Origin of the sequence: Pseudomonas sp. B20(2017), from assembly GCF_002113125.1 — a bacterium.
Taxonomy (GTDB): Bacteria; Pseudomonadota; Gammaproteobacteria; order Pseudomonadales; family Pseudomonadaceae; genus Aquipseudomonas.
Genome location: NZ_NEJP01000019.1, coordinates 1 through 56,734, shown reverse-complemented (window position 1 = coordinate 56,734; position 56,734 = coordinate 1). Strand labels below are relative to the sequence as shown.

Sequence of the window (56,734 nt, the reverse complement as noted above, 5' to 3'; positions counted from 1 at the left end):
TTCCATTGCCAGCAACAAGCGCAACAACGTGGATTTACCGGCACCAGAGTGGCCGGTGACAAACAGGAACTCGCCGCGACGGACTCGAAAGCTCAGCTCATGCAAGCCGACGTGACCGTTCGGGTAGCGCTTACCGACCTGTTCGAAACGAATCATGAACGCTCCCGCTCGGCAAACAGTGCCTGGACAAAGGGTTCGGCTTCAAAGGTACGCAGATCGTCGATGCCTTCACCGACGCCGATGTAGCGGATGGGCAGGCCGAACTGCTTGGCCAGGGCGAAAATAACCCCGCCCTTGGCGGTGCCGTCGAGCTTGGTCAGCGCCAGGCCGGTCAGTTCGACGGTCTGGTTGAATTGCTTGGCCTGGTTGATGGCGTTCTGGCCGGTGCCGGCGTCGAGCACCAGCAGCACTTCGTGCGGCGCATCGGCGTCGAGCTTGCCGATCACCCGACGAACCTTTTTCAGTTCTTCCATCAGATTGTCTTTAGTGTGCAGACGACCGGCGGTGTCGGCGATCAGCACATCGATGCCACGAGCCTTGGCGGCCTGCACGGCGTCGAAGATCACCGAAGCCGAGTCCGCGCCTGTGTGCTGGGCAATCACCGGAATCTTGTTGCGCTCGCCCCAGACCTGCAACTGCTCGACAGCCGCGGCACGGAAGGTGTCACCGGCGGCCAGCATGACTTTCTTGCCTTCCAGTTGCAGTTTCTTCGCCAGTTTGCCAATGGTGGTGGTCTTGCCGGCGCCGTTGACGCCGACCACCAAAATCACGAACGGCTTGTTCTGGGAAGCGATCTTCAGCGGCTGCTCGACCGGTTTGAGCATGGCGGCCAGCTCGGCCTGCAGGGATTTGTACAGGGCGTCGGAATCGGCCAGCTCTTTACGCGCGACCTTCTGGGTCAGGCGCTGGATGATCACCGAAGTCGCCTCGACGCCGACGTCGGCCGTCAGCAGGCGGGTTTCGAGATCGTCGAGCAGGTCGTCATCGATGGCTTTCTTGCCGAGGAACAGGCTGGCCATGCCCTCGCCGATGCTGGCGCTGGTCTTGGACAGGCCCTGCTTGAGACGGGCAAAGAAGCCGGCCTTGGCTTCTTCGGTGCGCGGGGCCTGGACCGGGGTTTCAACCTGAATTTCCACAGGTGCGACTGGCGCTGCGGCGACCGGTGCAGGTGCAGGTGCAGGTGCAGGTGCAGGTGCAGGTGCAGGTGCAGGTGCAGGTGCAGGTGCAGGTGCAGGCTCGGGCGCTTCGACAATCGGGGCAACCGGGGCAGCAACCACGGGTTCTGGAATAACAGGAGCGGCTTCCACCACCGGCGCAGGAATCGGCGGCGTAACGTGCGGTGCAGCCTCTTCAACCAGCGCCACCGGTTCTTCCGCCACTGGCAAGGTCAGCCACGGTTCACTGGCCGGAGTCAGCGGCAACTCAGCGGCAGCCGGCGCTTCAGGCTCGGCCTCGGCCACCGGTTGCAACACCGGTTCGGCAATCGGCAGCACAACCGGTGCCGGCGTTTCTTCTATTGCGGGAGCGGGCGCAGGGGCTGGCTCAGGAATGGCAGTCGGCTGTTCGATGACGGGTTCCTGCGGTTTCTTGCGCAGCCATCCGAACAGGCTTTTCTTCTCGCCAGCCGCAGCTGGGGTCTTCTTGTCGTCGTTGGAACCAAACATGGAGGACGGCTATCTCACGGTAGCGACGCGCCACAGGGGCGCCCCGGCAAATAAATATTCGATGCAGAACAGACTGTGTTTCACCCAGCTTGTTCACGCGCAACATTTTGTCGAGGCGCCAAAAGCACCTCAAAGGTCATTAAATACGAAGGACTGGAACGGCATCGTCGGCGAAAACGCAGAGTTTAGCTGAGAAACTCAAAGCTTCTGCCGGTAACCCGTACAACCTATAGACCGATCAGTGGCCTGATAGGCGTGGCCGCCAGTAAAACGGATCAGTATCCTAGGGCGTGTCATCGATCATTACCAGTACCGCGTGGCCGCCTGAAAACGGGCCAGACAAGGCGCAGGCCGCAGGGAATGTGCTTTCCTTCCCAAGGACTGCAACGCAGTATGGCCCGTTTTCAGGCACCACCCGGAGGGCCGGGCCTGATAGTGTGCAGGGCTGCGTTGCTCGGAGCTTATTTGGAACAACCAAACCGCACTCCTCGCGCCTTGCCCTGCACACTATCAGGCACGGCGCGGTACTGGTAATGATCGATGACACGCCCTACCTCTCGCCCGCCGACGCTAAGACCAAGCGGGCAGCCCAACAGGTTTAAAAAAGAATGAATGCTCTAGCCCGCCGCGCCGCAGGCCTGCTGCTCAGCACAGTCTGCCTGCCCCTTTCGGCCCTGGCGGCCGCCCCGCAACCGACCCACGAATTCACCCTCGACAACGGCCTGAAGGTCGTCGTGCGCGAAGACCATCGCGCGCCGGTGGTGGTGTCGCAGGTCTGGTACAAGGTCGGTTCCAGCTACGAAACCCCGGGCCAGACCGGTCTGTCCCACGCCCTCGAGCACATGATGTTCAAGGGCAGCGAGAAAGTCGGCCCCGGCGAAGCCTCGCTGATCCTGCGCGATCTCGGCGCCGAAGAGAACGCTTTCACCAGCGACGACTTCACCGCTTATTACCAGGTGCTGGCCCGCGACCGTCTGGGCGTTGCCTTCGAACTGGAAGCCGACCGCATGGCCAATCTGCGTCTGCCGGCTGACGAGTTCGCCAAGGAAATCGAAGTCATCAAGGAAGAGCGGCGCCTGCGCACCGACGACAAGCCGATGTCCAAGGCTTACGAGCGCTACAAGGCCATGGCCTACCCGGCCAGCGGTTATCACACGCCGACCATCGGCTGGATGGCCGACCTTGAGCGGATGACGGTCGAAGAGCTGCGTCACTGGTATCAGTCCTGGTACGTGCCGAACAACGCCACGCTGGTGGTAGTCGGCGACGTGACCCCGGACGAGGTGAAGACCCTCGCCCAGCGCTATTTCGGGCCAATCGCGAAACGCGAGGTGCCGCCGGCGAAGAAGCCGCTGGAACTGGCCGAACCGGGTGAACGCCAGATCACCCTGCACGTGCAGACCCAACTGCCAAGCCTGATGCTCGGTTTCAACGTCCCGAGCATCGCCACCGCCGAAGACAAACGCTCGGTCAACGCCTTGCGCCTGATTTCGGCGCTGCTGGACGGCGGCTACAGCGGTCGCATCCCGACCCAACTGGAGCGCGGCGAAGAGCTGGTGTCCGGCGGTTCGTCGAGCTACGACGCCTACACCCGTGGCGACAGTCTGTTCACCCTGTCGGCCACGCCGAACACCCAGAAGAAAAAGACCATGGCCCAGGCTGAAGCCGGCCTGTGGAAACTGCTGGAACAGCTGAAAACCACCGCACCGTCCGCTGAAGAGCTGGAGCGCGTGCGTGCGCAAGTCATCGCCGGCCTGGTTTTCGAACGCGATTCGATTACCAGCCAGGCCACCGCCATCGGGCAGCTGGAGACCGTCGGCCTGTCGTGGAAGCTGATGGACACCGAACTGGCCGATCTGGAAAGCGTCACCCCGCAAGACATCCAGAACGCTGCCAAGCTGTATTTCACCCGCGAACGTCTCAGCGTCGCCCACGTCCTGCCACTGGAGACGACTCATGAGTGAGCGCAAAACCCCACGCCTGCTGCTCGGCCTGATTGCCGTGGCCATTATCGGCTCGGCCGCGTTCTATCTGGTGCCGAGCGACAACACCAAGGCCAGCGAAGCGCTGGATAACGCCAAGTCCAGCCAGAAGCTGCAATCACTGGCCGAACTCGACGGCAAGCCCCCGGCCAGCCGCAAGCTCGACGTGCAGACCTGGAACACCGCCGAAGGCGCCAAGGTGTTGTTCGTCGAGGCTCGCGAACTGCCGATGTTCGACATGCGCCTGATCTTCTCCGCCGGCAGCAGCCAGGACGGCAACGCGCCGGGCCTGGCCCTGCTGACCAACGCCATGCTCAACGAAGGCGTGGCGGGCAAGGATGTCGGCGCCATCGCTCAAGGCTTCGAAGGCCTGGGCGCGGATTTCGGCAACGGCGCCTATAAAGACATGGCCATCGCGTCGCTGCGCAGCCTGAGCGCTGCCGACAAACGCGAGCCGGCGCTGAAGCTGTTCTCGGAAGTGGTGGGTAAACCGACCTTCCCGGCCGACTCCTTCGCGCGCATCAAGAACCAGATGCTCGCCGGTTTCGAGTACCAGAAACAGAACCCCGGCAAACTCGCCAGCCTGGAGCTGATGAAGCGTCTGTACGGCAATCACCCGTACGCCCACGCCAGCGACGGCAATGCGCAAAGCGTGCCGAAGATCACGCTGGCGCAACTGCGTGAGTTTCACGCCAAGGCCTACGCGGCCGGCAACGTGGTGATTGCGCTGGTGGGCGATCTGTCCCGCAGCGAAGCCGAGGCGATTGCCAATCAGGTGTCCGCTGCGCTGCCAAAAGGCCCAGCGCTGGCGAAAGTGAAGCAACCGACCGAACCGAAAGCAGGCATCGGCCACATCGAGTTTCCGTCGAAGCAGACCAACCTGATGATTGCGCAACTGGGCATCGACCGCGATGACCCGGACTACGCCGCGCTGTCGATGGGCAACCAGATCCTCGGCGGTGGCGGTTTCGGCACCCGGCTGATGAGCGAAGTCCGCGAGAAGCGCGGCCTGACCTACGGCGTGTATTCGGCCTTCAGCCCGATGCAGGCTCGCGGTCCGTTCATGATCAACCTGCAGACCCGCGCGGAAATGAGCGAAGGCACCCTGAAACTGGTGCAGGACGTGCTCGCCGACTACCTCAAGACCGGTCCGACCCAGAAAGAGCTCGACGACGCCAAGCGCGAACTGGCCGGCAGCTTCCCGCTGTCCACCGCGAGCAATGCCGATATCGTCGGTCAACTCGGCGCCATGGGTTTCTACAACCTGCCGCTGAGCTATCTGGACGACTTCATGCGTCAGTCTCAGAGCCTGACGGTCGAGCAGGTTCGCGACGTCCTGAACAAACACTTGAGCACGGATAAACTGGTCATCGTCAGCGCTGGCCCGACCGTGCCGCAAAAGCCGTTACCGGCCCCATCTGATAAACCTGCCGAGCAGCCGCTCGGGGTTCCGGAGCATTAATGGCCAGTCCAAAGAAACCTGTACAAAAACTGCACAACGGTGTGAACCAGTTGCGCATCATCGGCGGTGAATGGCGCAGCCGCAAACTGAGTTTTCCTGATGCGCCGGGCCTGCGTCCGACGCCGGACCGCGTGCGCGAAACCCTGTTCAACTGGCTCGCGCCCTATGTCGCCGGAGCCAAGGTGCTCGATCCGTTCGCCGGCAGCGGCGCGCTGTTTCTGGAAGCGCTGTCCCGTGGCGCGGCCATGGGCCAGGCGTTGGATGCCAGCCACGTCGCGGTCTCCAGCCTGAAAGAACACCTCGGCACGCTGCGCTGCACCAACGGTCACGTGCAGACCGCCGACGCCCTGCGCTACCTGGAAACCCAGACTGCGACCGCGTTCGACCTGGTGTTCCTCGACCCGCCGTTCAACCAGAACCTGCTGCCCGCCGTGTGCACGCTGCTGGAAGAGCGCCAATGGCTGGCCGAAGATTCGTGGATCTACACTGAAAGCGAAACCGCGCCATCGACCCTCGGCCTGCCGGGCAACTGGCGCCTGCACCGCGAGCAGAAATCCGGGCAGGTGCATTACGCGTTGTGGCAACGTATGGCAGTGAGTGCCGGTTAACCGACCGGCCTGAAAAAGCGGCGAGTCTCAGCCGAGGCTCGCTGCGCTGCATCGAGAGCAATCGTGTCCCCTTCGTCAAAACCGTTCATCCCCGCCTTCGGCCTCGGCAATCCGCACCTGCAAACCTTGTGGGGGCCGCTGTGGCGCAAAACCGTGCACCTTGATCGCCAGCGCGAACGGCTGTGGCTGGACGACGGCGACTTTCTCGACCTCGACTGGCACGGCCCGCACAGCGCTGAAGCGCCATTAGTGCTGGTACTGCACGGGCTGACCGGTTCTTCAAATTCGCCTTACGTCGCGGGAATCCAGGCAGCCCTCGCCGCGCAGGGCTGGGCCAGTGTCGCGCTGAACTGGCGCGGCTGTTCCGGCGAGCCGAATCTGTTGCCGCGCAGCTACCATTCCGGCGCCAGCGAAGACCTCGCCGAAACCATCCGCCACCTGAAAGCCAAGCGGCCACTGGCGCCGCTGTATGCGGTTGGCTATTCCCTCGGCGGCAACGTGCTGCTCAAACATTTGGGGGAAACCGGCAGCGCCAGCGGCGTGCTCGGTGCGGTGGCGGTGTCGGTGCCGTTTCGCCTCGATCAATGCGCCGACCGTATCGGCCAAGGTTTCTCGAAGGTCTATCAGGCGCACTTCATGCGCGAGATGGTGGCCTACATCAAGAACAAGCAGCGCCAGTTCCAGCACGACGGGCGAGAGGACGGCATTGCCGCGCTGGCCGCCCTCGGTTCACTGGAAAACATGCGCACCTTCTGGGATTTCGATGGCCGGGTGACTGCGCCGCTGCACGGTTTCGTCGATGCCGAGGATTACTATCGCCGCGCGTCGAGCCGTTACTTTCTCGGCGAGATCCGCACGCCGACCCTGATCATTCAGGCGGCGGACGACCCGTTCGTGTTCCCCCACAGCCTGCCACAGACCAGTGAGCTGTCGGCCACGACGCAATTCGAATTGCAGAACAAGGGCGGACATGTCGGTTTCGTCGACGGCACGCTCCGCCAGCCGGGTTATTACCTGGAACGACGGATTCCGCAGTGGCTGGCGAACGCAGGGCGCGGGTGAGGTCATGAACGATCAGGGCGAGTCGATCCGATTCTGGCAAGCCGCGCCGCTGGCCGGGGTCGAGCTGTTGACCGCGCGCTACATCGAGCATCGTTTCGCCCCGCACGTCCACGATGGTTATGTGATCGGCATGATCATGGCCGGCGCCCAGCGCTACCGTTATCGCGGCGCCGAACACCTGGCGGGCAGCGGCACGCTGGTGCTGATCAATCCGGACGAGGTGCATAACGGCCACAAGGGCACCGAGGACGGCTGGCTATACCGGGCGTTTTATCCCGACACCGGGCAGATCGTCGCGTTGTTGAATGAACTGGAACTGCCGACCGCACCGATGCCGGCTTTCGGCGCGACGCTGTATCGCGATCCGGATCTGGTCAACGGTTTCTGTCAGTTGCATCGCCTGCTGGAAAGCCCCGCCACCGCGTTGCAGCAGCAAACCGTGTGGCGCGAAATGATGATGTTGCTGTTGCAGCGTCACGCGGCGGTGCAGATCAACGGCAATCCCGGCAAAGAGCACCGCGCGGTGGCGCTGGCCAAGGAGTTGTTGCACGCGCAACTGGCGGCGCCGCCTTCACTGGAAGAACTCGCGGCGGCGGTGAATCTCTCGCCCTTCCACTTCGCCCGGGTGTTCCGCCGCGCCACCGGCATGCCGCCGCACAGCTGGCTGATGCAGCAGCGGATCGCCTGCGCGCGGAGCTTGTTGCAGAGCGGCTGCCTGCCGGTGGAAGTCGCCACGCAGCTGGGATTTGCCGACCAGAGCCATCTGAGCCGGCAGTTCAAACAGGTTTACGGCGTGGGGCCGGCGGCCTATCGCAGTGCGCGGCTGGATCGCTGAGCGTTTACTCGCCGGTGGCGATACCGCGCGACGGCTCGTTGATCCACTCGCTCCACGATCCGGCATACAGCGCACCCAACGGGTAACCCGCCAGGCACAGGGCGAACAGGTTGTGACACGCCGTCACACCGGAGCCGCAATACGCCACCAGATCGGCCGGCGAACGCTCGCCGAGTTTCGCGGCGAAACGCTGTTTGAGCTGATCAGCCGGCAGGAAACGCCCGTCGCTCCCCAGATTGTCGGTAAACGCCGCGCATTGCGCACCGGGAATGTGCCCGGCGATCGGGTCGATCGGCTCAACCTCACCCTTGAAACGCGGCAAGGCGCGGGCATCGAGCAGGGTCAAGGCCGGCTGGCCGAGGCGCTGCTGCAATTGCTCGGCGCTGAGCAGCAGGCTCATGTCCGGCTGGCCACTGAAGTTGCCCCGGGCCGCTGACGGTGGATCAAGACTCAGCGGCAGCCCCGCCGCATGCCAGGCCTTGAGCCCGCCATCGAGAATGAACACGCCGTCGCGCTTGCCCAGCCACGCCAGCAACCACCAGGCCCGCGCCGCATAGGCGCCCGGGCCGTCGTCATACAGAACCACGTCGCTGTCGTTGTTGATGCCGAAGGCTTGCAGGCGATCAATCAGCGCCGCCGGCTCCGGCAGCGGATGGCGACCGGTCACACCCTTGGTCACCGGGCCGCTGAGGTCGCGCTCAAGATCGGCGAAATGTGCCCCGGCAATGTGCCCCTCGGCGTAGCTGCGCTGGCCGTAATCCGGATCTTCGAGGGCAAAACGGCAATCGAGAATCACCAGCCCCGGTTGCGCCTTGCGGGCATCCAGTGCGGTCGGGCTGATCAGTTGCGCAATCGGCATAGCGAACGACTCCAGTGAGGAAATGGAATTACGGTCTTTCTTCGAGGGCTTGGGCCAGCGGCACGTAGAACTCTTCGAACAAGGCGTTGACCTCATCGCGGGCCTGCTCGGTGACGAACCCTGCTTCCAGCACCAACACCTGATACACGCCACGTTTGATGGCCTGCTCGCTGAGGTGATTGGAATTCTCCCGGGTCGTGCACAGGAAGCGCACCCACGAGGTAAGGATGATCCACGCGTTGAGGGTCAGGGATTCGATCTGCACCCGGTCCATCTTCAGGATCCCGGCGGCAACGAAACCTTCGTAGATCGCCGCGCCCTGAATCACGCAGCGCTGGGAAAAGCGCCGGTAACGCCCGGCCAGATCCGGATCGCTGTCGAGCAGGTGCTCGAGATCGCGGTGCAGGAAACGGTAGCGCCACATCGCCGACAGCAGTTCCTTGAGATAGAAACGCTTGTCTTCGACCGTCGCGGCACGGCCCTGGGGCGGACGCAGGAAGCTGTCCACCAGGCTTTCGTACTCACTGAACAACACGGCGATGATCGCCTGCTTGTTGGGGAAGTGGTAGTACAGATTGCCCGGAGAAATCTCCATGTGGGCGGCGATGTGATTGGTGCTGATGCTGCGCTCGCCCTGCTGATTGAACAGCTCGAGGCTGTTCTGCACGATGCGCTCGCTGGTTTTGATCCGTGGGGCCATGGCTTGAGCTTTAATTCAGAGTGCGTTGGGGGGCATCTTACGACCTAACCGGAACGGGATAAAACCAGGATGCGCAAGGAAGCCATTTGACTTTCTAGAGCATAGACTCTAAAAAGTTCCTCACAACAACACCTCCGGAGCTGACAATGACTGCCGATATTGCCTACCTGCAAACGCTGCAACAGCCGCTGGAAGAGCTCAATCGGCTGTTCGATGCGCAGCGTGCCGCTTACGCCGCCAACCCGATGCCGCCTGCGGCCCAGCGCCAGCAATGGCTCAAGGCCCTGCGCGATTTGCTGAGCAGCGAACGGCAGGCCCTGATCGACGCCATCAGCTCCGACTTCAGCCACCGCAGCGCCGATGAAACCCTGCTCGCCGAACTGATGCCGAGCCTGCACGGCATTCACTACGCCAGCCAGCACATCAGTCAATGGATGAAACCTTCACGGCGCAAAGTGGGTGTGGCTTTCCAGCCGGCCTCGGCGAAAGTCGTGTACCAGCCGCTGGGCGTGGTCGGCGTCATCGTGCCGTGGAACTACCCGCTGTTCCTCGCCATCGGCCCGTTGACCGGCGCGCTCGCGGCCGGCAACCGGGTGATGCTGAAACTTAGCGAAGCGACCCCGGCCACCGGCCTGCTGCTCAAGGAACTGCTGGCGCGGATCTTCCCCGAAGATCTGGTGTGCGTGGTGCTCGGCGAGGCCGATGTCGGCGTGGCGTTTTCGAAAATGCGCTTCGATCACCTGCTGTTTACCGGCTCCACCAGCGTCGGCAGGCACGTGATGCGCGCGGCGGCAGAAAACCTGACGCCGGTAACGCTGGAACTGGGGGGCAAGTCCCCGGCCATCGTCTCCCACGACGTGCCGCTCAAGGACGCCGCCGAACGCATCGCCTTCGGCAAGACCCTCAACGCAGGCCAGACCTGCGTGGCGCCGGACTACGTATTAGTGCCGGAAGAACGGGTCGGCGGCTTCGTCGAAGCCTATCGCCAGGCCGTGCGCGGGTTTTATCCGACACTCGCCGACAACCCGGACTACACCGCTATCATCAACGAGCGCCAACTGGCGCGACTGAACAGCTACCTCAGCGACGCCACCAGCAAGGGCGCGTTGCTGATTCCATTGTTCGACCAAGGCCAGGGCCGGCGCATGCCGCACAGCCTGCTGCTGAATGTCAGCGATGAGATGACGGTGATGCAGGACGAAATCTTCGGCCCGCTGCTGCCGATCGTGCCGTATCAGGATCTGGATCAGGCATTTGCTTACATCAATCAGCGGCCACGTCCTCTGGCTCTTTACTACTTCGGCTACGACAAACGCGAACAGAAACGCGTACTCAGCGAAACCCATTCCGGTGGCGTCTGCCTCAACGACACGCTGCTGCATGTGGCGCAGGATGACATGCCGTTCGGCGGCATCGGCCCGTCGGGCATGGGCCATTACCACGGGCACGAAGGTTTTCTGACGTTCAGCAAGGCCAAGGGCGTGCTGGTCAAACAGCGCTTCAACGCGGCGAAGCTGATCTACCCGCCCTACGGCAAATCGATTCAGAAACTGATCCAGAAACTGTTCATTCGCTAACGTCACCGCCGGGTAATAACAACAATGCACCCAAGCCTGACCGAAACACCTGCCCTGTCGCGCCGTGGCCTGCTGAAATTCAGCCTCGGCGCCACGGCTTTCCTTGCTACCGCTGGCCTTGGTGCCAGTCTCAGTGGCTGTTCGTCGAGCGTATCGGCCAACGGATTCGCCACGTTGCGCAGCGGCGATCTGCTGTTTCTGCGCGCGCTGATTCCAGTGATGCTCGATGGCGCAGTCGCAGCGGAAAAGATGCCCGCCGCTGTCGATGGAACCCTGAAGTCGCTGGATTACAGCCTCGATCACCTGTCGCCGGAAATGCTCAAGCTCACCCGGCAACTGTTCGACGTGCTGGGCATGGCGGTGACGCGCGGGCCATTGACCGGAATCTGGGGCAGTTGGGAAAACGCCAGCCCCGAGGCGATCCGTCACTTCCTCGAGCGCTGGGAAAACAGCTCGCTGAGCCTGCTGCGCATGGGCCACAGCTCATTGCTGCAAATGGTGATGATGGCCTGGTACACCCGCGCCGATTCCTGGGCCCATTGCGGTTACCCCGGCCCGCCCGCCGTTTGAGCCTGGCGACCCACACAAAACAATAATAAGAGAACCTGATCGATGCCCGTACCCGACCCGTTTCGCGAAGGCCTTGCCCGTGGCTGGAAAACCTACAACGGCGCGCAACTCACCGATGAGCTGACCCTGGAAGCCGACGTCGCCATTATCGGCAGCGGCGCCGGTGGCGGCACCACGGCGGAAATCCTCAGCGCCGCCGGCTACAAGGTGCTGCTGATCGAAGAAGGCCCGCTCAAGACCAGCAGCGATTTCAAACTGCTGGAAGATCAGGCCTACAGCAGCCTCTACCAGGAAGGCATCGGTCGCATGAGCAAGGACGGCGCGATCACCATCCTTCAGGGCCGCGCAGTCGGCGGCACCACCCTGATCAACTGGACATCGAGCTTTCGCACGCCCGAGCCGACCCTCGAACACTGGGCCAAAGAACACAACGTCAAAGGCCACAGCCCCGCCGACATGGCCCCGTGGTTCGAAAAAATGGAGCAACGCCTCGGCGTCGCCCCGTGGAGGGTGCCGCCCAACGCCAACAATGACGTGATCCGCAAAGGCTGCGAACAGCTCGGCTACAGCTGGCACGTAATCCCGCGCAACGTGCGCGGCTGCTGGAATCTCGGCTATTGCGGCATGGGCTGCCCGACCAACGCCAAGCAATCGATGATGGTCACGACCATTCCGGCGACTTTGGAAAAGGGTGGCGAACTGCTCTATCTGGCCCGGGCCGAAAAGCTTTTGATCAGCGGCGACAAGGTCACCGGCCTGCAATGCGTGGCGATGGACGAACGCTGCGTCGAGCCGACTGGACGCACGATCACCGTCAAGGCGCGGCATTACGTGCTGGCCGGCGGCGGAATCAACAGCCCGGCGCTGCTGCTACGCTCGGACGCGCCGGATCCTCACAAACGGCTGGGCAAGCGTACATTCCTGCACCCGGTGAACATGTCCGCCGGGCGCTTCGACGAGGTCATCAACCCGTTTTACGGGGCACCGCAGTCGATCTACTCGGATCATTTCCAGTGGAAGGACGGCACCACTGGCCCGATGGCCTACAAACTCGAGGTGCCGCCGCTGCATCCGGCGCTGGCCGCCACGTTGCTCGGCGGGTTCGGTCAGGAAAGCGCGCAACACATGGCGGACCTGCCGCACACCCACGCGATGCTGGCCCTGCTGCGCGACGGTTTTCACCCGGACAGCCAGGGCGGCAGCGTCGAGTTGCGCAGTGACGGCTCGCCGGTGCTCGACTATCAGGTTTCGCCTTACACCTGGGAGGGCTTGCGCCGCTCATTCCACAGCATGGCGGAAATCCAGTTCGCTGGCGGCGCCAAAGCGGTGATGCCAATGCACGCCGATGCACGCTACGTGAACAGCCTGGCAGAGGCCCGCAAATTGATCGACAGCCTGAGCCTCGAGCTGTATCGCACACGCTTGGGCAGCGCCCACGTCATGGGCGGCTGCGCGATGGGCGAGGACCCGAAAACCGCCGTCACCGACAGCCTCGGCCGCCATCATCAGCTGCGCAATCTGTCAATCCACGACGGCTCTTTGTTCCCCACCAGCATCGGCGCCAACCCGCAGTTGTCGGTGTACGGTCTGACGGCGCAACTGGCGACATCCCTCGGCGAACGGTTGAGAAACCCGTGAAAAAGACGAAAGTTCCGATCGTCTATAGTGCTTTCTTACCCAACAGGCGACTTTCCCGACCGGGACGGCTGCGATACCATCCGACTCCCCAACGGATTCCCGCCAGGACGACGCGATGAACCGAGTGTTGTACCCAGGTACCTTCGACCCTATTACCAAGGGCCATGGCGATCTGGTCGAACGCGCCTCGCGCCTGTTCGACCACGTGATCATCGCCGTCGCCGCCAGCCCCAAGAAGAATCCGCTGTTCCCGCTGGAACAACGGGTCGAGCTGGCCCGCGAGGTCACCAAACACCTGCCGAACGTGGAAGTGGTCGGCTTCTCGACGCTGCTGGCGCATTTCGCCAAAGAGCAGAACGCCAACGTGTTCCTGCGTGGTTTGCGCGCGGTGTCGGATTTCGAGTACGAATTCCAGCTGGCCAACATGAACCGCCAGTTGGCACCGGATGTAGAGAGTCTGTTTCTCACCCCGTCCGAGCGCTACTCGTTCATTTCCTCGACCCTGGTGCGGGAAATCGCGGCCCTGGGCGGCGATATCAGCAAGTTCGTCCACCCGGCGGTGGCCGAGGCCCTGACCCTGCGCTTCAAGAAGTAACGACCGTTCAAACGGCGCCCGCGTGCACTACGGGCGCCAATGCGGCACAATTGCGCGCATTGATTCATAGCGCCCGGGCTCCCCGCCCCGGCTGGAGTTAGCATGTCCCTGATCATCACCGACGATTGCATCAACTGCGACGTCTGCGAACCCGAGTGCCCGAACGCCGCCATTTCCCAGGGCGAAGAGATCTACGTGATCGACCCGAACCTGTGCACCCAGTGCGTGGGCCACTACGACGAGCCGCAGTGCCAGCAGGTCTGCCCGGTGGATTGCATTCCACTGGACGAAGCCCATCCGGAGACTGAAGAACAGTTGATGGAGAAGTACCGCAAGATCACCGGCAAGGCCTGAGTCCTTCGGCGCCCTCCTTCGCGAGCAGGCTCGCTCCCACGTTTGAAATGCACTCCTCTGTGGGAGCGACGTTGCGACGACTCGACTTGCTCGCGAAAGGGCCATCGGCAACACCGAAAAACCGGATCAGCTCACTCGCGCTGCTCGAATCCCTCTCCGGCGCAGCCCAGGCAACGCACGAACGCCGCTTTCGCCGGCGCCACCACCAGCGCCTCTCCCGCATCGCCAATCCCGCCACCCAGCGCGGTGAACGGCAACGACACAACGAACGCCCCGGCACCGATCACCGTCGCCACCACCAGCAATGGTCGGGCAATCAGCAGATCGCCGAGCATGGCGTAGGCCGGTGGATTCTGGATGGCGTAACGAGGGTCACCGCTGCCGCCTTCCGTGGCCTGAACGGTCAGGCTGAAGCACAGCAGCAAGGCGACGATGAGGGTTTGCAAGGACTTCATGGCACGATCCTTCGGGCTGAACAGTGAGACAACTCACTATAGACCGTAGGACTTTTTCGGAGGCTTTGCTCAGCTCTGGCAGCGCGGGCACCAGACGCTCGCGCGCTGGCCGAGCTTCATTTCCCGCAGGCCCGTGCCGCAGACCTTGCAGTGCTCGCCGCCACGACCGTAGACAAACAGTTCCTGCTGGAAATACCCCGGCTGCCCGTCGCCGCCGATGAAATCACGCAACGTGGTGCCGCCGCGCTCGATGGCGGCAGCGAGGATGCGTTTGATCTCGATCGCCAGCTTCAAATACCGCGTCCGGGAAATGCCCTTGGCTTCGCGGCGCGGATCGATACCGGCGGCGAACAGCGCTTCGGTCGCGTAAATATTGCCGACCCCCACCACCACCGCGTTGTCCATGATGAACGGCTTGACCGCCATCGAACGTCCGCGTGACAGCTGATACAACCGCTCGCCATCGAACAGATCGGTCAACGGCTCAGGGCCCAGACGGATCAGCAACTCGTGATTGAGCGGGTCATTGCTCCACAGCATCGCGCCGAAACGTCGCGGATCGGTGTAGCGCAAGGCCAGTCCGGAATCCAGTTCGATATCGACATGCTCATGCTTGGCCGCCGGCATCCCGACCTCAACCAGCCGCAAGTTGCCGGACATGCCCAAGTGGCTGATCAGCGTACCGGCCTCGGCGTTGATCAACAGGTACTTGGCGCGCCGCTCGACCAGCACGATGCGCTGCCCGGACAGGCGCACATCAAGGTCTTCGGGAATCGGCCAGCGCAGCCGCCGGTCACGCACGATCACCCGGCTGACGCGCTGGCCTTCCAGGTGCGGGGCGATGCCGCGGCGGGTGGTTTCGACTTCCGGCAGTTCAGGCATGAGTTCCTCGAATCATTAGCTTTTGAATCAGTGTGCGCCAAGTTCGCGGATCGTCTGCTTCAAGGTTTCGAAGTCGTAATCCGAAAGGCCGATGTATTCGAGTACCAACGGTCCGACTGCCTGCCATTCGAAGTCTTCGTTCTGATTGCCCAGCACCCGGTACGACGCGCAGATGTGCTCGGCCATTTTCAGGATCGCCAGCAGGTTTTTCATCTGACTGTTGCGCGAGGTCTCATCGCTGAAGATCGCCATCGCGTTGTGATGGTTGGCGATGGCCGCGCTGACATGCTCCGGCAGGCGCCAGGACTTGGCGGTGTAATAACCGACCACTGAGTGGTTGGTGTTGTAGACATCGTTCTCGGTGTCCACGACCCGGCGCTCGGCACTCGCGTTGGCGTAGGCCTTTTCGAGCGTCGTCATGTAATCCGGGAAACGCTGAAGCATCAGCGGCACGCCGCAGTCGTGGAACAGGCCCAAGGCGTAAGCCTCGTCGCTGGCCTCGGTGCCGACACGCTTGGCCAGAGTCAGGCAGGTCATGGCCACGTCCTGGGCGGTGTCCCAGAAACGGTTGAGGGTGACGATGGTGTCGTCATTCATCTCGCCCTTGATCGACATCGCGTTGATCAGATTGATGATCGAGCGGCTGCCCAGCAGGTTCACCGCGCGCTTGATCGAGGTGATCTTGTTGCTCAGGCCGTAATACGGCGAGTTGACGATTTTCAGCAGCGAGCCGGAAAGACCGGGATCCTGGGAGATCAGCTTGGCGATCGTCTCCAGATCCGGGTCGGGCATGTATTGCTCCATTTGCAGATCCACCATGATCTGCGGCTGCGCGGGCACGCTGATGCCTTGCAGGGACTGTTGAATCTGTTCGGTGGTCAGCTCTTGGGACATAAGTACACACTCTGGGACAGGCGGCGATTCTAACCTCTAAAAACCGACGCACGACACACCAGTGGGCAATTCGCAGGAACTTTCACTTTTCCCCGGCCTTCGGAATCTGTAGTGCCCGGAACAGTTCTCCATCTGTCCCGGGCAGTAATCCCAACAGACTCAGGAGCTTAACGATGGCAAATTCTCTCGGCAGCAAGCGCGTCGCTTTTCTGGTAACCGATGGTTTCGAGCAAGTTGAACTGACCGGTCCCAAAAATGCACTCGAGCAGGCTGGAGCGCAGGTTGACATCCTCTCTGCCGAAACCGGCAGCGTCAAAGGCTGGAACCACGATAAACCTGCGGACGATTTCAAGGTCGACCAGACTTTCCAGGGCGCAAGCATCGATCAATACGACGCCGTGGTGCTCCCGGGCGGCGTGCAGAACTCTGACACCATCCGCATCGACCAGGACGCGCAACATCTGGTCAAGACCGGTGCCTCCGCCGGCAAACCGATCGCGGTGATCTGTCACGGCAGCTGGCTGCTGATTTCGGCCGGGCTGGTCAATGGCAAGACCATGACCAGCTACAAGACCGTCAAGGACGATCTGGTCAATGCGGGGGTGAACTGGGTCGATCAGGAAGTCGTAAAAGACGGCAACCTGATCAGCAGCCGCCAACCGGACGATATTCCGGCATTCAGCAAAGCGCTGATTGACGCGCTGTCAGCATAGAGCACAGGCGGGTGGACACGGGAGTGGGCCTGCTTGTGACGAGGCCTGCCGCGTTTCATCGCACGCCAAACCCGGCATAAGGCGCAACACGGTATACTCCCGCTCTTTTTTTCGGAGCGACGTCATGTCCCTGCCTAGCTTGCGCCTCAAAGCCAACGCCGACCGTCGCCTGCGCGCCGGCCACCTGTGGGTCTACAGCAACGAAATCGACGTGGCCGCCACCCCGTTGCACGGCTTCAAGGCCGGCGACCAGGCGATCCTCGAAGCCGCCGGCGGCAAGCCGCTGGGCATCGTCGCCATGAGCCCGAACAACCTGATCTGCGCACGTCTGCTATCGCGCGACATCAAGCTGCCACTGGACAAGTCGCTGCTGGTGCATCGCCTGAACGTGGCCCTGTCGCTGCGCGAGCGCCTGTTCGACAAGCCTTTCTATCGTCTGGTCTACGGTGATTCCGACCTGCTGCCGGGTCTGGTGGTCGACCGTTTCGGCGACATCCTCGTGGTCCAGCTCGCCTCGGCGACCATGGAAGCCCATAAAGATGACGTGATCGCGGCGCTGACCCAAGTGCTCAAGCCAAGCGGCATCCTGTTCAAGAACGACTCCGCTGCCCGCGATGCCGAAGGCCTCGAGCGTTACACCGAAACCGTGTTCGGCGTGGTGCCGGAATGGGTGGCGCTGGAAGAGAACGGCGTGAAATTTGAAGCGCCGGTGGTTCAAGGTCAGAAAACCGGCTGGTTCTACGACCACCGCATGAACCGTGCGCGCCTGGCCCCTTACGCCAAAGGCAAACGCGTGCTGGACCTGTACAGCTACATCGGTGGCTGGGGCGTGCAAGCCGCCGCATTCGGCGCCAGCGAAGTGTTCTGCGTCGACGCATCGGGCTTCGCCCTCGACGGTGTGGAGCGCAATGCCGCGCTGAACGGTTTCGCCGACAAGATGACCTGCATCGAAGGCGACGTCTTCGAAGCCCTGAAGGAACTCAAGGCCAGCGAAGAGCGCTTCGACGTGATCGTTGCCGACCCGCCTGCGTTCATCAAGCGCAAGAAAGACCTGAAGAACGGTGAAGGCGCCTACCGTCGCCTGAACGAGCAAGCCATGCGCCTGCTCACCAAGGACGGCATCCTGTTCAGCGCTTCGTGCTCGATGCACCTGCCGGAAGATGACCTGCAGAACATCCTGCTGACCAGCGCCCGTCACCTGGACCGCAACATCCAGCTGCTGGAGCGCGGCGGTCAGGGTCCGGATCACCCGGTACACCCGGCCATCCCGGAAACCCGTTACATCAAGAGCATCACCTGCCGCCTGCTGCCTAACAGCTAACGGTATCGATGCGTATAAAGAAGGGGAGCCCACGGGCTCCCTTCTTTTTGCCTTTAACTTTGCTTTCCTACATTTATCGTCCTGCCGGCGTGCAGGATATTTCCGCGAATACTTTATTTACTGATATTTAACTTACACGCTGACTTCCGACCAAAGACCACTCCGACAAAATTACTGGATTATTCCTACTTAATATCCGCTTGCGATTAATCCATTACAAACTATTATTAAGCCGTCGCCACGAAGGTGACACCAACTAACCACGAAGCAACAATGAACAAGGAGTTCAATCATGAAAGCAATTACTCTGGAATCCCGCACCCTCGCAAACCTGGCTTTTCTGGTCGCACCTAAAGCCCGTTAAGTAAGGTGGGCGCTGGGTATAGCCGGCTACCCAGCGCCTCCGACAAAGCACCTATCCAGAGCAGCGTGCCCCAATATGCATATAAACCCTTATTTATTCATACTGCCGCGAACACCCGGCCAGATAGTCTGGAATTACAAAGACCATACTCAACACGAACTTGATCTTGAGTATTCCTCCCGGCTGGCGCAACTTGTCCACAATCCCGACTCATATGACAACAGCAACATAATAGACACACAGTTATTAAATGCCGGAATACTGACTTCTTCAAAAATCTCAGCACCTGTCTGGGGCTGGGATGAACTGTCCAGGATCTACCATATCGGGACTCGGGATATTCCTTGCGAACACACTCCCCGAAACATTCAGGAATGGTCCAGGCAATACCTCGAACACTGCAACACCGTGCTTGCCACTCCACCGCTGGCCGACATCCCTGCGGATAACCGTCCGAACGCACTCATCGCCCTGCCCGAACCGCTGGCACTCAATGACGACAGCCTGTCGAATTCGCTGACCCGGCGAAAGACCTGCCGATCCTTCACCGGCGCCGCCGTGTCGCTGGACGATGTAGCCACCATGCTTTACCTGTCACTCGGTTACCTGCGAGAACGCGAAGCCGATTGCGACGACAGCATCGCCGACGGACTTGGCGCGCGGCGCAGCAGCCCTTCCGGAGGCGGCCTCAATGCCTGTGCCGGGTTCGTGTTTGTACAGAACGTCGACGGACTGGCGCCCGGCGTGTACGCCTATCACCCTGCCGAACACGCCCTGAGCTTCATCAGCCCTTTGCCCGACACCGCGCTCGGCAACCTGTTGGGGGGCCAGCACTTCATCAACAACCTGCCATTGGGGCTGTTCATCACCGCCCGCTTCGACCGGCTCTGGTGGAAATACCCGCACTCACGCGCCTATCGAATGGCGTTCGTCGAAGCCGGGCACCTTTCGCAGACGTTTCAACTGGTGGCTACAGCGCTCGGCATGAACACCTGGCTCACGGGCGCGTTTTCCGACGATCAGGTCGAAACGCTGCTGAAGCTCGAGAACAGTGCGGAACAACCCTTGTTCTTCGTCGGTTGCGGGGAAAGCGACGGTCAGGCGATGTGTCAGGAAATGCGCGACCTGCTGCGTGAGGCTCAACCATGAGCACCCTCGCACCGGAACCGGTGTTTCAGTTCACCCTGAGTGACTGGAACACCCGCGCCTCGGTTCGCACCAGTCCTCACGATTACCGCTTGCCGAACAACGTGCAGGAACAACTGGAGACCCGGCACTGGTTTCCACCGGCGTTCCTGCCCTATCTGGCCCACCCGGCGATTGAAGCAGCGGGCCGTTCAATGCTGCATCGGCTTACGGCCCGGCATCTGGTGCATTTTCTCGACTACACCACACTGCTCGAACACCGGATCGTCAATCGCGCCGTCGAAATCATCGTCCACGGCGAGCTGCCGGTCGCAGTGCCATCACCGATGAAAACCACCGCACTCCAGCTCTACACCGACGAGGGCTATCACGCGCTGTTTTCCAGTCAGGTGGCAGAGCAGATTGCCAGCCTCTACGACATCACCGGGCGCCCGGTCATGCCCAGACGAATCACCCGAATGAATCGGCTGATCGCACGCACCGCACAGGAGCAACGGCCGCTGGCGTGCTTTCTTCTGGGTTTCGTTTCGGAAACCATCATTGCCCGTGAATTGCTGGATGTCTGCCGCGACAGCCTGGTATCCGGTGTCAACGACATGTTGCGCGATCACCTCACCGACGAAGCGCGCCACAGCCGCTATTTCACCGAAGTGTTCCACTACCTCTGGTTGCACCTGAACCCGCAACAGCGAACGTTCACCGCGACGACCTTGCTCGACATTCTGGAAATCTTCTTCGAAGTGGATGAGCACTGGCTGCAGGAAAGCCTCTGTGGCGCGGGCATTGCAAACACGACGGTGAGGGAGATTCTCGGCACGATGACAACGGCGCAAGCCCGTCGGCAGCGGGCACGCGCTGGCAGCCTCGCTACATTGAATGCATTGAAGAAAGCAGGATTTTTCGCCGAACCTCAAAACCAGACACTATTTGCCAGGGCAGGACTGATCGATGGATGACGGACAATCTGTGGTGACCCGACGAAAGCGGCGCGGGGCTGTCAGTCTTTTGCTGGCAATGGTGCTGCTCGGCGTCTTTCCACTGGATGTCCTGCTGCCTTCGTTCCCGGCACTGGCCGAGCACTTTCGCCGCACCCCGGCGGACATCGCCCTGTCGATCAGCCTGTTCGCGGTCGGAATTGCCTTCGCCCAGTTGCTGATCGGCCCGCTGTCGGACGTGATCGGACGCAAGGGCCTGCTGCTCGCCGGCATGAGCGTTTCAATACTCGGCGCCCTCGGGTGCGTGATGACCTCGGACTATTCGCTGTTTCTGATGTTCCGGGTGGTACAGGCGCTGGGGTGCGGTTGCTTCGTGCTATCACAGGCACTGGTGCAGGACCTGTTCGAAGGCGAGCAACGTGATCGCCTGCGGATCCTGATGGTGACCGCCGGCGGGATTTTCATCTCGGTATCGCCGCTGGCTGGCACCTTTCTTCAGGCGACACTGGGCTGGCGCGGCAGTTTCTGGGTGTTCATCGCATTATCAGCCGCAGTGCTACTCAAGGCCTGGCTGTTTCTGGAGAACACCCGACCGACCGCCAGTGGCACACGTACGAACTTCCTCACGGCCTATCGACGGGTTCTGGGGGATTTCGACTTCGTCGGCTACTGGCTGATTTCAGCATTTGCGTTCGCCTGCCATTTTTCATTCATCGTGATCTCGCCGCTGATCTTCATGGATCGGCTGCAACTGTCCGCTTACGAGTTTTCGTTGATTCTGCTGATCTATGGTGCGGCTTACGTCACCGGGGGCATCCTCGCCAGCGTGTTGAGCAGACGCATCAACAGCGGCCAGCAGATGGTCGTCGGCCTGAGCCTGATCCTGTTCGCCGGCGTGACCATGCTGTACCTGTCATCAAACTTTGCACTGGCTCCGGCGACCGTGCTGATCCCGATGCTGATCTGTACCGCGGGCACCACCATTGCCCGGCCCGCGGCCACGTCCCGGGCCATGAGTCTGTTTTCGGAAAGCGCCGGCACTTCGGCATCAGCCGGCAGCACGATCATTTTCATCTGCGGCGGCTTGATCAGTGCGTTGATCAGCCTGAGCCCGACCAATCTGCAATCCACGCTGGGTTACAGCTTCGTGATACTCAGCGCAGTGGCACTGGCGTTGAACGCCCGGATCAGCCGCCGCAACGATCTGGTGGGGCAACCGGACAGAGATTAACCCTGCCGGTCGTCATCCCGCATGCTTCGTCAGCACTGGAACAACGCTTTGCGCCATTCCCTCCTGACGCCAGCGGTGTAGAATCGCGAGATTCATCGCCATTCATCCCCGGCGGGTTTATGAGCTCAGGCTGAGACCAGCGGCGATCCCGCAACGTCATCGGCAACATCAGGACACACGGCCATTTCTGAGTGTTCCAGACGTCAATAGAAGCTCACTCCCTTTTGATACCTGATTAGCCGCCCGGAGTGCTCCATGCCAGATTACCGCTCGAAAACATCTACCCACGGCCGCAACATGGCCGGCGCCCGCGCACTGTGGCGCGCCACCGGGATGAAAGATGACGACTTCAAGAAGCCGATCATCGCCATTGCCAACTCCTTCACCCAGTTCGTACCGGGCCACGTCCACCTGAAGGACCTGGGCCAGCTGGTTGCCCGTGAGATCGAACGCGCTGGCGGCGTTGCAAAAGAATTCAACACCATCGCCGTGGACGACGGCATCGCCATGGGCCACGACGGCATGCTCTATTCGCTGCCGAGCCGCGAAATCATTGCCGACTCCGTCGAGTACATGGTCAACGCCCACTGCGCCGACGCCATCGTCTGCATCTCGAACTGCGACAAGATCACCCCGGGCATGCTGATGGCGGCCCTGCGCCTGAACATTCCGGTGATCTTCGTCTCCGGCGGCCCGATGGAAGCCGGCAAGACCAAACTGGCCAGCCACGGTCTCGACCTCGTCGACGCCATGGTCATCGCCGCCGACTCCAGCGCTTCTGACGAGAAGGTTGCCGAGTACGAGCGCAGCGCCTGCCCGACCTGCGGTTCGTGCTCCGGCATGTTCACCGCCAACTCGATGAACTGCCTGACCGAAGCCCTGGGCCTCGCGCTGCCGGGCAACGGTTCGACCCTGGCCACTCACAGCGACCGCGAACAGCTGTTCCTGCAGGCCGGCCGCACTATCGTCGAACTGTGCAAACGCTACTACGGCGAGAACGACGAGTCGGTACTGCCGCGCAACATTGCCAACTTCAAGGCGTTCGAGAACGCGATGATGCTCGACATCGCCATGGGCGGTTCGACCAACACCATCCTGCACTTGCTGGCCGCTGCCCAGGAAGCCGAGATCGACTTCGACCTGCGCGACATCGATCGTCTGTCGCGCAAGGTGCCGCAACTGTGCAAGGTTGCGCCGAACATCCAGAAGTACCACATGGAAGACGTGCACCGCGCCGGCGGCATCTTCAGCATCCTCGGCTCGCTGGCCCGTGGCGGCCTGCTGCACACCGACTTGCCGACCGTGCACAGCCGCAGCATGGAAGAGGCCATCGCCAAGTGGGACATCACCCAGACCAACGATGAAGCCGTACACCACTTCTTCAAGGCAGGCCCGGCCGGCATTCCGACGCAGACCGCGTTCAGCCAGTCGACCCGTTGGGAAACCCTGGACGACGACCGTGAAAACGGCTGTATCCGCAGCTTCGAACACGCCTATTCGAAAGAAGGCGGCCTGGCCGTGCTGTACGGCAACATCGCCCTGGACGGCTGCGTGGTGAAAACCGCCGGCGTCGACGAGTCGATCCACGTGTTCGAAGGCAACGCGAAGATCTTCGAAAGCCAGGACAGCGCCGTGCGCGGCATCCTCGCCGACGAAGTGAAGGAAGGCGACATCGTCATCATTCGCTACGAAGGCCCGAAAGGCGGCCCAGGCATGCAGGAGATGCTCTACCCGACCTCGTACCTGAAATCCAAAGGCCTGGGCAAAGCCTGCGCCCTGCTGACCGACGGCCGTTTCTCCGGCGGCACTTCCGGTCTGTCCATTGGCCACGCTTCGCCAGAGGCTGCGGCCGGCGGCGCGATCGGTCTGGTGCAGGACGGCGACAAGGTGCTGATCGACATTCCGAACCGCTCGATCAACCTGTTGATCAGCGACGAAGAGCTTGCGGCACGCCGGGTCGAGCAGGACAAGAAAGGCTGGAAACCGGTCGAGAAGCGTCCACGCAAAGTAACCACTGCCCTCAAGGCCTACGCCCTGCTGGCGACCAGCGCCGACAAAGGTGCTGTGCGTAACAAGGCGATGCTCGACGGGCTGTAAGCGTCAAATCGCAGAAACAAAAATGCCCCGCCAAGTGCGGGGCATTTTTTTGCCTTGAGGCTTCCTGGCCGATCGTTCCCACGCTCCCGCGTGGGAATGCCTCAAGGGACGCTCTGCGTCCAGTGACGCGGAGCGTCACGGGCTGCATTCCCACGCAGAGCGTGGGAACGATCACGATCACCGTAGCAATTACTGGATTTCTTCAGGTTTGACGATCACCCAGTTCTTGTCCGCCGTCACCGGCAAACCTTCTTTCGCCTGGGCGGCTGCATGCTTGGCCATCATGCCCTGGATCTGGGTCATGTACTTGTCCTTGCGGTTGACCCACAAGTGAATGCCACCCTTGGCCACGTCCACATCGTGGAACAGCATGTAGCCGTCGCTGGTCGGCGTGTCGCCACCCACCAGTACCGGTTTTTTCCATTCGTCGATGTAGGTCAGGATCGCCGCGTGCTTGCCGGCCATCCAGGTCGCCGGGGTCCACAGGTACGGGGTCAGTTCTAGGCCGAGGTTAGCCTTCTCGTCATATTTGCCGGCGGTGATCTGTTTGCGCGCGGTGGTCAGCTCGCCGGTTTCGCGGTTCTTCAGCAACGTGGTCACGCCGATCACGTTCTGCGGTTTGACGTTGTAGCCGTACTTCGGATCGGCCGCGACCATGCGCACCAGTTCCTCGGAGGCGGCAGTCATCACGTAGACCTCGATGCCGTTCTCCATCAGTTTGTTGTACAGCTCTTTCTGGCCGGTGAAGATCTTCGGCGGATTCACATCCAGGTTCTTGACCACGTCACCTTCGTAATAGGTCGCCGGCACCGGTTTGCCCGAGGCCATCAGCTCATCGACGTAGCCCTTGAGTTCCTTGAGGGTGAAGCCGGAAAACACCTGCGCGACCCATGGATAGCAGACCATGTCGTCGACTTCGCAGAGGCGGTAGTAGTAGCTGAACAGGCTTTCCTTGTGGTCGGCGGTGTCCTTGAACGGCATCAGTTTCAGGGAGGGGTCGAGCTTGTCGCGGGTGATCAGGCCCTTGTTTTCCATGAACGGCAGCAACGACTCTTCGAGGTCGTAGCGGTAACTGGTGTTGTCCATGTCGAACACCGCGTAGTTACCCTTGTTGGCGTTGGCGGCGATCATCGCGTCCAGCGCCTTGGCCTGATCCGCCGGCCAGTGTTTCAGGTCGGTGGCGAATGCCTGAGTGGCCAGGCCCATCCCCACAGTCAGTGCGACAGCCAGAAATTTCGGTGCAAACTTCATTGGCGCTTCTCCCTGGGTCAAAGAAATCGACGCTAACAAATAAATGTGACAGTCCCCGCCTGTCAGCGACCGTCCGCGTCCGTTTCGCGCCAGTTGCATCTCCAAGAGCGACACCCGCTTATTCCAAAAACGACGGACGACCTTTGATTTCGGTATTAATTCATTGGAAATCAAACTGTTAGGCTTGCCGGTTCGCAACAGCCCCGGAAGGTTGTTGGCACAGTCTTTTCTGGAGTCCTCATGAATCTGCCCCTGATTCTCAACTTGCTGGTGTTCCTCGCCCTGCTCTTTGGCCTGGCGCAAACCCGTCACACCTCGTGGAGCCTGGCGAAAAAAGTCCTGCTCGCGCTGGTGCTGGGCGTGGCATTCGGCGTCGCGCTGCACACGATTTACGGTGCCGGCAACCCGGTGCTGAAAGCCTCGATCGGCTGGTTCGATCTGGTCGGCAACGGATACGTGCAACTGCTGCAAATGATCGTGATCCCGCTGGTGTTCGCCTCAATCCTCAGCGCCGTGGCCCGTCTGCACAACGCATCGTCGCTGGGCAAGATCAGCTTCCTGACCATCGGCACGCTGCTGTTCACCACCGCGATTGCGGCGCTGATCGGCATCGGCCTGACCAACCTGTTCGGTCTGACCGCCGAAGGTCTGGTCGCCGGCACGCAGGAAATGGCCCGTCTGCAAACCATTCAGACCGACTACGCCGGCAAGGTCGCCGACCTGAATGTGCCGCAACTGCTGCTGTCGTTCATCCCGCAAAACCCGTTCGCCGACCTGGCGCGGGCCAAGCCGACCTCGATCATCAGCGTGGTGATCTTCGCCGCGTTCCTGGGGGTTGCCGCGCTGCAACTGCTCAAGGATGACGTCGAGAAAGGTCAAAAAGTGATCAACGCCATCGACACCTTGCAAGCCTGGGTGATGCGTCTGGTGCGTCTGGTGATGAAGCTGACCCCGTACGGCGTGCTGGCGCTGATGACCAAAGTGGTCGCCGGTTCCAACCTGCAAGACATCATCAAGCTCGGCAGTTTCGTGGTGGTGTCGTACCTCGGCCTGGGCCTGATGTTCGTGGTGCATGGTCTGCTGGTGTCGGCCGCCGGGATCAACCCGCTGCGCTTCTTCCGCAAGATCTGGCCGGTGCTGACCTTCGCGTTCACCAGCCGCTCCAGCGCGGCGAGCATTCCGCTGAGCATCGAAGCGCAGACCCGTCGTCTGGGCATTCCGCAATCGGTGGCAAGCTTCGCCGCTTCGTTCGGTGCGACCATCGGCCAGAACGGTTGCGCCGGTCTGTACCCGGCGATGCTGGCGGTGATGGTTGCGCCAACCGTCGGCATCAACCCGCTGGATCCGCTGTGGATTGCGACCCTGGTGGCGATCGTTACCTTGAGTTCGGCCGGTGTGGCGGGCGTGGGTGGCGGTGCGACCTTCGCCGCGCTGATCGTGCTCCCGGCCATGGGCTTGCCGGTTTCGCTGGTGGCGTTGCTGATTTCAGTCGAGCCGCTGATCGACATGGGTCGTACGGCCCTGAACGTGAGCGGCTCAATCACCGCGGGTGCGATTACCAGCCAGGTGATGCAGCAGACCGACAAGGCACTGCTGGATGCCGATGAGCATGCGGAGCTTGCTCAGGCGTAAACTCTTTAGCGCCTAAGCGGGCCTCTTCGCGGGCAAGCCCGCTCCCACAGGGATCATTGGTGTTAACACAATGTGTGTCTCACCTTAGAGACTGTGGGAGCGGGCTTGCCCGCGATGCTTTTAGGCTCGAGTGTAAACTTCGAAACGGTACGAAGGCTTATCGCCTTCAGCAGCGTTTGATTCGAACGAAGTCTGCTCCCAGTCGTACGGGGTGAACTCTGGGAACCACGCATCCCCTTCAGGGCTTAAATTTACCCGAGTCAAGTACAGGCGATCCGCGTGCGGTAGTGCCTGCGCGTATAACTGCGCACCGCCAATCAGCATCAACTCACCTGCACCTTGCTCCAACGCCCACTCTTCTGCACGAGCCACAGCAGCTTCAAGCGAGGTGAAAACCTCCGCCCCATCGAGCTGCAGATCCGATTGCCGACTTACGACAATGTTCAAACGACCCGGAAGTGGACGTCCCAAAGAGTCCCAAGTCTTGCGCCCCATAATGATTGGTTTGCCAAGGGTTTTTTCTTTGAAGTACCTGAAATCCCCAGGCAAATGCCAGGGCATGCTGTTGTTTACGCCGATGACTCGGTTTTCACCAAGAGCAGCGATCAGACATAACGGAAGAGTATTGTTCATTCGGGTGAGGATACCAGAGGTTCCGCATCCCGCAACTTGCCCCGACCAGCGCCACAGCGGTTATGCTCACGGCTCAATCAAGCAACGGGATGCCGCGTGACTGAACTGACTCCACTGCAAAACCTATGGCTCACCGAAACCGTGCGCCTGCGCGAAGAACACGCAGGCCCGCTGGACGATCTGGAAGCCAATCGCCTGGCCCGCGCGGCCGGCGGCGACCTGCCGGGACGCATTCAACGCCGCGCCCTGTGGCTGGCCGAGCGCGATGGGCTGACCTCTGCGCTCAGGCACTGGCTGCAAGGCGCACGCCTGGCGCTGGTGTTGCTGGCGATCTTCGCCGTATTGAGCGGCGCGGGTCTGGCCTTCGCCGCACTGGGCCAGACGCCGGTCAATGTGTTCTGGGCCCTGGGCAGTCTGCTCGGGCTGAATCTGATTCTGCTGTTGAGCTGGGCGCTTGGGCTGATCTTCGCTGGCGAACATGGCGCCACCCTTGGCCGTTTGTGGCTGTGGCTCAGTGAAAAACTCGCCCGCGACGCCAAGGCTGCGCAACTGGCGCCGGCCCTGCTGTTGATGCTGCAACGCCAGAAACTCAATCGTTGGGCGCTCGGTACGCTGGTCAATGGACTGTGGTTGCTGGCGATGTTCAGCGCGCTGGTTTTGCTGCTGACGCTGATGGCGACCCGTCGCTACGGCTTCGTCTGGGAAACCACGATTCTCAGCGCCGACACGTTCATCAACATGACCCAGGCCCTCGGCGCATTGCCGGCGTTGCTGGGTTTCAACGTGCCGACTGTGGACATGATCCGCGCCAGCGGCGACACCGCGCTGAACATCGAAAGCGCCCGTCAGGCCTGGGCGACCTGGCTGGTCGGCGTGATGGTGGTGTACGGCGTGCTGCCGCGCCTGCTGTTGGCGCTGTTCTGCTTCTGGCGCTGGAACAGCGGCAAAGCCGCACTGCGTCTAGACCTGAACCTGCCCGGTTACGCCCAATTGCGCGAACGCCTGATGCCAACCAGCGAACGCCTCGGCATCACCGACCCAGAACCTGCGCAATTGCACCGCATAGAAAGCACCGTCGGCGAACACGCCAGCGATGGCGCGTTGCTGGTGGCAATCGAACTCGACGACCAACACCCATGGCCGCCGACGCTGCCGAAAAACGTCAGCAACGCCGGCATCCTCGACAGCCGTGAATCGCGCAACAAACTGCTCGAACAGCTCAGCCGTTTTCCGCCGGCACGCCTCGCGATTGCCTGCGATCCACGGCGCTCACCGGATCGCGGCAGCCTGGCGCTGATCGCCGAGCTGGCGCGCAATGCCACCGCGACCCGGGTCTGGCTATTACAGGCGCCATCGGGGCAGGCGCTGGACGCCGAACGCCTCGGCGACTGGCATGTGGCGCTGCAACAACTCGAACTGCCGTTTGCCGACTGCGCCCCGTTGAACTGGCTGGAGCACGGACATGACTGATGCCTGGAAAGCGCCGCTGAAACTGGCGGTGGTCGGCCACACCAACGTCGGCAAGACTTCGCTGTTGCGCACCCTGACCCGCGACGTCGGCTTCGGCGAAGTCTCCCATCGCCCGAGCACCACGCGGCATGTCGAAGGCGCGCGGTTGTCGGTGGATGGCGAACCTTTGCTCGACCTCTACGACACGCCGGGCCTGGAAGACGCCATCGCCCTGCTGGATTTTCTCGAGCGTCTGGAACGCCCCGGCGAACGCCTCGACGGTCCGGCACGGCTAGCGCGGTTTCTCGACGGCAGCGAAGCGCGCCAACGTTTCGAACAGGAAGCCAAAGTGCTGCGGCAACTGCTCGATTCCGATGCCGGCCTGTATGTGATCGACGCCCGTGAACCGGTGCTGGCCAAGTACCGCGATGAACTGGAGGTGCTGGCCAGTTGCGGCAAACCGTTGCTGCCGGTGCTGAATTTCGTCAGCAGCGCCAACCATCGCGAACCGGACTGGCGTGAAGCACTGGCACGTCTCGGCCTGCATGCGCTGGTGCGTTTCGACAGCGTCGCCCCGCCCGAGGACGGCGAGCGGCGGCTGTATGAAAGCCTCGCGCTGTTGCTGGAAAACGCCCGCCCTCAGCTCGAACGCCTGATCGCCGATCAACAGGCTCAACGCCTCGCACGCGAGCAGAGCGCCGCACGCCTGATCGCCGAATTGCTGATCGACTGCGCCGCCTGCCGACGCAGTGTGGCGAGCAACGCCGAGCAGGAACAACAGGCCATCAGCGAACTGCGCAAAGCCGTGCGCCAACGCGAACAGAAATGCGTCGAAGCGCTGCTCAAGCTCTACGCCTTCCGCCCGCAGGACGCCGCCGCCAGCGATCTGCCGCTGCTCGACGGGCGTTGGGGCGACGACCTGTTCAACCCGGAAACCCTCAAGCAACTGGGCGTGCGGGTCGGCGGCGGGATTGCCGCCGGTGCCGCAGCCGGTGCCGGGGTGGATCTGCTGGTGGGCGGCATCACCCTTGGCGCCGCCGCCCTGGCCGGCGCCATTGCCGGCGGCGCCCTGCAAACCGCCCGCAGCTATGGCAACCGCCTGCTGGGCAAGATCAAAGGGCAGCGGGAACTGACGGTGGACGACAACGTGTTGCGCCTGTTGGCCCTGCGTCAGCGGCAACTGCTGCAAGCGCTGAATGCTCGTGGCCATGCGGCGCTGGACAGCATTCAAGTGGCTACGCCGCAGGACAAGACATGGCGTGAGGGCAAGCTGCCGGAGGCGCTGAACATCGCCCGGGCCCACCCGCAATGGTCGTCGCTCAATCCGCATCCGAAGCTGAATCAGGCCCAGCGTCAGGAACAGATCGATGAACTGGTGAGCAAGGTTCTCGAACTCTAGAACCAGCGAAGCTTGAGGAACTGTTTGACCAGCGCCGTCACCCGGCTGCGGTCGGTGCGATTGTCGCGCCCGTCGTTGTCGACGTCCGAACTCAGGACGACCTCGAAGCGGCCATCATTATCCAGGTCGTGGACGGCAGCCTTGTAAGCGATGGTTTCGCCCTGGTGAAAATGCAGCCTCACTGACTCCGGCGTTCCATCGCTGCCGGGGTTCAGAGCGAAGATCCGCAGATGTCGCGTGTCCTCGTCGGCCGCATTGAACCAGGCGCATTTCAGGTAGGTGCTGGTGAAGCTGCGCAATTGCGCCACTTCGCGAGCCGAGGCTTCGCGCCAATCCTGTTCGCTGTCATGAAAGCGCAGCTGGACATCGTCCCCCGCGCCGTTGCCGGATCGATCCCGGCCAATCACTTTCAAAAAACGCATCCGTGCGCTCCTTCGGCAAAAAACCAGTCTGGGCCGAAGGGGCAACACGCGCCATGCACCGTTTCCCGGTTTGGCGTAAGAAGGTTCAGCGCGCTTTGCGGGACAGCACGGTAAAAGCCTTTTGCTTCAACAGCGCAAGATCCATCACCGGCACAGCCATCTCCTTCGCCAGCTCATCCCACTGACGCATCCGCAGACTGACGGCGCACAACGGATCCTGCTCGAACGCATCGGCTTCAGCCTCGCTCATCACTCCGCCCTGATACTCCAGGGTGCGGCGGCTGGCTTCGCTCAACCCGTCGTAATAGCCCGCCTCCCTTAGCGTCAGATAGCGCTTGGCCTGGACGTGATATTCCACCAACCGCGCCATGCGCTCGCTAAAGCCGGCCTCACGCAAATAGTCCGCGCCGAGGTGTTCGTGGCTGACCACGCCGTAACCGCCCATGTTTTCCGCGCCTTCGGTACATAAATGGCCGATGTCGTGGAAGAACGCAGCGAGCACCACTTCGTCGTCGAAGCCTTCGGCGATGGCAAGTTGCGCCGCCTGGGACATGTGCTCGATCTGCGACACCGGTTCGCCGATGTAGTCGCTGGCGCCGAAGCGCTCGTAGAGGCCGAACACCCGGTCGATGACTTGCTCGTGACTCAACATCAAAGCTCTCCAAAAAGCTGTGCAACATTGCGCTCGGCCATGGCGGGGCCGACGCTCATGCCGACGCCGCTGTGCATCAGCGCCACATTCAGCCCCGGCGCCGGACGCAGGAACGAAAACGGCCCCGGCCCCCGGGAACCATAGACACCCTGCCAGCGCTCGATCACCTGCACTTTGCAGCCGAGGGTCTGTTCGGCCAGTTCGAGCATCCAGTCGTCGACCTGTTCGGCGTTGAACGGCGACGGATCGCTGCCGTAATGGTGCGAGTCGCCGATGATCAGTTCGCCATAAGGCGTCGGGCTGATCAGCAGGTGAATGCCGTTTTCCTGCAAATGCGGTTGTTCGAGCAGGATTTGCGCCTGCACCGCTGCCGCCTCCGGCAAGTCAGCGAAGGCGCCGTAGTGCACGCAACTGAGACCGGTGAGCAAGGCATGTTGCAAGTTCAGGTCGGTCTGCGGCCGGACGCGAAGCATTTGCAGGCGGCAGATTTGCGGGTCGAGGGCGGCAATCGGCTCGGCCAGCAGGGTCTGATAATCGTGGCCGGAACAGACAATGATCTGCTCGGCGGTGAAGGTGCCGGCCGTGCTGTGCAGGCGCCCCGGTTCGACGTCGCGCACCAGCGTCGAGAAGTGAAACCCGACGTTGAGTTCGCGGCGCAGGTATTGGATCAGCGCCGGAATTGCTTCCCGGGAATACAGTTGTTGATCGTCCATCCCGTGCAGCGCGGCGCGGTGATGGCTGAACTGGCCGCCATACAGATCGCGCAACGCGGCACCACGCAGCAGTTCGACGCGGTAGTCATGCTCGACGGCGCGCCCGGCGCAGAAGGCTTCGAGCAAGTGCTCTTCAGCCTCGGTGCGGGCGAACAGGTACGAGCCGTTGCGCTTGAGTTGCAGGCCGGCGAGCTGCGCCCACTGGCCCCAGATTTCGCGGCTGGCCTTGGCCAGCTCCAGCATCGGGCCCGGTGGCTGGCCGGTGACCAAGGCTTGGCCGAAGTTGCGTACCGAGGCGCCGAGAGGCATGGCGGTGCGCTCGAAAACCGTGACCTTGAGACCGCGCCGGGCGGCGGCGTAAGCGTGGGACAGGCCCAGGATGCCGGCGCCGACGATCAGCAAGTCTTTGTGTTGTGTCATTTAGAGGTGCTCTGAATGAGAGACCGCTTTCGCGAGCAAGCCCGCTCCCACAGGGATTTGCGTTGTGAATGCGATCCAGTGTGGGAGCGAGCTTGCTCGCGAAGAGGCCCTGTCAGTCGATGAAGATCTTACTTGGCAGCGACTTTCTCGGACTTGCCGTCATAGCGATTGCGCCATTCGGTCAGGATCTCGTCGCGGTTCTTCGAGGCCCAGGCGAAGTCGTTCTTGATCAGGCGCTGTTCGTAGTCGGCCGGCAGTTCGGTCTGCGGTTTGGCGATGCCCGGCTGTGCGAGGACGGCGAAGTTTTCCTTGTACAGATCCATCGCCGGGGCGCTGGCGGAGAAGTCGGCCAGTTTCTTCGCGGCCTCTTCATGCGGCGTGCCTTTGATCACGGCAGTCGCCTCGATCTCCCAGCCAAGGCCCTCTTTCGGCAGGATGATGTCCAGCGGCGCGCCCTGACGCTTCAGCTGAACGGCCGGGTATTCGAAGGAAATCCCGATCGGGAACTCACCAGCGGCCGCCAGTTTGCAAGGCTTGGAACCGGAGTGAACGTACTGGCCGATGTTCTGGTGCAGACCGTCCATGTAGGCCCAGCCCTGTTTCTCGCCGAAGGTTTGCAGCCAGGCGCTGACGTCCAGGAAACCGGTGCCGGACGAGGCCGGGTTCGGCATCACGATCTTGCCTTTGTACTCAGGCTTGGTCAGGTCCTGCCAGCTCACCGGTTTGGTCAGGCCCTGTTTCTCGGCCTCGACGGTGTTGAAGCAAATGGTCGCGGCCCAGACGTCCATGCCGACCCAGGCTGGCGGGTTGGCGGCGTCGCGGTAGTTCGCGCCGATCTTGCCCAGATCCTTCGGCGCATAGCTTTGCAGCATGCCTTGCTGATCGAGGATCGCCAGGCTCGACGCCGCCAGGCCCCAGACCGCGTCAGCCTGCGGGCGATCCTTTTCGGCCAGCAGTTTGGCGGTGATGATCCCGGTGGAATCGCGCACCCACTTGATCTCGACGTCCGGGTTGGCCTTTTCGAAGGCTTCTTTGTAGGACTTCAACTGTTCGGCTTCGAGGGCGGTGTACACCGTCAACTCGGTTTTTGCCGCGAAGGCATTCAGGCTGAAAGTAGCGAGCACAGCAGCGGCCAGGGCCATAGGCTTGAACATGATCGTTTTCCTGTAGGTGAGTTGAGGCTTTAGGGACAAGTCGTGGATCAGTGGCCGGGCGCCGTTTGCCGCCAGGCCTGGGAACGGCGCAGCAAACCGCGCGAAGCCCACGCCAGCAGCAAGGACACGCCCGCCGAGGTGAACAGAATCAGGGTCGACATCGCCGCCGCGCCGCCGACGTTGCCGGCGTCGTCCATGTTCAGCACCGCCACCGCCGCGAGGATGGTGTCGGGGCTGTAGAGGAAGATCGCGGCGGACACGGTGGTCATGGCCGAGACGAACAGGTAGCGCACGATGTCCAGCAGCGCCGGCAGGCAGATCGGCACGGTGACCCGCAGGTAATGCCGGTACAGCGGCGCCTTGAGCGACAGCGCGGCGGCTTCGAACTCGGCGTCGAGCTGGCGCAACGCGGTGGTGGCGGTCATCTGCGCAGTGGTCAGATAGTGAGCAATGGTGCAGACGATCAGCAGGGTCATGGTCCCGTACAGCACGTGCAGCGGGTTGCCAGTCAGGTTGAAGAAGAAGACGTAACCCAGACCCAGCACCAGCCCCGGTACCGCCATCGGTACGAAACTGAGCATGCGCAGCGTCAGATTCAGCCCGCGCTGGCTGCGGGTTTTTTCCATCAGGTAGGCGCCGGTGAAGATCAGCACGCTACCGATCAACGCCGTGCCCAGCGCCATCTTCAAACTGTTGCCGTAGGCCAGCCAGCCACCGCCGGCGGTCTCGTTGAACTGGTAGTGGTTGAGCGACAGCGACAGGTTGTACGGCCAGAACTTCACCAGCGACGAGAACACCGCCATGCCGAACACCAGCAGCAACGCGGCGCTGATCAGCAGCACAACGCTGAGATAAAAAGCATCGCGCTTCTTCGACAGCGCCGGTTTGAACACCTGGGCGCGGCCACTCATGGAGTCGCCGTGACGGCGACGCAGCCAGGCATCGACGCCGAAGCTGAACAGCGCCGGCAGCAGCAGAACCATGCCGATCAACGCGCCGCGACCGAACTGCTGCTGGCCGACCACCGCTTTGTAGGCTTCCAGCGCCAGCACCTGATAGTCGCCACCGACCACCACCGGCACACCGAAATCGGTGATGGTCAGGGTGAACACCAGACAGAACGCGGCGAACACGGCCTGACGGGTCGCCGGCCAGGTGATGCTGCGAAAGGCTTTCGCGGGACTGGCGCCCATGCTCGACGCGGCGTCGAACAGTCGCGCATCCGCCAGCGACAGGGCTGACAGCAAAATCATCAAGGCGTGTGGGAAGGTGTAGATCACCTCACCCAGAACAATCCCCCAGAAGCCGTAGATGTTGTCCGACAGCAGCCCGCGCAACATGCCCTGATTGCCGAACAGATAGACCAGCGCAATCCCCGGCAGCATCGATGGCGCCATCAGTGGCAGCAGCGAAATCCCGCGCCAGATGCCTTTTGCCGGAATCAACGTGCGCTGCAAGGCGTAGGCAAACAGGTAGGCCAGCGGTACGACGATGGCCGCGACGCTGAGGGAAACTTTCAGGCTGTTGCCGAGCAGCCAGTGGAAATTGTCGCTGGTCACCAGCTCCTTGGCGGCGAGCCAGCCACCGCCCTGCCCGGCTTCGCTGCTGAAGCCGCGCCAGAAGATCGCCAGCAATGGCAACAGCACCGCCACACCGAGCAGCCCCAGCAGCAGGAGTTTGCCGCCAAGGACGAAGATCCGGTCGCCGACCTCGGCCCCGGACACCTGCCGCGCCTGCTTTTGCGGTAGCGGCAGTGCGAGGTTGCTGTTCATCAGGCAAACACCTGCAGGCTGCGTGGCGGCAAGGCGACCATGATCTGCTGGGCGTCGAGGCGCGGCATGGCTTCCGGCGCCAGTTCGGCGAGTAAGGCATGGCCGGGCAATTGATCAAGTTCGAAGCTCATGCGGCAGCGGTTGCCGAGGAAAGTGATCTCGCGGACCTTGGCCGGGAACAGGTTTTCTTCGTGCACCAGCGGATTGACGTTGATCGCTTCCGGACGGCAGAACAGTCGACCCGACGGGCTATGAACACTGCCGTCGGCCAGGCGCAGGTTCATCCCGCCGACCTTGGCGTGGCTGTCGCTGCTGCGCTGGAATGGCAACCAGTTGCCCTGGCCGACAAACTCGGCCACGAACGGTGTGGCCGGGCGGTTGTAGATTTCCTGCGGGGTGGCGTACTGCTCGACCTTGCCGTTGTTCATCACGGCGATGCGGTCGGCCATCAGCATGGCTTCGTCCTGATTGTGGGTGACCATCAGGGTGGTGATGCCGAGGTTGCGTTGCAGTTGGCGCAGCTCGGTGCACAGATGCTCGCGGACCCGGGCGTCGAGGGCCGACATCGGTTCGTCGAGCAACAGCAGCGACGGTGCGGGGGCCAGGGCGCGGGCCAGTGCCACACGTTGCTGCTGGCCGCCGGACAACTGGCCCGGGTACTTTTTCTCACTGCCGGTGAGGCCGACCAGTTCCAGCATCTGACCGACGCGACGGCGTACTTCATCGCGACCGCTGCCGGCGAGGCCGTAAGCAATGTTTGCTTCGACGGTCAGATTGGGAAACAGCGCGTAGGACTGGAACAGAATTCCGTAATCCCGAGCCTGGGGCGCGAGGTGGGAAACGTCGCGCTCACCGAGGTACAACTCGCCGCTGTCCTGCTTTTCCAGACCGGCGATGCAACGCAGCAACGTGGTCTTGCCACAGCCCGACGGGCCGAGCAGGCACACCAGCTCACCGGCAGCGACATCGAGGGAAACGTTATCCAGCGCCGTGAAGGCGCCGAAGCGCTTCTGCACGCCGCGCACTTTCATCGGTGCGCCGGGGTTGGTCAGGGCAGTTGCGATTGCAGGGTTCATGGACAGGCCTCATCGAGCAGATGAGACGAATCCTAGAGTTGTAATGCGTCGGTCATATGGCAGTGAGGCAAAAACCGCCGATAGTGGTATTCAGGGATTTTGGTTCAGGTTTCAAGTCCTGTGCTGCCTGCTCGCGAAGAGGCCAGCAAAGGCACTGAAAAATCTCAGGCCGGGGACATTTCCTGCGCCAGTCCGAGAAACGCTGCTGGCAACCGGGCGTTCTTGCGTTCCTTGAGGCAGTAGAGGTATTCGGGAATCTGCGGCGCATTTTCCAGGGTCAGCACCCGCAACTGCGGATCGTGCGGCACTTCCTGGCGGGCGATGATGCTGATGCCGATGTTGCGCAGCACCGCCTCGCGGATCGACTCGCGGCTACCGATTTCCAGTAACGGGCCGAAACTGACGCCCGCGCTGGCCAGCAATTCTTCGGTGAGCCGCCGGGTGGTCGAGCCGGATTCACGCATCAGCAAGGTATGCCCGGCCAGCGCACTCAGCGTCACATGGTCGTGCGCCGCCAGCGGATGATTGCGATGCACCGCCAGCACCAGCGGATCGCTCCCCAACACCCGACGGATCAGCCGGGCATCGTCGAGCAATTGCGACGAGGCCGCGACATCCACCCGGTAATCCTCCAGCGCTTCGAGCACCTGTTGCGAGTTGCCGATTTCCACCGACACTTCTACCTGCGGCAGGCGCTCGCGAAATGTCTTCACCAGATCGAGGATGTAATACGGCGCGGTGGCGGCGATGCGCAGCGTGCCCTGTACCTGGCCGCTGTTGCGCAGGAAGAACTCGATGTCGGCTTCCTGCTGCAACAACGCCTTGACCATCGGCAATAGCCGCGCGCCTTCATCGCTGACGCTCAGGCGCCGGCCGCCACGGTAGAACAGCTCCACCGAATACTGGCTTTCCAGATTGCGGATCTGGGTGGTCACGGTCGGTTGGCTGAGGCCGAGCTTTTTCGCCGCCAGCGTGATGCTGCCCAGGCGGGCCACCATGTAAAACGCTTTCAGCTCGGCACTCAGCACAACCGTCCCTCGTCTCTATTTGCGCAACAGGCGCAAACCGTTGAACACCACCAGCAGGCTCACGCCCATGTCGGCAAACACCGCCATCCACATGGTGGCGAGCCCGGCGAAGGTTACCCCAAGAAAGATCGCTTTGATCACCAGCGCCAGCGCGATGTTCTGTTTCAGGATAGCGGCGGTATGACGCGACAGGCTGATGAAGGCCGGTATCTTGCGCAGATCGTCGTCCATCAGGGCGACATCGGCGGTTTCGATCGCTGTATCGGTACCGGCTGCGGCCATCGCAAAACCAATCTCCGCCCGAGCCAGCGCCGGCGCGTCGTTGATGCCGTCACCGACCATGCCGACCCGACGCCCCTGTGCGTACAGGTCTTCGATGGCTTGCAATTTGTCGGTCGGCAGCAAATCGCCCTTGGCCTGATCGATCCCGACCTGCGCCGCAATCGCCTGCGCGGTGTGGACGTTGTCGCCGGTGAGCATCAGGGTTTTCACGCCCAGTTCGTGCAGTTGGCGGATCGCTTCGCGGCTGGTTTCCTTGACGGTGTCGGCTACGGCGAACAGCGCCAGCGGGCCGGAACGGTCGAGCAGCAACACCACGGACTTGCCCTGTTTTTCCAGCGCGAACAGCTTTTCTTCCAGTTGCGGCGAGCACAGACCCAGTTCTTCAACCAGACGATGGTTGCCCAAGTGGTAGACCTGACCGTTGACCTCGCCTTTTACCCCACGGCCGGCCAGCGCTTCGAAGTTATCCACAACTAGCGACGCGAAACCTTTATCCACAGCCGCGTTGGCGATGGCCAGCGACACCGGGTGATCGGAACGTCCGGCCAGCGCGGCGGCAATCGCCGGGGCCATGGCGTCGGCGGTCGGGTCGAGGGATAGGTAATCGGTCTGCACTGGTTTGCCGTGGGTGATGGTGCCGGTCTTGTCGAGGGCCAGATAGTCGAGCTTGAAACCGCCCTCCAGGTACACGCCGCCCTTGACCAGAATGCCTTTGCGCGCCGCCGCCGCGAGGCCGCTGACGATGGTCACCGGGGTGGAAATCACCAGCGCACACGGGCAAGCGACCACCAGCAGCACCAGCGCGCGATAGATCCAGTCGAACCACGCGGCGCCCATGAACAGCGGCGGGATGATCGCCACGGCCAGCGCCAGGACGAAGACCACCGGGGTGTATATTTTCGAAAAATGATCGACGAAGCGCTGAGTCGGCGCCCGCGCGCCTTGTGCCTGCTCCACGGCGTGGATGATGCGCGCCAAGGTGGAATTGTTCGCCGCAGCGGTCACCGCATATTCCAGCGAACCGGCCTGATTGATGGTGCCGGCGAAGACTTTGTCGCCGACGGTTTTTTCCACCGGCAGGCTTTCGCCAGTGATCGGTGCCTGATCGATGGTCGAGCTGCCGCTGACGACTTCACCGTCCAGCGCGATGCGCTCACCGGGTTTTACCCGCACGCGGGCGCCGAGATCGATGCTTTTCACATCCAGTTCGACCCAGTTGCCGTCAGCCTGCAACACAGTCGCCTGCTCCGGCGTCATCTGCATCAGGCCGCTGATGGCGTTGCGCGCGCGGTCCAGCGAGCGCGCTTCAATCAGTTCGGCCACGGTGAACAGGAACATCACCATCGCCGCTTCCGGCCACTGGCCGATCAACACCGCACCGGTCACGGCGATGCTCATCAGCGCATTGATGTTGAGATTGCGGTTCTTCAGGGCGATCCAGCCCTTCTTGTAGGTGGTCAGGCCGCCGCTGAGGATCGAAATCAGCGCGATGATCGCCACCACCCAGGTCGGGGCGGCGCTGGTGAAGTGGATCACTTCAGCGGCCAGCGCACCAATGCCGGACAGCGCCAGCGGCCACCAGTGTTTTTTCACCGGAGCTGCGACCGGCGCTTCAACGCCCGCCTCCAGCGGCTCGGCCTGCATGCCGAGGGATTTGATCGCGTCGATGATCGGCGCGGTGTCCGGCAAATTGTGAGTCACGCCGAGCACGCGGTTGATCAGGTTGAATTCGAGCTGCTGGATCCCGGCCAGTTTGCCGAGCTTGTTCTGGATCAGCGTCTGTTCGGTCGGGCAGTCCATCGCCTCGATGCGGAAGCTGTTCAGCCGGGCGTCGGCGCTTTTCGCCTCGCTCAGTTGAATCAGCGACGGCGCGGCAGCTTTCGACGAGCAGCAAGAGTCTTCACTCGAATGAACCGGCGCGGCCGTAACGGTTTTCGACCCGCAGCAGGAATCGCCGCCGTGGGCATGTTTATGCACAGGCTGCAGTTTGTGACTGTGATCGTGCCCGTCGCCGGGCTTGTGGATGTGCAGGGAATCGCTCATTGGTCGCGTCCATGAAGGTGCCTGTTGCCAAGTAAAGACCCTGTAGCCACTATAGGGTCAAGCACCCTTTTGGAGATTGCCGTCATGAAGATCGGAGAACTGGCGAAACAGACCGATTGCGCCGTGGAAACCATCCGCTACTACGAGCGTGAAAACCTGCTGCCGGAACCGGCCCGCAGCGACGGCAACTACCGCGTCTACACCCAGGCCCACGCCGAGCGCCTGACCTTCATCCGCAACTGCCGCACCCTCGACATGACCCTCGAAGAAATCCGCAGCCTGCTCGCCTTGCGCGACAGCCCGCAGGATCAGTGCGAAAGCGTGAATGCGCTGATCGACGAGCACATCCAGCACGTCAAGGCGCGGATCGACGGGTTACTCGCCTTGCAGACGCAACTGCTCGACCTGCGCCAGCGCTGTGGCGAAGGGCCGGAGGCGGATCAGTGCGGGATTTTGCAGCGGTTGGAGGTGAGTGGCGGGGTTGTGGCGGCGGAGGTTGAGCATTCGCATGTGGGCCGCAGTCACGGTCACTGAGCACACCACATAACACTGTGGGAGCGAGCTTGCTCGCGAAGGCGGAGTGTCAGTTGGTAAAAATATCGACTGACCCGACGCTTTCGCGAGCAAGCTCGCTCCCACAGTTTTTTACATTGCCTGTCAGACCGCCATCGGCGCGGTCATCGGCGCATGGTGCTCGTAGCCTTCCAGCGAGAAGTCGCTCGGCTCTACCAGCTCCAGCCACTCCGGCTGATAAACACCCGTCTTGGCGAACTCCGGCACGCGATCCGAAATCTTCAGCTTCGGCATGGCGAACGGCTCGCGCTTGAGCTGTTCGTTGAGCATATCGAGGTGGTTTTCGTAGACGTGGGCGTCACCGATGAAATAGGTGAACCAGCGCGGCGTGTAGCCGGTCAGGCGACCGATCAGGCTCAGCAGCGCGGCGCCTTCGGTGAGGTTGAACGGCGTGCCCAGGCCCAGGTCGTTGGAGCGGATGTAGAGGGTCAGGGAAATTTCCTTGGTCTCGACATTCGGGTGGAACTGGTACAGCAGATGGCACGGCGGCAGGGCCATTTCATCGAGCTGGGCGCAGTTCCAGCCGTGGAACAGGATGCGGCGGCTGCCCGGGTCCTTGATGATCGTGTCGACGCACTGGCGCACCTGATCGATGGCTTTGTACAAGACCACGTAGGCCTGGCCGTCTTCTTCGCCCTGGGCAATCTGCTTGTAGCCGTTGCTCAAGGTTTGTTCGATGGCCGCGGTGTTGCTCAGCGGGATCTGCTTGTACGCCGGCCATTTGCGCCATTGCACGCCGTAGATTTCGCCGAGGTCGTCTTCGCCCTGGCGGAACGGGTTGGCCAGCCACTGGGCGTTTTCGTTGGCGTTCTGATCCCAGACCTTGCAGCCCAGCGCACGGAATTCGGCGGCGTTGTTCACGCCACGCAGAAAGCCGCACATCTCGCCGATGGCCGATTTGAAGGCCATCTTGCGGGTGGTGATCGCCGGGAAACCTTCCTGCAGATCGAAGCGCAGCATCGCGCCCGGAAAGCTGATGGTGTTCACGCCAGTACGGTTGGCCTGTTTGGTGCCGTTGTTAATGACGTGCGACACCAGATCGAGATATTGCTTCATGAGTTACCTGTGTCCTTGAGCCCCGGCAGACATCGCCGGGGTTCGAATATTTAAGCTGTCGGTGCAACCGGCGCCGCCGGGGCGCGGTGGTAGGCCAGCCAGATCAGGAACAGCCCGCCGATGATCATCGGTACGCAGAGTACCTGCCCCATGGTCAGCCAGTTCCAGGCCAGGTAGCCCAGTTGCGCGTCCGGCACGCGGACGAATTCGACGATGAAACGGAAGATGCCATAGAACAGGGCGAACATGCCCGAGACCGCCATGGTCGGCCGCGGTTTGCGCGAGAACAGCCAGAGGATCAGGAACAGCGCCACGCCTTCCAGCGCGAACTGATACAGCTGCGACGGATGGCGCGGCAGTTGCGCCGGGTCGCTGAACGGTGGGAACACCATGGCCCACGGCACGTCGGTGGCCTTGCCCCACAGCTCGGCGTTGATGAAGTTGCCGATGCGTCCGGCGCCCAGACCGATCGGCACCATCGGCGCCACGAAGTCCATCAGTTGGAAGAACGACTTGCCGTTACGCTTGCCGAACCACAACGCGGCCAGCATCACGCCGATGAAACCGCCGTGGAACGACATGCCGCCCTTCCACACTTCGAAAATCAGCGTCGGGTTGGCGATGTAGGCGCTCAGGTCGTAGAACAGTACATAGCCCAGACGCCCGCCGACAATCACCCCCATCGACAGCCAGAACACCAGGTCGGACAGCTTTTCCTTGGTCCAGGTCGGGTCGAAACGGTTGAGCCGGCGCGATGCCAGCAGCCACGCGCCGCCGATGCCGACCAGGTACATCAGGCCGTACCAGTGGATTTTCAGCGGACCGATGGCCAAAGCCACCGGATCGATCTGCGGGTAAGGCAGCATTGCGACTCCTCGTTAGCATTCAAATCTTCAAAAATTCCCGGGCGACGCTGTCACCTCAGGATTAAGCCAGGATTGCGACCTGCCAAAACAGACGGCTCAGAACAGAAAGCTCAGACCCACGCAAAACAGCAAAGCCGCGAACAGCCGTTTCAGCAACTTCGGCGACAACCTGTGCGCCAGCCGCGCGCCGAGACGGGCGAACACCATGCTGGTCAGGGCAATGCCGAGCAGCGCCGGCAGATACACAAAACCGAGACTATGGGCCGGCAGCAACGGATCATGCCAGCCCAGAATCATGAAACTTATTGCACTGGCCACAGCAATCGGCAGACCACAGGCCGACGAAGTCGCCACCGCCTGCTGCATCGGCACGCTGCGCCAGGTCAGGAACGGCACGGTCAGCGAGCCGCCGCCAATCCCGAAAATCGCCGAGGCCCAGCCGATCACACTGCCGGCCACGGTCAGACCGAGTTTGCCCGGCACCGTTCGGCTGGCCTTGGGTTTGACGTCCAGCGCCAGCTGTGCCGCGATCACCAGGGCGAACACACCGATGATCTTTTGCAGGTTGGGCCCGGAGATCGCTTCGGCGGTCAGCGCGCCGAAACCGGCGCCGAGCAGGATGCCGACGGTCATCCACTTGAAGATCGGCCAGCGCACGGCGCCGCGTCGATGATGTTCACGCACGGCGTTGACCGAGGTGAAGATGATCGTCGCCAGCGAAGTGCCGACCGCCAGATGGGTCAGGATCGACGGGTCGAAGCCCTGCAAGGTGAAACTGAACACCAGCACCGGGACGATGATGATTCCGCCGCCCACCCCGAACAGCCCGGCCAGTACGCCCGCACAGGCGCCCAGCGCCAGATAGAGCAGAAATTCCATGACTGCCTCCCAAGGCGCGTCCCCAAAACCGGAGCGGCATGGTAACGGATGGATACCCTTCGGCTCCACTGGCGATGGATGCACGGACGATGTCTGCGTAGAGTGGGCAAAAAACACACAAGGACCACCTTATGTGCCTGATTGTTTTCGCCTGGCGGCCGGGGCATGCCCAACCGCTGATCGTCGCGGCCAACCGTGACGAGTTCTACGCCCGGCCCAGCCTCCCGCTGGCGCAGTGGCCCGAGTCGCCGCATGTTCATGCCGGTCGCGATCTTGAGGCTGGCGGCACCTGGCTCGGTCTCGGTGCCAACGGACGCTTTGCCGCGCTGACCAACATTCGCGACCCGCATCAGCCGCCGGCCCGGCGATCCCGGGGTGAACTGGTAGCAGGATTTCTGACCGGAAACCTTTCGATCGATGACTATTTGTCCGACGTTGTCGCCCGTTCGCCAGAGTATGCCGGCTTCAACCTGCTACTGGGCAATGCCAACGAGCTGTGGCATTTCAATGCGCGGTCTTCGGAACCGGTGATGTTGCAGCCTGGCGTTTATGGCCTGTCCAACGCCGGGCTGGATACGCCGTGGCCGAAACTGCTCAAAGCGAAGGCGGCATTGAGTGCGGTGCTGGATGATCCGCAGCCTGAGCGGTTGCTGACCTTATTGAGCGATGCGCAAACGGCGCCGTTTGCTGACCTGCCAGATACCGGTGTGGGATTGGCGACCGAGTCATTGTTGTCGAGTGTGTTTATTGCCAGCCAGAGCTATGGGACTCGGGCGAGTACGGCGTTGATTGTGCAGGCGGACGGGACGCGGCGGATGGTGGAGCGCAGTTTTGGGCCGTATGGCGGGCATCTGGGGGAAGTGGACATTCTGATTTAGCGGCGCCTGAACTGACGCCATCGCGAGCAGGCTCGCTCCCACTGGAATGCATTTTCTTGTGGGAGCGAGCCTGCTCGCGATTGGCGCGACTCGGTCTAGAGCGGTTTGACCGCCGCCGGATTGACCATCTTCGCCAGCCCAAGGCTCTTCAGCGCCAGTTGCAGCGAGCTGTGGATCACCTGCGGGTTGTCGATGGTCATCAGTTCCGCCAGCAGATCCTTGGCCTTGCTCAGGTTGATCTGACGCAGCATCCATTTCACCTTCGGCAGGTTGGTGGCGTTCATCGACAGACTATCGAAACCCATCGCCATCAACAGCACCGCTGCCGCCGGGTCACCGGCCATCTCGCCGCAGATGCTCACCGGCTTGCCTTCGGCATGGGCGTCGCGCACCACGGTTTGCAGGGCTTGCAGCACCGCCGGATGCAGGTAGTCGTAGAGGTCGGCCACCCGTGGGTTGTTGCGGTCCACCGCCAGCAGATACTGGGTCAGGTCGTTGGAGCCGACCGACAGGAAATCCACCATCCGCGCCAGCTCTTTGGTCTGGTAAACCGCCGCAGGAATTTCGATCATCACACCCACTGGCGGCATCGGCACGTCGGTGCCTTCGTCGCGCACTTCGCCCCAGGCCCGGTGAATCAGGTGCAGTGCCTCTTCGAGCTCGTGGATGCCGGAGATCATCGGCAGCAAAATCCGCAGGTTGTTCAGGCCTTCGCTGGCCTTGAGCATTGCGCGGGTCTGCACCAGGAAGATTTCCGGGTGGTCGAGGGTGACGCGGATCCCGCGCCAGCCGAGGAACGGGTTGTCTTCCTTGATCGGGAAGTACGACAGCGACTTGTCGCCGCCGATGTCCAGGCTGCGCATGGTCACCGGTTGCGGGTGAAACGCGGCGAGTTGCTCGCGATAGATCGCCAGTTGCTCCTTCTCGCTCGGGAAGCGCTGGTTGATCATGAACGGCACTTCGGTGCGGTACAGACCGACGCCTTCGGCGCCACGCTTCTGCGCTCGCGCCACGTCCGCCAGCAGGCCGGTGTTGACCCACAGCGGCATGCGGTGACCGTCGAGGGTCACGCACGGCAGATCGCGCAGGGTATCGAGGCCCAGCGCCAGTTGTTTCTCTTCTTCGACGACTTCGGTGAACTGCTTGCGCAGCACTTCGCTCGGGTTGGTGTAGACCTCGCCGCGCGTGCCGTCGACGATCATTTCAATGCCGTCGACCTTGGCGTAGGGCAGGTCGACCAGACCCATCACCGTCGGAATACCCATGGCCCGGGCCAGGATCGCGACGTGGGAGTTACCCGAACCGAGCACAGACACCAGACCGACCAGCGTGCCTTCCGGCACCTCGCCGAGCATCGCCGGCGTCAGTTCTTCGCTGACCAGAATGGTTTTTTCCGGGTAGACCAGGTTCTGCTGCCGCTCTTCCTGCAGGTAGGCGAGCAGGCGGCGGCCCAGATCCTTGACGTCCGACGCCCGCTCACGCAGGTACTCGTCGTCCATCAAATCGAAACGATTGACGTGGTCGGTCACGACCTGGCGCAGCGCGCCCTGGGCCCACTGCCCGGTCTTGATCACGTTGGTGATTTCGCTGCCCAGCGAAGCATCGTCGAGCATCATCAGGTAGACGTCGAACAGCGCGCGCTCTTCCGGACGCAGCTGGGTCGCCAGCTTGGCCGACAACGCACGCATGTCGGCGCGCACGCCTTCGATGGCGGTCTTGAACAGCGCGAGTTCAGCGTCGATGTCGGTGATGGTCTTGTCCGGCACCACGTCCAGATCCGCCGGCGGCAGCATGACCACCGCCGTACCGACCGCCGCGCCCGGCGAACCCGGCACGCCGACGAACTTGGCTTCCTGAATGCCCTTGCCCTGACGGCCCAGGCCACGGATGGAACCTGTGGCCTCGGCGTGGGCGATTACGCCCGCGAGCTGCGCGCTCATGGTTACGAGGAAGGCTTCTTCACCTTCATCGAACTGGCGGCGCTCTTTCTGCTGGATGACCAACACGCCAACGACGCGGCGGTGGTGAATGATCGGTGCCCCGAGGAACGAGGCGTAGCGCTCCTCGCCGGTTTCGGCGAAGTAGCGGTAGCGCGGGTGATCCGCGGCGTTTTCGAGGTTCAGGGGTTCTTCACGCGTGCCGACCAGGCCGACCAGACCTTCGTTGGGTGCCATGCTGACCTTGCCGATCGAGCGCTTGTTCAAGCCCTCGGTGGCCATCAGCACGAAGCGGTTGGTCTCTGGATCAAGCAGGTAGACCGAGCAGACCTGGCTGCCCATGGCCTCTTTGACGCGCAACACAATAATCCCCAACGCCGCCTTGAGATCCTTGGCGGAGTTAACTTCCTGGACGATCTTGCGCAGCGTATTGAGCATGGCTCGGGGTCGAACTCCGTCGTCAGTCGCGCGCTAAAAGGCGCGGGGCAAGCTCTTTGAGAGCGCGGCGATACACTTCGCGCTTGAATGTCACCACCTGGCCCAACGGATACCAATAACTGACCCAGCGCCAGCCATCGAACTCCGGTTTACCGGTCAAATCCATCCGCACCCGCTGCTCGTTGGAGATCAGGCGCAGGAGAAACCATTTCTGTTTCTGGCCGATGCACAGCGGTTGGCTGTGGGTTCGCACCAGACGTTGCGGCAAACGATAGCGCAACCAGCCCCGGGTACAGGCGAGAATTTCAACATCTTCGCGTTCCAGGCCAACTTCTTCGTTCAGCTCGCGGTACAAGGCGTCTTCCGGCGTCTCCTCGGGATTGATTCCCCCTTGCGGAAACTGCCAGGCATCTTGATTGATACGGCGAGCCCATAGCACCTGGCCGGCGTCATTCGTCAGAATGATCCCGACATTAGGGCGGAAACCATCAGGGTCGATCACGGCAACAACCTCGCAAACGCATGTCGCCGCATTGTTCCACAAAGGTTGTGAAGGCGGCAACGAAGGTTCCGAGCTTATGTGCACTCTTGTGAAAAGACCGTATTCTTGTGGCCTTTTTACTGACTTTTCAGCGGGTAACTGCAATGCGCCTGGCTTTATTCGATTTGGACAACACCCTTCTGGGCGGCGACAGCGATCACGCCTGGGGCGATTATCTGTGCGAACGCGGGTTCCTCGACCCGATTGCCTACAAGGCGCGCAACGATGAGTTCTACCAGGATTACCTGGCCGGCAAACTGGATAACGCGGCCTACCTGAACTTCTGCCTGGAGATCCTCGGCCGCACCGAGATGGCCGTGCTTGAGCAGTGGCACAACGATTACATGCGCGACTGCATCGAGCCGATCATGCTGCCGAAAGCGCTTGAGTTGCTGAAAAAGCACCGCGACGCCGGCGACAAACTGGTGATCATCACCGCCACCAACCGCTTCGTCACCGCACCGATCGCCGTGCGCCTGGGCGTTGAAACCCTGATCGCCACCGAGTGCGAGATGCAGGACGGCCGCTACACCGGACGCAGCACCGACGTGCCGTGCTTCCGCGAAGGCAAGGTGACGCGCCTGAACCGCTGGCTGGAAGAAACCGGGCACTCGCTGGAAGGCAGCTATTTCTACAGCGACTCGATGAATGACCTGCCGCTGCTGGAGCAGGTGGCGAATCCGGTGGCGGTCGACCCGGATCCGAACCTGCGGGCCGAAGCCGAGAAGCGTGGCTGGCAGGTGATTTCGCTGCGCGACTGATATTGCCTTCGCGAGCAAGCTCGCTCCCACACCGGATTTGTGCACGACTCAAATCAAATGTGGGAGCGAGCTTGCTCGCGAATGGGGTCGACGTGGTCTCAAGCCTTATACAGGCTTGGCCCCCATCAGCGCCGCAATGGCGAGAAATCCAACGCCGCTGACAATCGCCAGCGCCAGATTGAATGTCCGGCTGCCGACCCCGCTTGTCCATAGCCGATTAAGACGAACAAGCAGCCAGACCGCACTGAATGTGGCCATGGCATATATCACGCTGGACCCCAGAATCCAGAACTGTCCCAGTGGCCAGCCAATAAGGTGCACCAACCACCAGCCGGTGAAAGGCATACTCAGCACGCCGACCAGCATCAAACACCAGACGAACAACCACGGTCGCTGCATCGTGCTGGCCGGTCCTTCGCTGCGATTACGCCAGGAAACAGCGGCGAGCCCCAGCCCGCTCGCCAGGATCACCACGGTCGCCGCGACGTGAAGGACTTTCAGGGTGGTCAGGGTTTCCATGTATTTCTCTTTCCTTGGGCCATACCCATCAGCGTAGCCGTTCAGCCAAGAAACAGCTGATAGGCCGGGTTGTCGCTCTCGTCCCAATACGGGTAGCCGATTTCCTCAAGGGCTGCGGGCACCAGATGACGTTCGTCGTGGGGGACTTGCAGGCCCGCCACCACGCGGCCGTCCGCCGCGCCATGGTTGCGGTAGTGGAACATCGAGATATTCCAGCGACCGCCGAGCTTGTTGAGGAAGTTGAACAGCGCGCCCGGACGCTCCGGGAACTCGAAGCGCAGCACCACTTCATCGACCACGTGCGCCGCGCGCCCACCGACCATGTGACGGATGTGCAGCTTGGCCAGTTCGTTGTCGGTCAGATCGAGCACAGGGAAACCCTGTTCGGTCAGGCTCGCCAGCAGCGCACTGCGCGGGTCGTTGTCCGGGTGGGTCTGTACGCCGACGAAGATGTGCGCTTCGCTGCCATTGTTATAGCGGTAGTTGAATTCGGTGATCTGGCGCTTGCCGATGGCCTCGCAGAAAGCCTTGAAGCTGCCGGCCTTCTCCGGGATGGTCACGGCGATGATCGCTTCGCGGCCTTCACCCAGCTCGGCGCGCTCGGCGACGTGGCGCAAGCGGTCGAAGTTGACGTTGGCCCCGGAATCGATGGCCACGAAGGTCTGGCCGCTGACGCCGCGCTGCTCGACGTACTTCTTGATCCCGGCCACGCCGAGGGCGCCGGCCGGTTCGGTGATCGAACGGGTATCGTCGTAGATGTCCTTGATCGCCGCGCAGATTTCGTCGGTGCTGACGGTGATCACTTCGTCGACGTAATCCTTGCAGATGTCGAAGGTGTGCTGGCCGATCTGCGCCACCGCCACACCGTCAGCGAAGATGCCCACGGCCGGCAGCACCACGCGCTCGCCCGCGGCCATCGCCGCTTGCAGGCAGTTGGAGTCGTCGGGTTCGACGCCGATGACCTTGATGTCCGGGCGCAGGTACTTCACGTACGCCGCGATGCCGGCGATCAGACCGCCGCCGCCCACCGGGACGAAGATCGCGTCCAGTGGCTGCGGGTGCTGGCGCAGAATCTCCATCGCCACGGTGCCCTGCCCGGCAATGGTGTGCGGATCGTCGTACGGGTGGATGTAGACGTAGCCTTTTTCATCGACCAGTTTCAGCGAGTAGGCCAGAGCTTCCGGGAAAGAATCGCCGTGCAGCACCACCTTGCCGCCACGGGAGCGCACGCCTTCGACCTTGATCTCCGGGGTGGTCTTGGGCATCACGATGGTCGCTTTCACGCCCAGCACTTTCGCCGCCAGGGCCAGGCCCTGCGCATGATTGCCCGCCGACGCGGTGACCACGCCGCGTGCGCGTTCTTCGTCGCTCAACTGGGTCAGCTTGTTGTAGGCGCCGCGAATCTTGAACGAGAACACCGGCTGCAAGTCTTCGCGCTTGAGCCAGATGTCGTTGCCCAGCCGCTCGGAGAGCTGGCGGGCGTTCTGCAGCGGGGTTTCTACGGCAACGTCATAAACGCGCGAGGTGAGGATCTTCTTGACGTACTGTTCGAGCATCGGAAAGCATCACTGAGCGGGTTGGGCGGGACCGAGGAGTCTAACCCGGCTTTCGTCCGGACGACCACACGAATGCAGAGGTTTTAGCCCGGCTTGAGGCTATAATGCCGGCCTTTCCGTTCTTACCTTGCCCGCTTCCGGAGCCCGCATGACCCAGGATCAACTCAAACAGGCCGTGGCCCAGGCTGCCGTCGACTTCATCCTTCCGAAACTCGACGACAAGAGCATCGTCGGCGTCGGCACCGGCTCCACCGCCAACTGCTTCATCGACGCCCTGGCCCAGCACAAGGGCGCGTTCGATGGCGCGGTCGCGAGTTCCGAAGCCACCGCCGCGCGCCTCAAGGGCCACGGGATTCCGGTGTATGAGCTGAACACCGTGAGCAACCTGGAGTTCTACGTCGACGGCGCCGATGAAAGCGACGAGCACCTGAACCTGATCAAGGGCGGCGGCGCAGCCCTGACTCGCGAGAAGATCGTCGCGGCCGTGGCCCAGACCTTCATCTGCATCGCCGACGCCAGCAAACTGGTGCCCGTGCTGGGCGCGTTCCCGCTGCCGGTGGAAGTGATCCCGATGGCCCGCAGCCACGTGGCCCGCCAACTGGTGAAACTGGGCGGCGACCCGGTCTACCGCGAAGGCGTGCTGACCGACAACGGCAACATCATCCTCGACGTGCACAACCTGCAGATCACTAATCCGGTTGAGCTGGAAGCGCAGATCAACGCGATCGTCGGCGTGGTCACCAACGGCCTGTTCGCGGCGCGTCCGGCGGATCTGCTGTTGCTGGGTACCAGCGAAGGCGTGAAGACCCTGAAGGCTGAGTAAGCCGAAACTGCTCACATTTTGTGGGCAGATAAAAAAACCTGTGGGAGCTAGCTTGCTAGCGATAGCGGTGTGACAGTCGACATGTTTGGCGACTGACCCTCCCTAATCGCGAGCAAGCTCGCTCCCACAGTGTTTTGGGGTGTTGGTTAGTTCTGCGCAGGCTTCCTGAAGACATAAAACAGATTCGGCTCGCTCACCAGATACAACGCCCCGTCGTCATCCATCGCGATGCCTTCCGCCTGCGGCACGGTTTTCTTCAGGCCCTGCCGACCACCGCTCAATGACATCGTGCTCAGCGGTCGCCCGTCCACATCCAGTTCCAGAATCAGCCGTGACTCGTCGGACAGTGCCAGTAAATGGCCGCTGCGCTCGTCGTATTGCAGGCTCGACAGGTCACGCACAAACATACCGGCGTCGCGCTTGGGGTTATTGATGACGTGTACCGCGTAGGATTTTTCCGGATTGAAGTGCGGAAAACCGTGCACTTCATAGATCAGCATCGGATCCCGCTCCTTGGCCACGAACAGGCGCTTGCCCACCGAGTCGTACGCCAGGCCTTCAAATCCCTTGTTGCCGCTCATGTGTACGCCGAGGGTCATTTGCTCGGCGTCCGCTGCATCGAGGAACGTAGTGTCGTGCTCCAGATGGATCTTGATCAGCCGTTGCTGGCGCTCATCGGTGATCACGTAGGTATCGGCGCTGATGAACTCCACCGCCTCCGGATCGCCGAAGCCGATCAAGGCAACACGGCGCAGGATCGTGCCATCCAGTGACAGCTCGACCAGCTCGGCATTCTTGTTGGTCACGGTGAACAGGCTTTTGCGCACCGGATCGTAGGTCAGCGCCGAGACGTCGTCGTTCAGCCCGTCGATGACCTTCGCTTCGATCGCTACCCGATATTGATCCAGCCCGATGGCCTCGCTGCTCATCGGCTGCCAGAGCGTATGCAGGTTGAACCAGGCACGCTCGAACAGGCGCATGTATTGGCCGATCGCAATCAGCGCGATCAGGGCAATCACCAACAGGATGATGAACAGAGGCTTGGGACGGGCAAGTCGACGCATTCGGGGCAGGCTCGGAATCAAAACAGGCGGATGAAATATCACGCCTGTCTGAACTGAAGCTTAATGGCCACTTGCCTCAAGCCACAACTGCACATATCTGCAATTGCTGTAGGAGTCGTTACTTCTGCTTTTCGAAGCGGTAGAACAGGTTCGGCTCGCTGACCATGTACAGCGTGCCCGCCTCGTCCATGGTCACGCCTTCGGCGCGGGGAATGGTTTTCTTCAGGCCGTTGAAACCACCAAGCAGGGTCATGAAGCTGACTTGCTCGCCCTTCTCGTCCAGCTCCAGCAACAGGTGCGAATCGGCGGACAGCACCAGGGTGTGACCGGTGCGCGGGTCAATCGCTAATGCTGAAAGGTTGCGCAGGTCCAGCTCATCGCTGTCGAGTTTCTGCTTGTCGCCTTTGAGCGTCTGGCTGCCGTCGCTTTTCCAGGTGAACAGCGCAGGCGGACGCTCCTCGCCCAGCAGCAGTTGCTGATTGCGGGCGTCCCAGGTAATGGCTTCGAAAGCTTTGTTCTGGTCTTTCGAGGGGCCGAGGTCGTATTTCGGGAAATCGTCGCGCTTCAGTTCGCGGGTCTCGGCATCCACCTTGACGATGGAGAGCATGTGCTCGCGCTCATCGACAATCGCCATCAAGCCGTTTTCCATCACCGTCAGACCTTCGGGATTGCTCCAGCCCACCAGTGGCATCTTGCGCAGCACATCGCCCTGCAGAGTCAGCTCGACCAGAAACGGGTTCTTGCCCATCACCGAAAACAGGGTTTTGGTCTGCGGGTTATAGGACAGGTCCGAAGCTTCGTCCTTCTCCATGCCAGGCAGCAGTTTGGCGTCGATGACCGCCCGGTAGTCCGGAAGCCAGACGCTTTCCTGCTTCTCGGTCGAACTCTCGAAGCGCTCCAGCACCCACAATAGGCCACGGTCATCCCAATGCATGGCAAACGCCAGCCCGTACGTAGCGGCGGCTACCAACAACAGCCAGGAATACCAGCGCAGGGCGAAGCGTGAACGGCGAGCAGGTTTGAGCTGAGTTTGAGATGACATCAAAGGACGCGTTCCGAAAATTCAGGCTACGGGTAATAGCACAAAGAGGCCGGCTCAGACGCCAGAATGACCGGAATTATCCGGACTAAATGTGAAAAAAACGGCAAATGGCCGGAACGCCTTATGTGTTTGCGAGCTGAAACACAAAAAACAAATGTGGGAGCGAGCTTGCTCGCGAATGCGTCAGGTCAGTCGACATCGTCGTTAACTGATCTACCGCATTCGCGAGCAAGCTCGCTCCCACAGTTTTACTCAGTGTTGCAGTCAGCGAACGCTGCTGGTGAAGCGACTGGCGCCCGGCAGTTCCAGCACGATTTCATCGCCAACGTTCAGCGGACCGACGCCCACCGGTGTGCCGGTCAGGATCACGTCTCCGGCCTGCAGCGAGAAGCAGCCGGCCATGTGCTGGATCATCGGCACGATCGGGTTGAGCATCGCGCTGCTGTTACCGTCCTGGCGCACTTCGCCGTTGATGGTCAGGCGGATGCCGATATCGGTCAGGTCGGCGAAAGTGCTGCCGACCACGAACGGCGCAATCACCGCCGCGCCGTCGAACGACTTGGCGATTTCCCACGGCAGGCCCTTGGACTTGAGCTCGGCCTGCTTGTCGCGCAGGGTCAGGTCCAGTGCCGGGGCGAAACCGGAGATCGCGTCCAGCACTTCTTCACGGCTCGGCTTGGTCGACAGCGGCTTGCCGATCAACACGGCGATTTCCGCCTCGTAATGCACGGAGCCACGCTCGGTCGGAATGCTGAAACCGCCTTCCAGCGGCACCACGCAACTGCCCGGCTTGATGAACAGCAACGGCTCGGTAGGCACCGGGTTGTCCAGTTCCTTGGCGTGTTCGGCGTAGTTACGGCCGATGCACACCACTTTCCCCAGCGGAAAATGAATCCGCGTACCGTCGACATACTGGTGCTGATAGCTCATTACCGACTCCTGCCTTCATTGATTCATGAGGGATTGCCAATCAAACCGCGAAGATCTTGCCCGGGTTCATGATGCCGTTCGGATCAAACACCGCCTTGACCGCTTTCATGTATTCGATTTCCACCGGCGAGCGGCTGTAGGTCAAGTAATCGCGCTTGGTCATGCCCACGCCGTGTTCCGCGGAAATCGAGCCGTTGTACTTCTCGACAGTTTCGAACACCCACTTGTTGACGGTGGCGCACTTGGCGAAAAACTCGTCCTTGCTCAGGTTGTCCGGCTTGAGGATGTTCAGGTGCAGGTTGCCGTCGCCGATATGGCCGAACCAGACGATTTCGAAATCCGGATAGTGTTCGCCGACGATCGCGTCGATTTCCTGCAGGAACGCCGGGACTTTCGAAACGGTGACCGAGATATCGTTCTTGTACGGCGTCCAGTGGGAGATGGTTTCGGAGATGTACTCGCGCAGCTTCCACAGGTTCTGCAACTGGGTTTCGCTCTGGCTCATCACGCCGTCCAGCACCCAGCCTTGTTCGACGCAGTGCTCGAAGGTTTCCAGGGCACTGTTGGCCACTTCTTCGGTGGTCGCCTCGAATTCCAGCAAGGCATAGAACGGGCAGTCGGTTTCGAACGGCGCCGGGACATCGCCACGGCCCATGACCTTGGCCAGGGCCTTGTCGGAGAAAAATTCGAACGCGGTCAGGTCGAGCTTGCCCTGGAAGGCGTGCAGCACCGGCATGATCGAGTCGAAATCGGCAGTGCCGAGGACCATCGCAGTGAGGTTTTTCGGTGCACGATCCAGACGCATGGTGGCTTCGACCACAAATCCGAGGGTGCCTTCGGCGCCGATGAACAACTGGCGCAGGTCATAACCGGTGGCGTTCTTGATCAGGTCCTTGTTCAGCTCCAGCACATCGCCCTTGCCGGTCACCACTTTCATGCCCGCCACCCAGTTGCGGGTCATGCCGTAGCGAATGACCTTGATCCCGCCGGCATTGGTGCCGATGTTGCCGCCAATCTGACTGGAACCTGCCGAAGCGAAGTCCACCGGGTAGTACAAGTCATGTTCTTCGGCGGCGTTCTGCAATTGTTCGGTGACCACGCCCGGCTGACAGACGGCGGTGCGGTCGGTCAGGTTGATGTCGAGAATCTGATTCATGTAGTCGAACGACACGACTACTTCGCCATTGGCGGCCACGGCCGCGGCGGAAAGCCCGGTGCGCCCGCCCGACGGCACCAGCGCCACTTTATGTTCGTTGGCCCAGCGGACGACGGCCTGCACCTGCTCGATGGTCTTGGGGAACACGATGGCGCTGGGCGCCGGGGCGAAGTGCTTGGTCCAGTCCTTGCCGTAAGCGTTCAGGGAGTCGGCATCGGTCAGGACTTTGCCAGGCTCGACCAGGGTCTTCAGTTCATCAATCAGGGCAGGATTGGTCATCGACGGAACTCTCGAACAATTCATGGTCATCCTGAGAACGCTTCACGTCGCAGGAATGAGTGTTTAGCGGGGTGGCTATGCTAGCATACCGACCCCGCAGGCCAGTGCCCAAGGCCGGTTCTGCGGTGACGGCTTTCTTGTCGTCCAGGTCAATGTCTGTTGACCATTTCCTGCCATTTTTCTCCGGGATACAGGTTTACGCAGATGAGCAAGACTTCTCTCGATAAGAGCAAGATCAAGTTCCTTCTTCTCGAAGGCGTCCACCAATCGGCTGTCGACGTCCTCAAGGCGGCGGGCTACACCAGCATCGAATACCTGACAGGCTCCCTGCCGGAAGCCCAGCTCAAGGAAAAGATCGCTGACGCTCACTTCATCGGCATTCGTTCGCGCACCCAGCTGACCGAAGAGATCTTCGATCACGCGAAGAAGCTGGTCGCGGTCGGCTGTTTCTGCATCGGCACCAACCAGGTTGACCTGGAAGCGGCCCGCGAGCGCGGCATCGCCGTGTTCAACGCGCCGTACTCCAATACCCGCTCCGTGGCCGAGCTGGTGCTGGCCGAAGCGATCCTGCTGCTGCGCGGCATCCCTGAGAAAAACGCTTCCTGCCACCGTGGCGGCTGGATCAAGTCCGCAGCCAACTCTTTCGAGATCCGTGGCAAGAAACTGGGCATCGTCGGCTACGGCTCCATCGGTACTCAGCTGTCGGTCCTGGCTGAAGGTCTGGGCATGCAGGTGTTCTTCTACGACACCGTGACCAAGCTGCCACTGGGCAACGCGACCCAGGTCGGCAACCTGCACGAGCTGCTGGGCATGTCCGACATCGTCACCCTGCACGTTCCGGAAACCGCTGCGACCCAGTGGATGATCGGCGAGAAGGAAATCCGCGCCATCAAGAAGGGCGGTATCCTGATCAACGCTGCACGCGGCACCGTGGTCGAGCTGGATCACCTGGCCGCGGCGATCAAGGACAAGCACCTGATCGGCGCCGCCATCGACGTGTTCCCGGTCGAGCCGCGCTCCAACGACGAAGAGTTCGAAAGCCCGCTGCGTGGCCTGGATAACGTGATCCTGACCCCGCACATCGGCGGTTCCACCGCTGAAGCGCAGGCCAACATCGGTCTGGAAGTGGCAGAAAAACTGGTCAAGTACAGCGACAACGGTACTTCGGTATCGTCGGTGAACTTCCCTGAAGTGGCCCTGCCGGCTCACCCTGGCAAGCACCGCCTGCTGCACATCCACGAGAACATCCCGGGTGTGATGAGCGAGATCAACAAGGTCTTCGCCGAAAACGGCATCAACATCTCCGGTCAGTTCCTGCAGACCAACGAGAAGGTCGGCTACGTGGTGATCGACGTCGACGCCGAGTACTCGGAGCTGGCGCAAGAGAAGCTGCAACACGTCAACGGCACCATCCGTAGCCGCGTGTTGTTCTGATCCGACGCTGAGCGACAAAAAAGGGAGCCTTCGCAGACTGTGTGAAAACACACTGACAGGCCTTAGACCAAACGCCCCGACTTATTCGGGGCGTTTGTTTTTGTGCTGAAAAAGGCTCTTCAGCCCATCAGT

The 56,734-nt window shown here is 61.7% G+C and carries 52 protein-coding genes (1 of these 52 cut by a window edge); 24 read left to right on the top strand and 28 right to left on the bottom strand.

The window, feature by feature from the left end; all coding sequences use genetic code 11:
- Together ftsE and ftsY are read right to left on the bottom strand one after the other, a co-directional pair.
- Positions 1-156, bottom strand: the start of a protein-coding gene (gene ftsE / locus CAF63_RS24020) for a cell division ATP-binding protein FtsE (protein WP_007953396.1). 516 nt of this gene lie to the left of the window's left edge; 156 of the gene's 672 nt are visible here — the first part of the coding sequence; its start codon is at positions 154-156; its stop codon lies off the left edge, out of view.
- Positions 153-1,664, bottom strand: a complete 1,512-nt coding sequence (gene ftsY / locus CAF63_RS24015; RefSeq protein ID WP_085689591.1) for a signal recognition particle-docking protein FtsY — start codon at positions 1,662-1,664, stop codon at positions 153-155. The genes ftsE and ftsY overlap by 4 nt, the downstream gene beginning before the upstream one ends.
- Before the next feature lie 608 nt (positions 1,665-2,272).
- Between ftsY and CAF63_RS24005 the strand changes: the two genes are divergently transcribed.
- The 5 genes from CAF63_RS24005 (at position 2,273) to CAF63_RS23985 (ending at position 7,613) form a co-directional block, all read left to right on the top strand.
- Complete coding sequence (locus CAF63_RS24005) at positions 2,273-3,628, top strand: pitrilysin family protein (RefSeq protein WP_085689589.1); 1,356 nt, start codon at positions 2,273-2,275, stop codon at positions 3,626-3,628.
- A complete protein-coding gene (locus CAF63_RS24000) occupies positions 3,621-5,108 on the top strand; it encodes a pitrilysin family protein (protein WP_085689587.1) in 1,488 nt (495 codons plus the stop codon). The genes CAF63_RS24005 and CAF63_RS24000 overlap by 8 nt, the downstream gene beginning before the upstream one ends.
- Complete coding sequence (gene rsmD, locus CAF63_RS23995; RefSeq protein WP_085689585.1) at positions 5,108-5,716, top strand: 16S rRNA (guanine(966)-N(2))-methyltransferase RsmD; 609 nt, start codon at positions 5,108-5,110, stop codon at positions 5,714-5,716. The genes CAF63_RS24000 and rsmD overlap by 1 nt, the downstream gene beginning before the upstream one ends.
- Positions 5,717-5,779: 63 nt before the next feature.
- Positions 5,780-6,778 (top strand): hydrolase, encoded by a 999-nt coding sequence (locus tag CAF63_RS23990; protein WP_085689583.1) that lies wholly within the window; start codon positions 5,780-5,782, stop codon positions 6,776-6,778.
- Positions 6,779-6,782: 4 nt separating this feature from the next.
- Positions 6,783-7,613 carry an AraC family transcriptional regulator gene (locus CAF63_RS23985; RefSeq protein ID WP_085689581.1) on the top strand — a complete coding sequence of 277 codons (831 nt, stop codon included), beginning with the start codon at positions 6,783-6,785 and terminating at the stop codon, positions 7,611-7,613.
- A gap of 4 nt (positions 7,614-7,617) precedes the next feature.
- On the opposite strand, the gene CAF63_RS23980 is transcribed toward CAF63_RS23985, so the two are convergent.
- Positions 7,618-8,472 carry a sulfurtransferase gene (locus CAF63_RS23980; protein WP_085689579.1) on the bottom strand — a complete coding sequence of 285 codons (855 nt, stop codon included), beginning with the start codon at positions 8,470-8,472 and terminating at the stop codon, positions 7,618-7,620.
- Between the two features lie 28 nt (positions 8,473-8,500).
- Positions 8,501-9,172 carry a TetR/AcrR family transcriptional regulator gene (locus CAF63_RS23975; RefSeq protein ID WP_007953407.1) on the bottom strand — a complete coding sequence of 224 codons (672 nt, stop codon included), beginning with the start codon at positions 9,170-9,172 and terminating at the stop codon, positions 8,501-8,503.
- A gap of 146 nt (positions 9,173-9,318) precedes the next feature.
- Here CAF63_RS23975 and CAF63_RS23970 point away from each other — a divergent pair, with 146 nt between their 5' ends.
- The 5 genes from CAF63_RS23970 (at position 9,319) to CAF63_RS23950 (ending at position 13,906) form a co-directional block, all read left to right on the top strand.
- Positions 9,319-10,749, top strand: a complete 1,431-nt coding sequence (locus tag CAF63_RS23970) for a coniferyl aldehyde dehydrogenase (protein ID WP_085689577.1) — start codon at positions 9,319-9,321, stop codon at positions 10,747-10,749.
- Between the two features lie 24 nt (positions 10,750-10,773).
- Positions 10,774-11,319 carry a twin-arginine translocation pathway signal protein gene (locus tag CAF63_RS23965; RefSeq protein WP_085689575.1) on the top strand — a complete coding sequence of 182 codons (546 nt, stop codon included), beginning with the start codon at positions 10,774-10,776 and terminating at the stop codon, positions 11,317-11,319.
- Between the two features lie 42 nt (positions 11,320-11,361).
- Complete coding sequence (locus CAF63_RS23960) at positions 11,362-12,957, top strand: GMC family oxidoreductase (RefSeq protein WP_085689573.1); 1,596 nt, start codon at positions 11,362-11,364, stop codon at positions 12,955-12,957.
- Between the two features lie 115 nt (positions 12,958-13,072).
- Positions 13,073-13,552 (top strand): pantetheine-phosphate adenylyltransferase, encoded by a 480-nt coding sequence (gene coaD, locus CAF63_RS23955; RefSeq protein WP_007953414.1) that lies wholly within the window; start codon positions 13,073-13,075, stop codon positions 13,550-13,552.
- Between the two features lie 102 nt (positions 13,553-13,654).
- Entirely contained in the window at positions 13,655-13,906 is a 252-nt protein-coding gene (locus CAF63_RS23950; protein WP_003195146.1) for a YfhL family 4Fe-4S dicluster ferredoxin, read from the top strand.
- A 131-nt stretch (positions 13,907-14,037) separates the two neighbouring features.
- On the opposite strand, the gene CAF63_RS23945 is transcribed toward CAF63_RS23950, so the two are convergent.
- From CAF63_RS23945 to CAF63_RS23935, 3 genes are all read right to left on the bottom strand, one after another.
- Positions 14,038-14,361, bottom strand: a complete 324-nt coding sequence (locus tag CAF63_RS23945; protein ID WP_085689571.1) for a multidrug transporter — start codon at positions 14,359-14,361, stop codon at positions 14,038-14,040.
- Positions 14,362-14,430: 69 nt separating this feature from the next.
- Entirely contained in the window at positions 14,431-15,243 is an 813-nt protein-coding gene (gene mutM, locus CAF63_RS23940) for a bifunctional DNA-formamidopyrimidine glycosylase/DNA-(apurinic or apyrimidinic site) lyase (protein WP_085689569.1), read from the bottom strand.
- Positions 15,244-15,270: 27 nt separating this feature from the next.
- Positions 15,271-16,083: an HDOD domain-containing protein gene (locus CAF63_RS23935; protein ID WP_178081320.1), complete on the bottom strand. Its 813-nt coding sequence runs from the start codon at positions 16,081-16,083 to the stop codon at positions 15,271-15,273.
- Between the two features lie 227 nt (positions 16,084-16,310).
- On the opposite strand from CAF63_RS23935, the gene CAF63_RS23930 reads away from it, so the two are divergent.
- From CAF63_RS23930 to ilvD, 6 genes are all read left to right on the top strand, one after another.
- Complete coding sequence (locus CAF63_RS23930; protein ID WP_085689565.1) at positions 16,311-16,850, top strand: type 1 glutamine amidotransferase domain-containing protein; 540 nt, start codon at positions 16,311-16,313, stop codon at positions 16,848-16,850.
- A gap of 124 nt (positions 16,851-16,974) precedes the next feature.
- Positions 16,975-18,171, top strand: a complete 1,197-nt coding sequence (locus CAF63_RS23925) for a class I SAM-dependent rRNA methyltransferase (RefSeq protein ID WP_085605910.1) — start codon at positions 16,975-16,977, stop codon at positions 18,169-18,171.
- 439 nt (positions 18,172-18,610) lie between these two features.
- Entirely contained in the window at positions 18,611-19,684 is a 1,074-nt protein-coding gene (locus tag CAF63_RS23920; RefSeq protein WP_085689563.1) for a SagB family peptide dehydrogenase, read from the top strand.
- Positions 19,681-20,637, top strand: a complete 957-nt coding sequence (locus CAF63_RS23915) for a diiron oxygenase (protein WP_085689561.1) — start codon at positions 19,681-19,683, stop codon at positions 20,635-20,637. Before CAF63_RS23920 ends, CAF63_RS23915 begins: the two co-directional genes overlap by 4 nt.
- Positions 20,630-21,847 (top strand): multidrug effflux MFS transporter, encoded by a 1,218-nt coding sequence (locus tag CAF63_RS23910; RefSeq protein ID WP_085689559.1) that lies wholly within the window; start codon positions 20,630-20,632, stop codon positions 21,845-21,847. The genes CAF63_RS23915 and CAF63_RS23910 overlap by 8 nt, the downstream gene beginning before the upstream one ends.
- A gap of 255 nt (positions 21,848-22,102) precedes the next feature.
- Complete coding sequence (gene ilvD, locus CAF63_RS23905; RefSeq protein ID WP_085689557.1) at positions 22,103-23,944, top strand: dihydroxy-acid dehydratase; 1,842 nt, start codon at positions 22,103-22,105, stop codon at positions 23,942-23,944.
- A 189-nt stretch (positions 23,945-24,133) separates the two neighbouring features.
- Here ilvD and CAF63_RS23900 read toward each other — a convergent pair whose 3' ends face one another.
- The gene (locus tag CAF63_RS23900) at positions 24,134-25,195 is read right to left on the bottom strand and encodes a phosphorylcholine phosphatase (RefSeq protein ID WP_085605918.1); all 1,062 of its coding nucleotides are present in this window, start codon (positions 25,193-25,195) and stop codon (positions 24,134-24,136) included.
- A gap of 240 nt (positions 25,196-25,435) precedes the next feature.
- On the opposite strand from CAF63_RS23900, the gene CAF63_RS23895 reads away from it, so the two are divergent.
- Positions 25,436-26,827 carry an L-cystine transporter gene (locus CAF63_RS23895; RefSeq protein ID WP_085689555.1) on the top strand — a complete coding sequence of 464 codons (1,392 nt, stop codon included), beginning with the start codon at positions 25,436-25,438 and terminating at the stop codon, positions 26,825-26,827.
- Between the two features lie 120 nt (positions 26,828-26,947).
- Here the strand turns inward: CAF63_RS23895 and CAF63_RS23890 are convergent, their stop codons facing one another.
- Complete coding sequence (locus CAF63_RS23890; RefSeq protein WP_085689553.1) at positions 26,948-27,460, bottom strand: dihydrofolate reductase; 513 nt, start codon at positions 27,458-27,460, stop codon at positions 26,948-26,950.
- A gap of 96 nt (positions 27,461-27,556) precedes the next feature.
- Here CAF63_RS23890 and CAF63_RS23885 point away from each other — a divergent pair, with 96 nt between their 5' ends.
- Positions 27,557-28,930, top strand: a complete 1,374-nt coding sequence (locus CAF63_RS23885; RefSeq protein ID WP_085689551.1) for a DUF2868 domain-containing protein — start codon at positions 27,557-27,559, stop codon at positions 28,928-28,930.
- A complete protein-coding gene (locus CAF63_RS23880; protein ID WP_085689549.1) occupies positions 28,923-30,308 on the top strand; it encodes a GTPase/DUF3482 domain-containing protein in 1,386 nt (461 codons plus the stop codon). Before CAF63_RS23885 ends, CAF63_RS23880 begins: the two co-directional genes overlap by 8 nt.
- On the opposite strand, the gene CAF63_RS23875 is transcribed toward CAF63_RS23880, so the two are convergent.
- The 8 genes from CAF63_RS23875 to CAF63_RS23840 all read right to left on the bottom strand — a co-directional run bounded on the left by CAF63_RS23875 (position 30,305) and on the right by CAF63_RS23840 (position 39,870).
- Positions 30,305-30,730 (bottom strand): hypothetical protein, encoded by a 426-nt coding sequence (locus tag CAF63_RS23875; RefSeq protein ID WP_085689546.1) that lies wholly within the window; start codon positions 30,728-30,730, stop codon positions 30,305-30,307. The genes CAF63_RS23880 and CAF63_RS23875 overlap by 4 nt on opposite strands.
- 85 nt (positions 30,731-30,815) lie before the next feature.
- A complete protein-coding gene (locus CAF63_RS23870) occupies positions 30,816-31,382 on the bottom strand; it encodes a phosphonate degradation HD-domain oxygenase (protein ID WP_085689544.1) in 567 nt (188 codons plus the stop codon).
- Positions 31,382-32,515 (bottom strand): TIGR03364 family FAD-dependent oxidoreductase, encoded by a 1,134-nt coding sequence (locus CAF63_RS23865; RefSeq protein WP_085689542.1) that lies wholly within the window; start codon positions 32,513-32,515, stop codon positions 31,382-31,384. The genes CAF63_RS23870 and CAF63_RS23865 overlap by 1 nt, the downstream gene beginning before the upstream one ends.
- Before the next feature lie 128 nt (positions 32,516-32,643).
- Positions 32,644-33,669, bottom strand: coding sequence for a putative 2-aminoethylphosphonate ABC transporter substrate-binding protein (locus CAF63_RS23860; RefSeq protein WP_085689540.1), 1,026 nt, complete (start codon positions 33,667-33,669; stop codon positions 32,644-32,646).
- A 47-nt stretch (positions 33,670-33,716) separates the two neighbouring features.
- Positions 33,717-35,441 (bottom strand): putative 2-aminoethylphosphonate ABC transporter permease subunit, encoded by a 1,725-nt coding sequence (locus CAF63_RS23855; protein WP_085689538.1) that lies wholly within the window; start codon positions 35,439-35,441, stop codon positions 33,717-33,719.
- Positions 35,441-36,517, bottom strand: coding sequence for a putative 2-aminoethylphosphonate ABC transporter ATP-binding protein (locus CAF63_RS23850; protein WP_085689536.1), 1,077 nt, complete (start codon positions 36,515-36,517; stop codon positions 35,441-35,443). Before CAF63_RS23850 ends, CAF63_RS23855 begins: the two co-directional genes overlap by 1 nt.
- A 164-nt stretch (positions 36,518-36,681) precedes the next feature.
- Complete coding sequence (locus CAF63_RS23845) at positions 36,682-37,545, bottom strand: LysR family transcriptional regulator (RefSeq protein ID WP_007953452.1); 864 nt, start codon at positions 37,543-37,545, stop codon at positions 36,682-36,684.
- Between the two features lie 15 nt (positions 37,546-37,560).
- The gene (locus tag CAF63_RS23840; protein WP_085689534.1) at positions 37,561-39,870 is read right to left on the bottom strand and encodes a heavy metal translocating P-type ATPase; all 2,310 of its coding nucleotides are present in this window, start codon (positions 39,868-39,870) and stop codon (positions 37,561-37,563) included.
- Positions 39,871-39,954: 84 nt separating this feature from the next.
- Between CAF63_RS23840 and cadR the strand changes: the two genes are divergently transcribed.
- Positions 39,955-40,404, top strand: a complete 450-nt coding sequence (gene cadR / locus CAF63_RS23835; RefSeq protein ID WP_007953454.1) for a Cd(II)/Pb(II)-responsive transcriptional regulator — start codon at positions 39,955-39,957, stop codon at positions 40,402-40,404.
- A 123-nt stretch (positions 40,405-40,527) separates the two neighbouring features.
- Here cadR and CAF63_RS23830 read toward each other — a convergent pair whose 3' ends face one another.
- The 3 genes from CAF63_RS23830 to CAF63_RS23820 form a co-directional block, all read right to left on the bottom strand.
- Complete coding sequence (locus tag CAF63_RS23830) at positions 40,528-41,499, bottom strand: thymidylate synthase (protein WP_011336420.1); 972 nt, start codon at positions 41,497-41,499, stop codon at positions 40,528-40,530.
- Between the two features lie 50 nt (positions 41,500-41,549).
- Positions 41,550-42,365, bottom strand: coding sequence for a prolipoprotein diacylglyceryl transferase (gene lgt / locus CAF63_RS23825; RefSeq protein ID WP_007953463.1), 816 nt, complete (start codon positions 42,363-42,365; stop codon positions 41,550-41,552).
- Positions 42,366-42,461: 96 nt separating this feature from the next.
- Positions 42,462-43,244 carry a sulfite exporter TauE/SafE family protein gene (locus tag CAF63_RS23820; RefSeq protein WP_064380026.1) on the bottom strand — a complete coding sequence of 261 codons (783 nt, stop codon included), beginning with the start codon at positions 43,242-43,244 and terminating at the stop codon, positions 42,462-42,464.
- 131 nt (positions 43,245-43,375) lie between these two features.
- Between CAF63_RS23820 and CAF63_RS23815 the strand changes: the two genes are divergently transcribed.
- Complete coding sequence (locus CAF63_RS23815) at positions 43,376-44,122, top strand: NRDE family protein (protein ID WP_085689532.1); 747 nt, start codon at positions 43,376-43,378, stop codon at positions 44,120-44,122.
- 95 nt (positions 44,123-44,217) lie between these two features.
- On the opposite strand, the gene ptsP is transcribed toward CAF63_RS23815, so the two are convergent.
- Positions 44,218-46,497, bottom strand: coding sequence for a phosphoenolpyruvate--protein phosphotransferase (gene ptsP / locus CAF63_RS23810; protein ID WP_085689530.1), 2,280 nt, complete (start codon positions 46,495-46,497; stop codon positions 44,218-44,220).
- A gap of 22 nt (positions 46,498-46,519) precedes the next feature.
- Positions 46,520-46,999, bottom strand: coding sequence for an RNA pyrophosphohydrolase (locus CAF63_RS23805; RefSeq protein WP_003229203.1), 480 nt, complete (start codon positions 46,997-46,999; stop codon positions 46,520-46,522).
- Between the two features lie 143 nt (positions 47,000-47,142).
- On the opposite strand from CAF63_RS23805, the gene CAF63_RS23800 reads away from it, so the two are divergent.
- The gene (locus CAF63_RS23800) at positions 47,143-47,799 is read left to right on the top strand and encodes an HAD family phosphatase (RefSeq protein WP_085689528.1); all 657 of its coding nucleotides are present in this window, start codon (positions 47,143-47,145) and stop codon (positions 47,797-47,799) included.
- A gap of 105 nt (positions 47,800-47,904) precedes the next feature.
- On the opposite strand, the gene CAF63_RS23795 is transcribed toward CAF63_RS23800, so the two are convergent.
- Positions 47,905-48,318, bottom strand: coding sequence for a DUF2269 family protein (locus CAF63_RS23795; RefSeq protein ID WP_085689526.1), 414 nt, complete (start codon positions 48,316-48,318; stop codon positions 47,905-47,907).
- A gap of 41 nt (positions 48,319-48,359) precedes the next feature.
- Entirely contained in the window at positions 48,360-49,874 is a 1,515-nt protein-coding gene (gene ilvA / locus CAF63_RS23790; RefSeq protein ID WP_085605949.1) for a threonine ammonia-lyase, biosynthetic, read from the bottom strand.
- A 148-nt stretch (positions 49,875-50,022) separates the two neighbouring features.
- Between ilvA and rpiA the strand changes: the two genes are divergently transcribed.
- The gene (rpiA, locus tag CAF63_RS23785) at positions 50,023-50,697 is read left to right on the top strand and encodes a ribose-5-phosphate isomerase RpiA (protein WP_007953476.1); all 675 of its coding nucleotides are present in this window, start codon (positions 50,023-50,025) and stop codon (positions 50,695-50,697) included.
- Positions 50,698-50,843: 146 nt separating this feature from the next.
- Here the strand turns inward: rpiA and CAF63_RS23780 are convergent, their stop codons facing one another.
- The 4 genes from CAF63_RS23780 to CAF63_RS23765 all read right to left on the bottom strand — a co-directional run bounded on the left by CAF63_RS23780 (position 50,844) and on the right by CAF63_RS23765 (position 55,168).
- Positions 50,844-51,761 (bottom strand): SdiA-regulated domain-containing protein, encoded by a 918-nt coding sequence (locus CAF63_RS23780; RefSeq protein WP_085689524.1) that lies wholly within the window; start codon positions 51,759-51,761, stop codon positions 50,844-50,846.
- Between the two features lie 118 nt (positions 51,762-51,879).
- Positions 51,880-52,803 carry an SdiA-regulated domain-containing protein gene (locus CAF63_RS23775; RefSeq protein ID WP_085689522.1) on the bottom strand — a complete coding sequence of 308 codons (924 nt, stop codon included), beginning with the start codon at positions 52,801-52,803 and terminating at the stop codon, positions 51,880-51,882.
- Between the two features lie 264 nt (positions 52,804-53,067).
- A complete protein-coding gene (locus tag CAF63_RS23770) occupies positions 53,068-53,733 on the bottom strand; it encodes a fumarylacetoacetate hydrolase family protein (protein ID WP_007953483.1) in 666 nt (221 codons plus the stop codon).
- Between the two features lie 40 nt (positions 53,734-53,773).
- Positions 53,774-55,168 carry an FAD-binding oxidoreductase gene (locus CAF63_RS23765; protein WP_085689520.1) on the bottom strand — a complete coding sequence of 465 codons (1,395 nt, stop codon included), beginning with the start codon at positions 55,166-55,168 and terminating at the stop codon, positions 53,774-53,776.
- A gap of 204 nt (positions 55,169-55,372) precedes the next feature.
- Between CAF63_RS23765 and serA the strand changes: the two genes are divergently transcribed.
- Positions 55,373-56,602 (top strand): phosphoglycerate dehydrogenase, encoded by a 1,230-nt coding sequence (gene serA, locus CAF63_RS23760; RefSeq protein WP_007953487.1) that lies wholly within the window; start codon positions 55,373-55,375, stop codon positions 56,600-56,602.
- Positions 56,603-56,734 lie beyond the last annotated feature (132 nt).

Bases quoted from the DNA above. Each gene is read 5' to 3' on its own strand.
- CAF63_RS24000 (WP_085689587.1), top strand. From the start codon at position 3,621: ATGAGTGAGCGCAAAACCCCACGCCTGCTGCTCGGCCTGATTGCCGTG.
- CAF63_RS23965 (WP_085689575.1), top strand. From the start codon at position 10,774: ATGCACCCAAGCCTGACCGAAACACCTGCCCTGTCGCGCCGTGGCCTG.
- CAF63_RS23960 (WP_085689573.1), top strand. From the start codon at position 11,362: ATGCCCGTACCCGACCCGTTTCGCGAAGGCCTTGCCCGTGGCTGGAAA.
- serA (WP_007953487.1), top strand. From the start codon at position 55,373: ATGAGCAAGACTTCTCTCGATAAGAGCAAGATCAAGTTCCTTCTTCTC.
- CAF63_RS23820 (WP_064380026.1), bottom strand. From the start codon at position 43,244: ATGGAATTTCTGCTCTATCTGGCGCTGGGCGCCTGTGCGGGCGTACTG.
- CAF63_RS23910 (WP_085689559.1), top strand. From the start codon at position 20,630: ATGGATGACGGACAATCTGTGGTGACCCGACGAAAGCGGCGCGGGGCT.
- CAF63_RS23770 (WP_007953483.1), bottom strand. From the start codon at position 53,733: ATGAGCTATCAGCACCAGTATGTCGACGGTACGCGGATTCATTTTCCG.
- CAF63_RS23860 (WP_085689540.1), bottom strand. From the start codon at position 33,669: ATGTTCAAGCCTATGGCCCTGGCCGCTGCTGTGCTCGCTACTTTCAGC.
- coaD (WP_007953414.1), top strand. From the start codon at position 13,073: ATGAACCGAGTGTTGTACCCAGGTACCTTCGACCCTATTACCAAGGGC.
- lgt (WP_007953463.1), bottom strand. From the start codon at position 42,365: ATGCTGCCTTACCCGCAGATCGATCCGGTGGCTTTGGCCATCGGTCCG.
- CAF63_RS23775 (WP_085689522.1), bottom strand. From the start codon at position 52,803: ATGTCATCTCAAACTCAGCTCAAACCTGCTCGCCGTTCACGCTTCGCC.
- CAF63_RS23915 (WP_085689561.1), top strand. From the start codon at position 19,681: ATGAGCACCCTCGCACCGGAACCGGTGTTTCAGTTCACCCTGAGTGAC.
- CAF63_RS23985 (WP_085689581.1), top strand. From the start codon at position 6,783: ATGAACGATCAGGGCGAGTCGATCCGATTCTGGCAAGCCGCGCCGCTG.
- CAF63_RS23780 (WP_085689524.1), bottom strand. From the start codon at position 51,761: ATGCGTCGACTTGCCCGTCCCAAGCCTCTGTTCATCATCCTGTTGGTG.
- mutM (WP_085689569.1), bottom strand. From the start codon at position 15,243: ATGCCTGAACTGCCGGAAGTCGAAACCACCCGCCGCGGCATCGCCCCG.
- CAF63_RS23795 (WP_085689526.1), bottom strand. From the start codon at position 48,318: ATGGAAACCCTGACCACCCTGAAAGTCCTTCACGTCGCGGCGACCGTG.
- CAF63_RS23930 (WP_085689565.1), top strand. From the start codon at position 16,311: ATGGCAAATTCTCTCGGCAGCAAGCGCGTCGCTTTTCTGGTAACCGAT.
- CAF63_RS23880 (WP_085689549.1), top strand. From the start codon at position 28,923: ATGACTGATGCCTGGAAAGCGCCGCTGAAACTGGCGGTGGTCGGCCAC.
- CAF63_RS23875 (WP_085689546.1), bottom strand. From the start codon at position 30,730: ATGCGTTTTTTGAAAGTGATTGGCCGGGATCGATCCGGCAACGGCGCG.
- CAF63_RS23815 (WP_085689532.1), top strand. From the start codon at position 43,376: ATGTGCCTGATTGTTTTCGCCTGGCGGCCGGGGCATGCCCAACCGCTG.
- ptsP (WP_085689530.1), bottom strand. From the start codon at position 46,497: ATGCTCAATACGCTGCGCAAGATCGTCCAGGAAGTTAACTCCGCCAAG.
- CAF63_RS23800 (WP_085689528.1), top strand. From the start codon at position 47,143: ATGCGCCTGGCTTTATTCGATTTGGACAACACCCTTCTGGGCGGCGAC.
- ilvA (WP_085605949.1), bottom strand. From the start codon at position 49,874: ATGCTCGAACAGTACGTCAAGAAGATCCTCACCTCGCGCGTTTATGAC.
- CAF63_RS23950 (WP_003195146.1), top strand. From the start codon at position 13,655: ATGTCCCTGATCATCACCGACGATTGCATCAACTGCGACGTCTGCGAA.
- CAF63_RS23945 (WP_085689571.1), bottom strand. From the start codon at position 14,361: ATGAAGTCCTTGCAAACCCTCATCGTCGCCTTGCTGCTGTGCTTCAGC.
- CAF63_RS23870 (WP_085689544.1), bottom strand. From the start codon at position 31,382: ATGTTGAGTCACGAGCAAGTCATCGACCGGGTGTTCGGCCTCTACGAG.
- CAF63_RS23840 (WP_085689534.1), bottom strand. From the start codon at position 39,870: ATGAGCGATTCCCTGCACATCCACAAGCCCGGCGACGGGCACGATCAC.
- CAF63_RS23920 (WP_085689563.1), top strand. From the start codon at position 18,611: ATGCATATAAACCCTTATTTATTCATACTGCCGCGAACACCCGGCCAG.
- CAF63_RS23895 (WP_085689555.1), top strand. From the start codon at position 25,436: ATGAATCTGCCCCTGATTCTCAACTTGCTGGTGTTCCTCGCCCTGCTC.
- cadR (WP_007953454.1), top strand. From the start codon at position 39,955: ATGAAGATCGGAGAACTGGCGAAACAGACCGATTGCGCCGTGGAAACC.
- CAF63_RS23865 (WP_085689542.1), bottom strand. From the start codon at position 32,515: ATGACACAACACAAAGACTTGCTGATCGTCGGCGCCGGCATCCTGGGC.
- CAF63_RS23970 (WP_085689577.1), top strand. From the start codon at position 9,319: ATGACTGCCGATATTGCCTACCTGCAAACGCTGCAACAGCCGCTGGAA.
- CAF63_RS23980 (WP_085689579.1), bottom strand. From the start codon at position 8,472: ATGCCGATTGCGCAACTGATCAGCCCGACCGCACTGGATGCCCGCAAG.
- CAF63_RS23975 (WP_007953407.1), bottom strand. From the start codon at position 9,172: ATGGCCCCACGGATCAAAACCAGCGAGCGCATCGTGCAGAACAGCCTC.
- CAF63_RS23830 (WP_011336420.1), bottom strand. From the start codon at position 41,499: ATGAAGCAATATCTCGATCTGGTGTCGCACGTCATTAACAACGGCACC.
- CAF63_RS23765 (WP_085689520.1), bottom strand. From the start codon at position 55,168: ATGACCAATCCTGCCCTGATTGATGAACTGAAGACCCTGGTCGAGCCT.
- ilvD (WP_085689557.1), top strand. From the start codon at position 22,103: ATGCCAGATTACCGCTCGAAAACATCTACCCACGGCCGCAACATGGCC.
- CAF63_RS23855 (WP_085689538.1), bottom strand. From the start codon at position 35,441: ATGAACAGCAACCTCGCACTGCCGCTACCGCAAAAGCAGGCGCGGCAG.
- CAF63_RS23890 (WP_085689553.1), bottom strand. From the start codon at position 27,460: ATGAACAATACTCTTCCGTTATGTCTGATCGCTGCTCTTGGTGAAAAC.
- CAF63_RS23900 (WP_085605918.1), bottom strand. From the start codon at position 25,195: ATGAAGTTTGCACCGAAATTTCTGGCTGTCGCACTGACTGTGGGGATG.
- CAF63_RS24005 (WP_085689589.1), top strand. From the start codon at position 2,273: ATGAATGCTCTAGCCCGCCGCGCCGCAGGCCTGCTGCTCAGCACAGTC.
- CAF63_RS23925 (WP_085605910.1), top strand. From the start codon at position 16,975: ATGTCCCTGCCTAGCTTGCGCCTCAAAGCCAACGCCGACCGTCGCCTG.
- ftsY (WP_085689591.1), bottom strand. From the start codon at position 1,664: ATGTTTGGTTCCAACGACGACAAGAAGACCCCAGCTGCGGCTGGCGAG.
- rsmD (WP_085689585.1), top strand. From the start codon at position 5,108: ATGGCCAGTCCAAAGAAACCTGTACAAAAACTGCACAACGGTGTGAAC.
- CAF63_RS23850 (WP_085689536.1), bottom strand. From the start codon at position 36,517: ATGAACCCTGCAATCGCAACTGCCCTGACCAACCCCGGCGCACCGATG.
- rpiA (WP_007953476.1), top strand. From the start codon at position 50,023: ATGACCCAGGATCAACTCAAACAGGCCGTGGCCCAGGCTGCCGTCGAC.